The 44,030-nt window shown below is 59.2% G+C and carries 44 protein-coding genes and 3 tRNA genes; 22 read left to right on the top strand and 25 right to left on the bottom strand.

Translation table 11 applies throughout. The features are described 5' to 3' along the window. Positions 1 to 799: 799 nt before the first annotated feature. The gene (locus BMY98_RS20265) at positions 800 to 5,656 is read left to right on the top strand and encodes an NAD-glutamate dehydrogenase (protein ID WP_074892111.1); all 4,857 of its coding nucleotides are present in this window, start codon (positions 800 to 802) and stop codon (positions 5,654 to 5,656) included. Positions 5,657 to 6,230: 574 nt separating this feature from the next. Here the strand turns inward: BMY98_RS20265 and BMY98_RS20260 are convergent. Both BMY98_RS20260 and acnB read right to left on the bottom strand, forming a co-directional pair. Continuing rightward, on the bottom strand, positions 6,231 to 6,734 hold the full coding sequence (locus BMY98_RS20260; protein ID WP_425438894.1) for a GNAT family N-acetyltransferase: 504 nt from the start codon (positions 6,732 to 6,734) through the stop codon (positions 6,231 to 6,233). 726 nt (positions 6,735 to 7,460) lie between these two features. Beyond that, positions 7,461 to 10,070: a bifunctional aconitate hydratase 2/2-methylisocitrate dehydratase gene (acnB, locus tag BMY98_RS20250; protein ID WP_074892105.1), complete on the bottom strand. Its 2,610-nt coding sequence runs from the start codon at positions 10,068 to 10,070 to the stop codon at positions 7,461 to 7,463. Positions 10,071 to 10,482: 412 nt separating this feature from the next. Between acnB and BMY98_RS20240 the strand changes: the two genes are divergently transcribed. From BMY98_RS20240 to BMY98_RS20215, 6 genes are all read left to right on the top strand, one after another. After that, the gene (locus tag BMY98_RS20240; protein ID WP_065986417.1) at positions 10,483 to 10,956 is read left to right on the top strand and encodes a DUF1289 domain-containing protein; all 474 of its coding nucleotides are present in this window, start codon (positions 10,483 to 10,485) and stop codon (positions 10,954 to 10,956) included. A 119-nt stretch (positions 10,957 to 11,075) separates the two neighbouring features. After that, positions 11,076 to 11,684 (top strand): MiaE family protein, encoded by a 609-nt coding sequence (locus tag BMY98_RS20235; protein WP_065986544.1) that lies wholly within the window; start codon positions 11,076 to 11,078, stop codon positions 11,682 to 11,684. A 283-nt stretch (positions 11,685 to 11,967) separates the two neighbouring features. Then, positions 11,968 to 12,441, top strand: coding sequence for a MarR family winged helix-turn-helix transcriptional regulator (locus BMY98_RS20230; RefSeq protein ID WP_074892101.1), 474 nt, complete (start codon positions 11,968 to 11,970; stop codon positions 12,439 to 12,441). Beyond that, positions 12,438 to 13,934 (top strand): efflux transporter outer membrane subunit, encoded by a 1,497-nt coding sequence (locus BMY98_RS20225; protein WP_074892100.1) that lies wholly within the window; start codon positions 12,438 to 12,440, stop codon positions 13,932 to 13,934. The genes BMY98_RS20230 and BMY98_RS20225 overlap by 4 nt, the downstream gene beginning before the upstream one ends. A 10-nt stretch (positions 13,935 to 13,944) precedes the next feature. Beyond that, positions 13,945 to 15,210, top strand: coding sequence for an HlyD/EmrA/EmrK family protein (locus BMY98_RS20220; RefSeq protein ID WP_074892098.1), 1,266 nt, complete (start codon positions 13,945 to 13,947; stop codon positions 15,208 to 15,210). 69 nt (positions 15,211 to 15,279) lie between these two features. After that, entirely contained in the window at positions 15,280 to 16,812 is a 1,533-nt protein-coding gene (locus BMY98_RS20215) for a DHA2 family efflux MFS transporter permease subunit (protein ID WP_074892096.1), read from the top strand. A gap of 238 nt (positions 16,813 to 17,050) precedes the next feature. Here the strand turns inward: BMY98_RS20215 and BMY98_RS20210 are convergent, their stop codons facing one another. Both BMY98_RS20210 and BMY98_RS20205 read right to left on the bottom strand, forming a co-directional pair. Beyond that, positions 17,051 to 17,803, bottom strand: coding sequence for a UDP-2,3-diacylglucosamine diphosphatase (locus BMY98_RS20210; protein ID WP_074892094.1), 753 nt, complete (start codon positions 17,801 to 17,803; stop codon positions 17,051 to 17,053). After that, positions 17,800 to 18,303, bottom strand: coding sequence for a peptidylprolyl isomerase (locus BMY98_RS20205; protein ID WP_074892092.1), 504 nt, complete (start codon positions 18,301 to 18,303; stop codon positions 17,800 to 17,802). The genes BMY98_RS20210 and BMY98_RS20205 overlap by 4 nt, the downstream gene beginning before the upstream one ends. 273 nt (positions 18,304 to 18,576) lie before the next feature. Between BMY98_RS20205 and BMY98_RS20200 the strand changes: the two genes are divergently transcribed. After that, entirely contained in the window at positions 18,577 to 20,274 is a 1,698-nt protein-coding gene (locus BMY98_RS20200) for a glutamine--tRNA ligase/YqeY domain fusion protein (protein ID WP_074892090.1), read from the top strand. A 10-nt stretch (positions 20,275 to 20,284) separates the two neighbouring features. Then, positions 20,285 to 21,667, top strand: a complete 1,383-nt coding sequence (gene cysS / locus BMY98_RS20195; protein WP_074892088.1) for a cysteine--tRNA ligase — start codon at positions 20,285 to 20,287, stop codon at positions 21,665 to 21,667. Positions 21,668 to 21,863: 196 nt separating this feature from the next. On the opposite strand, the gene BMY98_RS20190 is transcribed toward cysS, so the two are convergent. The 3 genes from BMY98_RS20190 to BMY98_RS20180 all read right to left on the bottom strand — a co-directional run bounded on the left by BMY98_RS20190 (position 21,864) and on the right by BMY98_RS20180 (position 24,523). After that, positions 21,864 to 22,241, bottom strand: coding sequence for a type II toxin-antitoxin system VapC family toxin (locus BMY98_RS20190; protein WP_074892086.1), 378 nt, complete (start codon positions 22,239 to 22,241; stop codon positions 21,864 to 21,866). Continuing rightward, on the bottom strand, positions 22,238 to 22,477 hold the full coding sequence (locus BMY98_RS20185) for a type II toxin-antitoxin system Phd/YefM family antitoxin (protein WP_074892151.1): 240 nt from the start codon (positions 22,475 to 22,477) through the stop codon (positions 22,238 to 22,240). The genes BMY98_RS20190 and BMY98_RS20185 overlap by 4 nt, the downstream gene beginning before the upstream one ends. Positions 22,478 to 22,669: 192 nt before the next feature. Beyond that, complete coding sequence (locus BMY98_RS20180) at positions 22,670 to 24,523, bottom strand: sigma-54-dependent Fis family transcriptional regulator (protein ID WP_074892084.1); 1,854 nt, start codon at positions 24,521 to 24,523, stop codon at positions 22,670 to 22,672. 355 nt (positions 24,524 to 24,878) lie between these two features. Here BMY98_RS20180 and BMY98_RS20175 point away from each other — a divergent pair, with 355 nt between their 5' ends. The 6 genes from BMY98_RS20175 (at position 24,879) to BMY98_RS20150 (ending at position 31,035) form a co-directional block, all read left to right on the top strand. Then, the gene (locus BMY98_RS20175; protein WP_074892082.1) at positions 24,879 to 25,973 is read left to right on the top strand and encodes an ABC transporter ATP-binding protein; all 1,095 of its coding nucleotides are present in this window, start codon (positions 24,879 to 24,881) and stop codon (positions 25,971 to 25,973) included. Further along, positions 25,973 to 27,103, top strand: coding sequence for an ABC transporter ATP-binding protein (locus tag BMY98_RS20170; RefSeq protein WP_074892080.1), 1,131 nt, complete (start codon positions 25,973 to 25,975; stop codon positions 27,101 to 27,103). The genes BMY98_RS20175 and BMY98_RS20170 overlap by 1 nt, the downstream gene beginning before the upstream one ends. Continuing rightward, the gene (locus BMY98_RS20165; RefSeq protein ID WP_074892078.1) at positions 27,096 to 27,962 is read left to right on the top strand and encodes a carbohydrate ABC transporter permease; all 867 of its coding nucleotides are present in this window, start codon (positions 27,096 to 27,098) and stop codon (positions 27,960 to 27,962) included. Before BMY98_RS20170 ends, BMY98_RS20165 begins: the two co-directional genes overlap by 8 nt. Positions 27,963 to 27,989: 27 nt before the next feature. Continuing rightward, a complete protein-coding gene (locus BMY98_RS20160) occupies positions 27,990 to 28,790 on the top strand; it encodes a carbohydrate ABC transporter permease (protein WP_074892149.1) in 801 nt (266 codons plus the stop codon). An 11-nt stretch (positions 28,791 to 28,801) separates the two neighbouring features. Next, on the top strand, positions 28,802 to 29,074 hold the full coding sequence (locus tag BMY98_RS20155; protein WP_074892077.1) for a DUF2160 domain-containing protein: 273 nt from the start codon (positions 28,802 to 28,804) through the stop codon (positions 29,072 to 29,074). 155 nt (positions 29,075 to 29,229) lie between these two features. Next, positions 29,230 to 31,035, top strand: a complete 1,806-nt coding sequence (locus tag BMY98_RS20150; protein ID WP_074892075.1) for an ABC transporter substrate-binding protein — start codon at positions 29,230 to 29,232, stop codon at positions 31,033 to 31,035. A gap of 90 nt (positions 31,036 to 31,125) precedes the next feature. On the opposite strand, the gene folD is transcribed toward BMY98_RS20150, so the two are convergent. After that, a complete protein-coding gene (gene folD / locus BMY98_RS20145; RefSeq protein ID WP_074892073.1) occupies positions 31,126 to 31,980 on the bottom strand; it encodes a bifunctional methylenetetrahydrofolate dehydrogenase/methenyltetrahydrofolate cyclohydrolase FolD in 855 nt (284 codons plus the stop codon). Positions 31,981 to 32,290: 310 nt separating this feature from the next. On the opposite strand from folD, the gene BMY98_RS20140 reads away from it, so the two are divergent. The 3 genes from BMY98_RS20140 to BMY98_RS20130 all read left to right on the top strand — a co-directional run bounded on the left by BMY98_RS20140 (position 32,291) and on the right by BMY98_RS20130 (position 32,644). Then, a tRNA-Arg gene (locus BMY98_RS20140) sits at positions 32,291 to 32,367 on the top strand. A 59-nt stretch (positions 32,368 to 32,426) separates the two neighbouring features. Continuing rightward, positions 32,427 to 32,502, top strand: a tRNA-His gene (locus BMY98_RS20135). A gap of 57 nt (positions 32,503 to 32,559) precedes the next feature. Beyond that, positions 32,560 to 32,644, top strand: a tRNA-Leu gene (locus BMY98_RS20130). Positions 32,645 to 32,653: 9 nt separating this feature from the next. Here BMY98_RS20130 and BMY98_RS20125 read toward each other — a convergent pair. From BMY98_RS20125 to BMY98_RS20090, 7 genes are all read right to left on the bottom strand, one after another. Beyond that, a complete protein-coding gene (locus BMY98_RS20125; RefSeq protein WP_139214546.1) occupies positions 32,654 to 33,763 on the bottom strand; it encodes a tyrosine-type recombinase/integrase in 1,110 nt (369 codons plus the stop codon). After that, complete coding sequence (locus BMY98_RS20120) at positions 33,649 to 33,969, bottom strand: helix-turn-helix domain-containing protein (protein ID WP_074892071.1); 321 nt, start codon at positions 33,967 to 33,969, stop codon at positions 33,649 to 33,651. Before BMY98_RS20120 ends, BMY98_RS20125 begins: the two co-directional genes overlap by 115 nt. 34 nt (positions 33,970 to 34,003) lie before the next feature. Continuing rightward, positions 34,004 to 34,654, bottom strand: a complete 651-nt coding sequence (locus tag BMY98_RS20115; RefSeq protein WP_074892069.1) for a DUF1281 family ferredoxin-like fold protein — start codon at positions 34,652 to 34,654, stop codon at positions 34,004 to 34,006. A 285-nt stretch (positions 34,655 to 34,939) separates the two neighbouring features. Then, positions 34,940 to 35,551, bottom strand: a complete 612-nt coding sequence (locus BMY98_RS20105; RefSeq protein ID WP_074892065.1) for a hypothetical protein — start codon at positions 35,549 to 35,551, stop codon at positions 34,940 to 34,942. Beyond that, positions 35,548 to 36,114, bottom strand: a complete 567-nt coding sequence (locus BMY98_RS20100) for a hypothetical protein (protein WP_074892063.1) — start codon at positions 36,112 to 36,114, stop codon at positions 35,548 to 35,550. Before BMY98_RS20100 ends, BMY98_RS20105 begins: the two co-directional genes overlap by 4 nt. Before the next feature lie 70 nt (positions 36,115 to 36,184). Beyond that, on the bottom strand, positions 36,185 to 36,490 hold the full coding sequence (locus BMY98_RS20095) for a hypothetical protein (RefSeq protein ID WP_074892061.1): 306 nt from the start codon (positions 36,488 to 36,490) through the stop codon (positions 36,185 to 36,187). Continuing rightward, a complete protein-coding gene (locus tag BMY98_RS20090; protein ID WP_074892059.1) occupies positions 36,487 to 36,822 on the bottom strand; it encodes a DUF4406 domain-containing protein in 336 nt (111 codons plus the stop codon). The genes BMY98_RS20095 and BMY98_RS20090 overlap by 4 nt, the downstream gene beginning before the upstream one ends. A gap of 110 nt (positions 36,823 to 36,932) precedes the next feature. Between BMY98_RS20090 and BMY98_RS20085 the strand changes: the two genes are divergently transcribed. Beyond that, on the top strand, positions 36,933 to 37,697 hold the full coding sequence (locus tag BMY98_RS20085) for a hypothetical protein (protein WP_074892057.1): 765 nt from the start codon (positions 36,933 to 36,935) through the stop codon (positions 37,695 to 37,697). A 68-nt stretch (positions 37,698 to 37,765) separates the two neighbouring features. Further along, complete coding sequence (locus BMY98_RS20080; RefSeq protein ID WP_139214545.1) at positions 37,766 to 37,969, top strand: hypothetical protein; 204 nt, start codon at positions 37,766 to 37,768, stop codon at positions 37,967 to 37,969. Here BMY98_RS20080 and BMY98_RS20075 read toward each other — a convergent pair whose 3' ends face one another. Next, positions 37,970 to 38,530, bottom strand: a complete 561-nt coding sequence (locus BMY98_RS20075; RefSeq protein WP_074892053.1) for a hypothetical protein — start codon at positions 38,528 to 38,530, stop codon at positions 37,970 to 37,972. 106 nt (positions 38,531 to 38,636) lie between these two features. Between BMY98_RS20075 and BMY98_RS20070 the strand changes: the two genes are divergently transcribed. Further along, positions 38,637 to 39,521 carry a DUF2971 domain-containing protein gene (locus tag BMY98_RS20070; RefSeq protein ID WP_074892051.1) on the top strand — a complete coding sequence of 295 codons (885 nt, stop codon included), beginning with the start codon at positions 38,637 to 38,639 and terminating at the stop codon, positions 39,519 to 39,521. On the opposite strand, the gene BMY98_RS28175 is transcribed toward BMY98_RS20070, so the two are convergent. From BMY98_RS28175 to BMY98_RS20030, 9 genes are all read right to left on the bottom strand, one after another. Then, on the bottom strand, positions 39,518 to 39,730 hold the full coding sequence (locus BMY98_RS28175) for a LexA family protein (RefSeq protein ID WP_074892049.1): 213 nt from the start codon (positions 39,728 to 39,730) through the stop codon (positions 39,518 to 39,520). The two genes, BMY98_RS20070 and BMY98_RS28175, sit on opposite strands and share 4 nt — an antisense overlap. Beyond that, positions 39,717 to 40,040 (bottom strand): hypothetical protein, encoded by a 324-nt coding sequence (locus tag BMY98_RS20060; protein WP_083398841.1) that lies wholly within the window; start codon positions 40,038 to 40,040, stop codon positions 39,717 to 39,719. The genes BMY98_RS28175 and BMY98_RS20060 overlap by 14 nt, the downstream gene beginning before the upstream one ends. 84 nt (positions 40,041 to 40,124) lie before the next feature. Next, positions 40,125 to 40,439, bottom strand: coding sequence for a hypothetical protein (locus BMY98_RS20055; RefSeq protein WP_074892047.1), 315 nt, complete (start codon positions 40,437 to 40,439; stop codon positions 40,125 to 40,127). Then, positions 40,436 to 40,723, bottom strand: coding sequence for a hypothetical protein (locus tag BMY98_RS20050; RefSeq protein ID WP_074892045.1), 288 nt, complete (start codon positions 40,721 to 40,723; stop codon positions 40,436 to 40,438). The genes BMY98_RS20055 and BMY98_RS20050 overlap by 4 nt, the downstream gene beginning before the upstream one ends. 417 nt (positions 40,724 to 41,140) lie before the next feature. Then, the gene (locus BMY98_RS20045) at positions 41,141 to 41,323 is read right to left on the bottom strand and encodes a hypothetical protein (protein WP_074892043.1); all 183 of its coding nucleotides are present in this window, start codon (positions 41,321 to 41,323) and stop codon (positions 41,141 to 41,143) included. 3 nt (positions 41,324 to 41,326) lie between these two features. Beyond that, complete coding sequence (locus BMY98_RS20040) at positions 41,327 to 41,638, bottom strand: hypothetical protein (RefSeq protein WP_074892041.1); 312 nt, start codon at positions 41,636 to 41,638, stop codon at positions 41,327 to 41,329. A 65-nt stretch (positions 41,639 to 41,703) separates the two neighbouring features. Further along, positions 41,704 to 41,901 (bottom strand): hypothetical protein, encoded by a 198-nt coding sequence (locus tag BMY98_RS26970; RefSeq protein ID WP_139214544.1) that lies wholly within the window; start codon positions 41,899 to 41,901, stop codon positions 41,704 to 41,706. 638 nt (positions 41,902 to 42,539) lie between these two features. Continuing rightward, positions 42,540 to 42,791 carry a DUF1654 domain-containing protein gene (locus BMY98_RS28170; RefSeq protein WP_074892039.1) on the bottom strand — a complete coding sequence of 84 codons (252 nt, stop codon included), beginning with the start codon at positions 42,789 to 42,791 and terminating at the stop codon, positions 42,540 to 42,542. A 144-nt stretch (positions 42,792 to 42,935) separates the two neighbouring features. Next, a complete protein-coding gene (locus tag BMY98_RS20030) occupies positions 42,936 to 43,592 on the bottom strand; it encodes a LexA family protein (RefSeq protein ID WP_074892037.1) in 657 nt (218 codons plus the stop codon). Between the two features lie 110 nt (positions 43,593 to 43,702). On the opposite strand from BMY98_RS20030, the gene BMY98_RS20025 reads away from it, so the two are divergent. Beyond that, positions 43,703 to 43,879 carry a Cro/CI family transcriptional regulator gene (locus BMY98_RS20025; protein ID WP_074892035.1) on the top strand — a complete coding sequence of 59 codons (177 nt, stop codon included), beginning with the start codon at positions 43,703 to 43,705 and terminating at the stop codon, positions 43,877 to 43,879. The last annotated feature ends 151 nt before the right edge of the window (positions 43,880 to 44,030 follow it).

Here is a 44,030-nt window from a genome sequence, read left to right as displayed (position 1 = left end):
GCATCCAGTGGGAACGATCAACCGCGAAATTGATGGCGCACAAACTGGCCTCTTCCCGGCTAAAGCCGGTCCCACTAAAAAGCATCGCGTACTTCCAGTGGGATTGGCGCTGACCGTAGGACCGGCTTCAGTCGGGAAGCTTTTGATCTGCTTAAACGCGCTTTTAATCTTCATACGCAAAAAGCTCAGTCACCACAAAACGCGACTTTGGTGCAGGCTGAACGCAGGTTTCGCGCAGTGGGCCGAGCCGCATGGATGCGGCGAGAGCTGCCCCCCGCCAAGGATGGCGGATGGCAGCGGGCCCACGGAGCGGGACCGGAGTGAAGGAACCCTGAGGAACGAAGGGCCCAACCGAGAGCAGGCACTTTTGGTTACTTTTAGTGCTTTTTAAAAGTAAATCGCCGAAGGCGAAACAGTCTGCCCTTAGGCAGACGCCCTTGATCCTGTCGCACTGAGCAACGCCGCAGATCCGGGGACAGATTAATTTACGATGAAGCACTGTAAATAAATCAGTCCCCTCAACCAGTCCCCTCAACCCGAAGCCTGCAACCCGATGTCCGAATATGTCGCAGCATCGCAAGCAGATTCAGGGCGCCACTCGTTAAGCTGCACCAGAGCCGAACAAATGTGACGGCACACACACCAAAAGCGTTAGTAAAACAGGCAACGCGAAACGCGACGCCCCCTGTCACGTTATGCTGACTATCATCGACCATACGCAAACGTGACAAACGAACACGCTCCACCCGACACACGCATCTCTCCTATATAAAAGCTCAAGCCAATCGGAGTACCACAGATGGCGTTCTTCACCGCAGCCAGCAAGTCCGACTTCCAGCACCAACTGCGAGCGGCACTGGCTCAGCACATCAGCGAACAGGCACTGCCACAAGTGGCGCTGTTCGCCGACCAATTCTTCGGCATCATCTCCCTCGACGAACTCACCCAGCGCAGACTCTCTGACCTGGCCGGTTGCACCCTCTCGGCCTGGCGCCTGCTCGAACACTTCGAGCACGGCACCCCTGAAGTGCGGGTCTACAACCCCGATTACGAACGTCACGGCTGGCAGTCCACCCACACCGCCGTCGAAGTGCTGCACCACGACCTGCCGTTCCTGGTCGACTCGGTGCGTACCGAACTGAACCGCCGCGGCTACAGCATCCACACGCTGCAGACCACCGTGCTCAGCGTGCGTCGGGACGAGAAAGGCCAGTTGCTCGAACTGCTGCCAAAAGGCACCAGCGGCGACGGCGTGCTGCAAGAATCGTTGATGTACCTGGAGATCGACCGTTGCGCCAATGCCGCGGAGCTGAACGTGCTTGCCCGCGAACTGGAGCAGGTGCTGGGCGAAGTCCGCGTTGCCGTTGAAGACTTCGAGCCGATGAAAGCCAAGCTCCACGAGCTGCTGGCCGGCATCGACGCCACCGAATACAACATCGACCCGGAGGAGAAATCCGAGGTCAAAGTGTTCCTCGAATGGCTGGTGAACAACCACTTCACCTTCCTCGGCTATGAAGAATTCACCGTCAGCAACGAAGGCGAGGGCGGTCAGCTCCAGTACGACCCGTCGTCCTTCCTTGGCCTGACCAAATTGCTGCGCGCCGGCCTCACAGCCGATGACCTGCACATCGAAGGCTATGCAGTGAAGTATCTGCAAGAGCCGACCCTGCTGTCGTTCGCCAAAGCCGCGCACCCGAGCCGTGTGCATCGCCCGGCCTACCCGGACTACGTGTCGATCCGCCAGATTGACGCCGACGGCAACGTCATCAAGGAATCGCGCTTCATGGGCCTGTACACCTCGTCGGTGTATGGCGAAAGCGTGCGCGCCATTCCGTACATCCGCCGCAAGGTCGCCGAAGTCGAACGCCGCTCCGGGTTCGACGCCAAGGCGCACCTGGGCAAGGAACTGGCGCAAGTGGTTGAAGTGCTGCCGCGCGACGACCTGTTCCAGACCCCGGTGGACGAACTGTTCACCACCGTCATGTCGATCGTGCAGATCCAGGAGCGCAACAAGATTCGCGTGTTCCTGCGCAAGGACCCGTACGGCCGTTTCTGCTACTGCCTGGCCTACGTGCCGCGCGACGTCTACTCCACCGAGGTCCGTCAGAAGATCCAGCAAGTGCTGATGGATCGCCTGAAAGCCACTGACTGCGAGTTCTGGACGTTCTTCTCCGAGTCGGTGCTGGCGCGCGTGCAGCTGATTCTGCGTGTGGACCCGAAAGTCGCCCTAGACATCGACCCGCTGCAGCTGGAAAACGAAGTTATCCAGGCTTGCCGTTCGTGGAAAGACGACTACGCCAGTCTGGTCATCGAAAGCTTCGGCGAAGCCCAGGGCACCAATGTCCTGGCCGATTTCCCGAAAGGTTTCCCGGCCGGCTACCGCGAGCGTTTCGCCGCGCACTCCGCCGTGGTCGACATGCAACACGTGCTGAGCCTGTCCGAAGCCAATCCGCTGGTGATGAGCTTTTATCAGCCGCTGTCGGGCGACAAGGCGCAGCTGCACTGCAAGCTGTACCACGCCGACACGCCGCTGGCGCTGTCCGACGTTCTGCCGATTCTGGAAAACCTAGGCTTGCGCGTACTCGGTGAATTCCCGTACCGCCTGCGCCACACCAACGGCCGCGAGTTCTGGATTCACGATTTTGCGTTCACCTACGGCGAAGGTCTGAACCTGGACCTGCAACAGCTCAACGACACGCTGCAGGACGCCTTCGTCCACATCGTTCGTGGCGAGGCCGAGAACGACGCCTTCAACCGCCTGGTGCTGACGGCCGGTTTGCCGTGGCGCGACGTGGCGCTGCTGCGTGCCTACGCGCGTTACCTGAAGCAGATCCGTCTGGGCTTTGATTTGGGTTACATCGCCAGCACGCTGAACAACCACGCCGATATCGCTCGCGAGCTGACGCGTCTGTTCAAGACCCGCTTCTATCTGGCGCGCAAGCTGAGCGGCGGCGACCTCGACGACATGCAGCAGCGTCTGGAACAGGCGATTCTGACTGCGCTGGACGGCGTGCAAGTGCTCAACGAAGACCGCATCCTGCGTCGCTACCTTGACCTGATCAAGGCGACCATGCGCACCAACTTCTACCAGACCGACGTCAACGGCCAGAGCAAGAGCTACTTCAGCTTCAAGTTCAACCCGCGTCTGATCCCCGAGCTGCCGAAGCCGGTGCCGAAGTTCGAAATCTTCGTTTACTCGCCGCGCGTCGAGGGCGTCCACCTGCGCTTTGGCAACGTGGCCCGTGGCGGCCTGCGCTGGTCCGACCGTGAAGAAGACTTCCGCACCGAAGTGCTGGGTCTGGTCAAAGCCCAGCAGGTGAAGAACTCGGTCATCGTGCCGGTCGGTGCCAAGGGTGGTTTCCTGCCCCGTCGTCTCCCGACCACCGGGACCCGCGACGAGATCCAGGCCGAAGCGATCGCCTGCTACCGCCTGTTCATTTCCGGTTTGCTGGACATCACCGACAACCTGAAAGAAGGCGTCCTGGTGCCGCCGGCCAACGTCGTGCGCCACGACGACGATGACCCGTACCTGGTCGTCGCCGCCGACAAAGGCACCGCGACCTTCTCCGACATCGCCAACGGTATCGCCATCGACTACGGTTTCTGGCTTGGTGACGCCTTCGCTTCCGGCGGCTCGGCGGGTTACGACCACAAGAAAATGGGCATCACCGCCAAGGGCGCGTGGGTCGGCGTGCAGCGCCACTTCCGCGAGCGCGGCATCAACGTGCAGCAGGACAGCATCAGCGTGATCGGCGTCGGCGACATGGCCGGTGACGTGTTCGGTAACGGCCTGTTGATGTCCGACAAGCTGCAACTGGTCGCGGCCTTCAACCACCTGCACATCTTCATCGACCCGAATCCGGACCCGGCCAGCAGCTTTGTCGAGCGTCAGCGTCTGTTCGACCTGCCGCGTTCGGCGTGGACCGATTACGACACTAGCCTGATGTCCGAAGGCGGCGGTATCTTCCCGCGCAGCGCGAAGAGCATCGCGATCACCCCGCAGATGAAAGCGCGCTTCGACATCACTGCTGACAAACTGACCCCGACCGAGTTGATGCACGCGCTGCTCAAGGCGCCGGTGGATCTGCTGTGGAACGGCGGCATTGGCACCTACGTCAAGGCCAGCACCGAGTCCCATGCGGACGTCGGCGACAAGGCCAACGACGCATTGCGCGTCAACGGCAACCAGTTGCGCTGCAAAGTGGTGGGCGAGGGCGGCAACCTCGGCATGACCCAGCTGGGCCGTGTCGAATTCGGCCTGATGGGCGGCGCGACCAACACCGACTTCATCGATAACGCCGGTGGTGTGGACTGCTCCGACCACGAAGTGAACATCAAGATCCTGCTGAACGAAGTGGTCCAGGCGGGCGACATGACCGAGAAGCAGCGCAACCTGCTGCTCGAAAGCATGACCGACGAAGTGGGCAACCTCGTTCTCGGCAACAACTACAAGCAGACCCAGGCCCTGTCCCTGGCGGAGCGCCGTGCCTACGAGCGCATCGCCGAGTACAAGCGCCTGATGAGCGACCTGGAAGCGCGCGGCAAGCTGGACCGTGCCATCGAGTTTCTGCCGGCGGAAGATCAACTGGCCGAGCGCATCGCCGAGAAGAAGGGCCTGACCCGGGCCGAGCTGTCGGTGCTGATTTCCTACAGCAAGATCGACCTCAAGGAAGCGCTGCTGGAATCCCGTGTGCCGGACGACGACTACCTGGCGCGCGACATGGAAACGGCGTTCCCGCCGTCACTGGGCGCGAAGTTCTCCGAGTCGATGCGTCGTCACCGTCTGAAGCGCGAAATCGTCAGCACGCAGATCGCCAACGATCTGGTCAACCACATGGGCATCACGTTCGTGCAGCGACTCAAAGAGTCCACCGGCATGACCGCAGCCAACGTGGCCGGCGCTTACGTGATCGTGCGTGACATTTTCCACCTCCCGCACTGGTTCCGTCAGATCGAGTCCCTGGACTACAAGGTGCCGGCCGAGATTCAGCTGGCGTTGATGGATGAGCTGATGCGTCTGGGCCGTCGCGCGACGCGCTGGTTCCTGCGCAGCCGTCGCAATGAACTGGACGCGGCCCGTGATGTGGCGCACTTCGGTCCGCACATCGCGGCGCTGGGTCTGAAGCTGGACGAGTTGCTGGAAGGGCCGACCCGTGAGGTCTGGCAGACGCGTTATCAGGAGTACGTCGCGGCGGGCGTGCCGGAGTTGCTGGCGCGGATGGTGGCAGGTACGAGTCACCTGTACACGCTGTTGCCGATCATCGAGGCGTCTGATGTGACCGGTCAGAATGCAGCGGACGTGGCGAAGGTGTATTTCGCGGTGGGCAGTTCGCTGGATGTGACGTGGTATCTGCAGCAGATCAGTGCGTTGCCGGTGGAGAACAATTGGCAGGCGCTGGCCCGTGAGGCGTTCCGTGATGATATCGATTGGCAGCAGCGGGCGATTACGGTGTCGGTGTTGCAGATGCCGAATGGTCCTGCGGATGTCGAGGAGCGTTTGAGTCTGTGGCTTGAGCAGCATTTGCCGATGGTCGAGCGCTGGCGCGCGATGTTGGTTGAGTTGCGTGCGGCGAGCGGCAACGATTATGCGATGTATGCGGTCGCTAACCGTGAGTTGCTGGATCTGGCGATGAGTGGGCAGTCGGCTGTGGTTTGAGGGTTTAGTCGGCTGTAACAGGAAGCCCCGCGTTGAGAGACGCGGGGCTTTTTTGTTTTGTTGTTTTTAAGGTCAAGAGCGTCTGCCTGGGGGCAGACTGTTTCGCCTTCGGCGAGTTACTTGATAAAGCCCCAAGTAACCAAGGGCTTTTGCTCCTGGTTTGGCCCTTCCTTCGTCAGGGTTCCTTCACTCCGGTCTCGCTCCGTGGGCCCGCCACCATCCGCCATCCGCCGTCCATGCCGCTCGGCCCACTCCGCGAGACCTGCGTTCAGCCTGCACCCAAGTCGCGTTTGGCGGTGTCTGGGCTTTTTGCGTATGAAGATCAAAAGCAAAGCAGATCAAAATCAGATCAACAGCTTCCCGGCTGAAGCCGGTCCCACAGGGTGTACGCGGTGTGCTTTTTAGTGGGACCGGCTTTAGCCGGGAAGGGGCCAGTGTGGACGCTGGCAATTTTGCTGATCGGACATCTTGTCTGTGGGAGCGAGCTTGCTCGCGAATGCTGTTGATCGTTCCCACGCTCCGCGTGGGCATGCATCCCGAGACGCTCTGCGTCGCTCTTCCAAAGGCTGAGCGGTTATTTCAATCGCGCCATGCTGATGGCGTCGACGAGGACGCCGTCGCGGATGGCGTAGTCCCGCAGGCGGCCTTCGGTCTCGAAGCCGAACTTGCGGTAGAGGGCCAGGGCGGCTTCGTTGTCGGCAAATACGGTCAGTTCAACCCGGTGCAGGTTCATCCAGTTGTCCGCGACTTCCAGCACGGCGGCCATCAGTCTCGACCCAACGCCTTTACCGTGCCAGCCCGACGCCACGCCCATGCCGATCGCGCCGACATGGCGCTGGCGAATGCGCGCGTATTGCTCCAGACCAATGTTGCCGATCACCTGACCCTGATGCAGAGCGACAAGCTTCAATGAGCGCTCATCCGCCCCTGCCAGCCGTTTGCGCCAGACATCGGCCGACTGATACGGCATCTGAAGCACCTGACGGCACACCTCAGGATCGTTATACAACCCGGTGACACCTTCGATATGGGCTTCGGTAAAACGATGGATAACCACCTGATCGACAGCAACATTCACTGGATTCATCCTTTGAAAACAGAAAGAGGGCACAGTCTAAGCGGCCAATTGCTGCCATGGCTACGCCGCCAGCGCCCAAAAGCATGGACGTCGCGCGTTGTGACGCGGAGCGTCACGGGAGGCATGCCCACGCGGAGCGTGGGAACGATCAACGTGTCAGGCCGTGAAATTGCCGTCGTCCACACCGGCCCCTTCCCGGCTGAAGCCGGTCCCACTAAAAGCAGCGCGTGCAGTCAGTGGAACCGATTTCCCGGCTGAAGCCGGTCCCACCAACAGCAGCGCGTATGCTCGTAGGACCGGCTTCAGCCGGGAAGCCGTTGATCTGCTTCTGATCTGCTTCTGATCTGCTTTTGATCTTCGTACACAAAAAGTCCAGCCACCGCCAAACGCGACTTGGGTGCAGGCTGAACGCAGGTCTCGCGGAGTGGGCCGAGCGGCATGGATGCCGCGAGAGCCGCCCCCCGCCATGGATGGCGGATGGCGGCGGGCCCACGGAGCGAGACCGGAGTGAAGGAACCCTGACGAAGGAAGGGCCAAACCGAGAGCAGGCACTTTTGCTTACTTTTGGTGCTTTTCAAAAGTAAGTCGCCGAAGGCGAAACCATTGGCCGTTAGGCCAACTTCAGCGTCACCACAAAAATTCGCATAAACCCAAATACCCGCGCCAGCAAAAAAGCCCATAAAAAAACCCCGCCGAAGCGGGGTTCTCTCAACACGGTCTCAGCTGTTAAGCCTGAACAACCGGGATATTAGCGTTCGCTGCAGCCTCTCGGAATTCCGCGATCTGATCGAAGCTCAAGTAACGGTAAACATCGGCAGCCATGCTGTCGATCTTGCCCGCGTACTCCATATACTCCTCAACCGTCGGCAGACGACCCAGAATCGACGCCACAGACGCCAACTCAGCCGACGCCAGATACACGTTCGCCCCATCACCCAAACGGTTCGGGAAGTTACGGGTCGACGTCGACACCACGGTCGAATTCGGCTCCACACGTGCCTGGTTACCCATGCACAGCGAGCAGCCCGGCATTTCCATGCGCGCGCCGGCCTTGCCGTAGATACCGTAGTAGCCTTCTTCGGTCAGTTGATGAGCGTCCATCTTGGTCGGCGGCGACAGCCACAGACGCGTAGGAAGCTGACCTTTGACCTGATCCAGCAACTTGCCCGCAGCGCGGAAGTGACCGATGTTGGTCATGCACGAACCGATGAACACTTCGTCAATCTTCTCGCCAGCAACGCTGGACAGCAGACGGGCGTCGTCCGGATCGTTTGGCGCGCAGAGCACAGGCTCTTTGATGTCGGCCAGATCGATCTCGATGATTTCTTCGTACTCGGCATCAGCGTCCGCAACCATGAGTTCCGGATTGGCGACCCAGGCTTCCATCGCTTGAGCACGACGTTCCAGGGTGCGCGGATCGCCGTAACCCTGTTCGATCATCCAGCGCAGCAGGGTGATGTTCGAGTTCAGGTATTCGGTGATCGATTCTTTCGACAGCTTGATCGTGCAACCTGCGGCAGAACGCTCGGCCGAGGCGTCGGACAGTTCGAATGCCTGCTCGATGCTCAGGTTGTCCAGGCCTTCGATTTCCAGGATGCGACCCGAGAAGGCGTTTTTCTTGCCCTTCTTCTCGACGGTCAGCAAACCCTTCTGGATCGCGAAGTAAGGAATCGCGTGAACCAGGTCGCGCAGGGTGATGCCCGGTTGCATCTCGCCCTTGAAGCGGACCAGGATCGACTCAGGCATGTCCAGTGGCATCACGCCAGTGGCCGCGGCAAACGCCACCAGACCGGAACCGGCCGGGAACGAAATCCCCATCGGGAAACGGGTGTGGGAGTCGCCGCCGGTACCGACGGTGTCCGGCAGCAGCATGCGGTTCAGCCAGCTGTGGATGATGCCATCGCCCGGACGCAGGGAAACGCCGCCGCGGGTCATGATGAAGTCAGGCAGCGTGTGGTGCGTGGTCACGTCGATCGGCTTTGGATACGCCGCGGTGTGGCAGAACGACTGCATCACCAGATCGGTGGAGAAGCCCAGGCACGCCAGGTCTTTCAGTTCATCACGGGTCATCGGACCGGTGGTGTCCTGGGAACCGACGGTGGTCATCTTCGGTTCGCAGTAGGTGCCAGGACGCACACCTTTGCCTTCCGGCAGACCGCAGGCCTTGCCCACCATCTTCTGCGCCAGGGTGAAACCTTTGCCGGTGTCGACAGGGGCTTCAGGCAGCTTGAACAGGTCGGTCGGGCCCAGGCCCAGTTCAGCACGCGCCTTGTCGGTCAGGCCACGGCCGATGATCAGCGGGATACGACCGCCGGCACGGACTTCGTCCAGCAGCACCGGGGTCTTCAGTTCGAAGGTGGTGATGACTTCTTCACTGTCGTGCTTGCAGACTTTGCCAGCGTATGGGTAAACGTCGATCACGTCGCCCATGTTGATGTTCGAGACATCGAATTCGATTGGCAGAGCGCCGGCATCTTCCATGGTGTTGTAGAAGATCGGGGCAATCTTGGTGCCGAAGCAGAAACCGCCAGCGCGCTTGTTCGGTACGTTCGGGACGTCGTCGCCGAAGAACCACAGCACCGAGTTGGTCGCCGACTTGCGCGAAGAACCGGTGCCGACCACGTCGCCCACGTAGGCGATAGGGAAACCCTGGCTGCGCATTTCTTCGATCTGTTTCATCGGGCCGATGGAGCCCTGAACGTCAGGCACGATGCCTTCCCGGGCCATCTTCAACATGGCGAGGGCGTGCAGCGGGATATCTGGACGCGACCAGGCATCAGGTGCAGGCGACAGGTCGTCGGTGTTGGTTTCGCCGGTCACTTTGAAGACGCGCAGGCTGATCTTGTCAGCCAGGGTCGGACGCTTGCGGAACCACTCGCCGTCAGCCCAGGACTGCAGCACGCCTTGGGCGATTGCATTACCGTTTTTGGCTTTTTCAGCGACGTCGTGGAACGCGTCGAACATCAGCAGGGTGTGCTTGAGCTGGTCGGCAGCGACCTGGCCCAATGCAGCGTCGTCCAGCAGCTCGACCATGGTCACGATGTTGTAACCGCCCTGCATGGTGCCGAGCAGCTCTACAGCGTGTTTACGGTCCAGCAGAGGGGAAGTGACTTCGCCCTTGGCCAGGGCAGAAAGGAAACCGGCTTTGACGTAGGCAGCTTCGTCAACGCCCGGTGGAACGCGATTGGTGATCAGATCAAGCAGGAAAGCTTCTTCGCCAGCCGGTGGGTTTTTCAGCAGCTCGACCAGGCCTGCGGTTTGTTCGGCGTTAAGCGGCTGGGGCACGATACCCAGGGCGGCACGCTCTTCGATGTGTTTACGGTAGGCTTCAAGCACAGTATTACCCTCATCAGTGGTCCCAAATGGGTGTCCGGGACGCTCATCCAGAGAAGGTCCGCATCGACGCGCTCGAACTTTTTAAAGTTTCTTGGCAGGAAGCTGACGATCTCCAACAGAAGCTGTTTTCAAAGTTTTACGCCTGCATCGAACGGTTTGAGAGGGGAACGCAGGGCGAACCTGCGTTAAACCGGACTGCGGGGTTGGGCTCTCTACGAGGGTAAAAAGCCCTGACTGTGCTCGTGACGCTTTGAAAACAGCTTCCAACGGACATTGGCGCCTTAAAAGGCCCGGTGATTCTACGGTAAAAAACCGCTGAAGGTAAGTTAGCCCCTACAGGTTGAAGGGTGTACCTCGTTAGACAAAGGGCTAACATGCCGGCTTGTTTCGTTCGCCGTCGTGTTGCCTTGCCATGCCCAATCAAATCATCAAGACGCCCTGCGTGGGCCTGTGCTCCACCGTCTACGGCGACCTCGTGTGCCGTGGATGCAAGCGCTTCCACCACGAAGTGATTCACTGGAACGGCTACGACGAAGACGCGAAGCGCGCCGTCTGGCTGCGCCTGGAACAGCTGCTGGTGCAAGTGATGGCGGGGAAGGTCGAGGTCTTCGATCCGGCCAGGCTGCGGGCGCAACTGGAGCAACGCAAGATCCGTTTCGTCCCGCACCAGTCCGAATATTGCTGGGCGTACCAGTTGATTGCCCGGGGCGCGCGGGTGATCAACCAGCTGGACGCCTACGGCATGGTGCTGCTGCCGGAATTTCGCGACTGGTCGCTGCCTGAGTTGCGCGATGCCATTGATCGGGAGTTCTTCCTGCTCTCCGAAGCGCACTACGAGCGCTACATCGCGCCCGGCTTTCTCAAGGATGCTATGGGCGCGGTCTGACAGTGGCGTGACCCTCACGCGCTGGAAGTAAATCCTGCGCTTTTCATCTGCCCAGGCTGGCTCTGCCCGTCAGGCTCCGTATAATGCTGCGCCTTGCCCAGCCAGCCATCCGTGAACCCATGCAGATTTATCCAGAAATCGACGCCTTCCTGCTTTGCCCCACGCCCGACAGCTGGGTTCAGGCCGCCTTGCAGAATCTGGATATCCTGCTGATCGATCACGCCAACAATGAAAAGAAGGCCGCCGGCGCGGCGTTTCAGTTCATGTTCCAGTACAACGACAAGTTCGATCTGCTGGCCAAAATGTCGCGGCTGGCGCGCGAAGAGCTGCGTCACTTCGAGCAGGTGATCGGCATCATCAAGAAGCGCAACATCCCGATGGCCAACATCAGCTCGGCGCGCTATGCCGGGTCCCTGCGCAAACTCGTTCGTACCCACAACCCGTATCGCCTGACCGACGCGCTGGTCGTCGGCGCCATCGTTGAAGCCCGCTCGTGTGAGCGCTTCGCTGCGCTGGTGCCGCATCTGGATGAAGACCTGTCGAAGTTCTACGCAAGCCTGCTCAAGTCCGAAGCCCGGCATTTTCAGGATTATCTGAAGCTGGCTTACACCTACGGCAACGAAGCAGACGTCGACGCCAAGATCGAAGAAATCCGTCTGGCCGAGCGCGAGCTGATCCTGAGCCCGGACGAAGACTTCCGTTTTCACAGTGGTGTACCGGCGCTTTAAGCCCATCAATGGCAAACGCTGTTTTGTAGGCGCGCGCTTGCCCGCGAATCGGTTCGCACATTCGACGTAATCATCGGCCGTCACGACGCTTTCGCCAGCAAGCCGGCTCCTACGGATCGGTGGCGAAATCACTCAGTTGCTCTACCTCTGGATCACCTCATTAGCCGGGCGAACCACGTTCGTCCGAATTCGCGCGCCTTAAATATTGTTTCATTGTGTGTTTGCTGCCTAGGCAGTAAGATCCGCCCCATTCACTGCCTAAGCAGATAATGGGTAGCTATCAATGGCACATTTCACTCCTGAAAATTTTCACGACAGCCTGCTGGGCATGTTGCTGGGTCGGGCTGATCAGCTGAAAAACCGCATCCTCGACCGGTATCTCGAGCCCCATGGCGTCACTGCACAGCAATACAAAGTGCTGGTGATGATCGCCCGGTTCTGTGCCGAGACCCCGGCTGACATTTGTCGCATGTTGAACCTCGACAGTGGCTCGATGACCCGCATGCTCGACCGTCTTGAGCAGAAAAATCTGTTGTCACGCGCGCGCTCGGAATCCGACCGACGTCAGGTGCAACTGGTGCTGACCGACGAAGGGAAGGCGCTTTCCGACCTGCTGCCGGAAATCGGCGCACACGCGATGAACGAGATGGTGGGCGTGCTGGAAGACAGCGAGCTGCTGGCGCTGGAAAAGATTCTGACGAAAATTCTGGTTGCCTCGGGCGACTCCATCACGATTGCCCGGATCGCCGAACGATGAGCACTCACATTCAGCGGGGCTCAACCCTGCGCACGTCCTTGAGCGTGATAGTCGTGGCACTGGTGCTGGCCGGTTGTGCCAGCTCCAAAGGCCTGAAAACCGAAGCCGTCGGCATCGATTCCAACAGTCTGCAGACCGCCCGGAGCCTCAACGGCATCACCCTGTCTCCAGCGGCATGGCCGAAGCGCGACTGGTGGACCAGCCTGGGTGATCCGCAGCTCAATAGCCTGATCAGCGAAGCGCTGCGCGACAGTCCGGACATGCAGATCGCTGCGGCCCGTACCCACCAGGCCACAGCGCAGGCGTATGCCGCCGACGCCGAACGCATGCCGACCGTAGAAGCCGACGCCAGCGTCAGCCGTTCGCGCCTGGCCCGTGACCAGGACCCGACCGGTGCAGGCGGGCGCTACAGCACTTTGCGCAGCCTAAGCGCCGGCTTCAATTACAACTTCGATCTGTGGGGCGGCCAGCGTGCTGCGTGGGAAGCGGCGCTGGGCCAGGCCCGCGCCAGCGAAGTCGATCAGCAAGCGGCTCAACTGACCCTGGCTGCCGATGTCGCCCGTGCCTACAGCGACCTGGGCCAGGCCTACATCGTCCGCGACCTGGCAGCCGAAGACCTCAAACGCACGAGTCAATTGCTGGACCTCGGCTCGCGGCGCTTCAAGTCCGGCATCGACAGCGAGTACCAGTACGAGCAGACCCAGAGCCTTGAAGCCAACTCCCGCGAATCCCTGGCGGACGCGGACAAGAGCCTGCGCAGCGCCAAAATCCAGTTGGCCGTGCTGATGGGAAAAGGCCCGGACCGCGGCGAACTGCTGAGCCGGCCTGCCGTCCTGCAGCCCGCAGTAGTCGCCTTGCCTTCGGTGGTGCCTGCCGAATTGCTGGGCCGTCGTCCGGATCTGGTCGCCGCGCGCTGGCGGGTTGAAGCGGCGAGCAAAAACATCGACGTCAGCAAGACCAGCTTCTATCCGAACCTCAACCTGAGTGCGTCGGCAGGGGTGGAGTCGCTGCTGGGTGATGCGATGTTTGGCTCGGCCAGTCGCTTCTTCAACGTCGCCCCGACGGTGTCGCTGCCGATCTTCGACGGTGGCCGCCGCCGCGCCGACCTCGACGCGCGGGACGCCGACTACGACCTCGCCGTGGCGCAGTACAACAAGACGCTGGTCCGGGCGCTGGGGGATGTCAGCGATGGCATCGGTCAGTTGCGCGATATCCGCCGCCAGATCGAGGCCCGCCAGCAGGCGACTGACGTGATTCAGAAATCCTACGACACCGTCGTTCAGCGCTATTCATCCGGTATCGGCAATTACCTGGACGTGCTGAGCGTCGAGCAACAACTGCTGCAATCGCAACGCCAACAGGCTGATCTCAACGCGGAACAAATCGATCTTTCGATCCAGTTGATGCAGGCCCTCGGGGGAGGCTTCGAAGAAAGCAAGTCCGGCGAAAACGCCGCCCCGGTCGTCCCGTCAACTGCTTCGCTGACTCATTAAGGTAATCGTCATGGCCACTGCCACTACCGACAACAATGCTGCAAACGAACAAAAGGACGTCAACGCTTCGGCGCCTGACAATGCCGCTGACAAAGCCGCCGAGAAGACCACGCCGACCAAGAATCCGCGCAAGCGCAAGCTGTTGTTGCTCGGCCTGTTGCTGATCGTGGTACTTGGTGTGATTGGCGTCTGGGCCTGGTACGAAATGTACGGTCGCTGGAGCGAGAGCACCGACGATGCCTACGTGAACGGCAACGTCGTGGAGATCACCCCGCAAGTCACCGGGACGGTAGTGAGCATTGGCGCTGATGACGGCGATCTGGTCCGCGAAGGTCAGGTGCTGGTGCAGTTCGACCCCAATGACGCCGAAGTCGCGCTGCAAAGTGCCGAAGCCAATCTGGCGAAAGTGGTGCGTCAGGTGCGCGGCCTTTACAGCAACGTCGATGGCATGAAGGCGCAACTGGCGGCCCAGCGCGCTGAAGTGCAGAGAGCCCAGGATAACTACAACCGTCGTCGCAGCCTGGCGGCCGGCGGGGCGATTTCCCAGGAAGAGCTGTCCCACGCCAAGGATGACCTGACCACCGCGCAGAACGCGTTGACCAACATCCAGCAGCAGCTGGCAACCAGCACCGCGTTGGTGGACGACACTCAGGTCTCTTCGCACCCGGACGTCAAATCGGCGGCCGCGCAACTGCGTCAGGCTTACCTGAGCAATGCGCGCAGCACGCTGATCGCGCCGGTCACCGGTTACGTCGCCAAGCGCACCGTGCAACTGGGTCAGCGGGTTCAGCCGGGCACAGCGCTGATGGCGGTGATTCCCCTCGATCAGCTGTGGATCGACGCCAACTTCAAGGAAACCCAGCTCGGCCAGATGCGCATCGGCCAGCCAGTGGACATCGAAGCGGACCTGTACGGCGGCGACGTCAAATACAGCGGCACCGTGGACAGCGTCGGCGCCGGCACCGGCAGTGCCTTTGCCTTGCTGCCCGCGCAGAACGCCACCGGTAACTGGATCAAGATCGTCCAGCGTGTGCCAGTGCGGGTTCGCATCAATGCCGACGAACTGGCCAAACACCCGCTGCGCATCGGCCTGTCGACCACCGTTGACGTGAACCTGCACGACCAGAGCGGTCCGGTGCTGGCGCAGCAACCGCCGAAGCAGCCGCTGTTCACCACCGATGTCTACGCCAGACAACTGGCCGACGCCGACACCATGATTGCCCGCGTTATCCACGAGAACAGCGCGTCAACCGGCGGCAAGACGGCCCAGCGCTGATTCGCCAATCCATCTGCCCCGGCCCGCTTCTGCCGGCCGGGGTGATCTTCGAGTGTCAAAGGATTCGCGATGAGTACTAACGCTCCCGCTTCTTTTACGCCGCCAAGCCTGTTGCTGACCACCATCGGCCTGTCGCTGGCGACTTTCATGCAAGTGCTCGACACCACCATCGCCAACGTGGCCCTGCCGACCATCTCCGGCAACCTCGGCGTGAGTTCAGAGCAGGGCACGTGGGTTATTACCTCGTTCGCGGTCAGTAATGCCATCGCGCTGCCGCTGACCGGCTGGCTGAGCCGGCGCTTCGGCGAGGTGAAACTGTTTCTCTGGGCCACGCTGCTGTTCGTGATGGCCTCCTTCCTCTGCGGCATCTCCACTTCGATGCCTGAGCTGGTGGGTTTCAGGGTATTGCAGGGCATGGTTGCCGGGCCGTTGTACCCGATGACGCAAACGCTGCTGATCGCCGTTTATCCCCCTGCGAAACGGGGGATGGCATTGGCATTGCTGGCGATGGTGACGGTTGTAGCGCCGATTGCCGGGCCGATTCTCGGCGGCTGGATCACCGACAGTTACAGCTGGCCGTGGATCTTCTTCATCAACGTACCGATCGGTCTGTTCGCAGCGTTCGTGGTGCGTCAGCAGATGGCTACCCGGCCGGTCAGCACCAGTCGCCAGCCCATGGATTACGTGGGGCTTATCACGCTGATCATCGGCGTGGGTGCGCTGCAGATCGTGCTCGACAAAGGCAATGATCTGGACTGGTTCGAGTCGAACTTCATCATTATCGGTTCGGCGATTTCGGCGATTGGTCTGGCGGCATTTGTCATCTGGGAGATGACGGATGATCACCCGGTGGTCAACCTGCGGCTGTTTGCGTTTCGCAACTTTCGCTACGGGACGCTCTGTCTGATCGGGGGGTATGCGGCGTTCTTCGGGATCAACCTGATCCTGCCCCAGTGGTTGCAAACCCAGATGGGCTATACGGCGACTTACGCCGGGCTGGCGGTGGCGCCACTCGGGGTGCTGCCAGTGTTGATGTCGCCCTTCGTGGGCCGTTATGCGCACAAATTCGACCTGCGACTGCTGGCCGGCATCGCGTTTCTGGCGATGGGCCTGAGCTGCTTCATGCGTGCGGATTTCACCAGTCAGGTGGATTTCGAGCATATCGCGCTGGTGCAGTTGTTCATGGGGGCGGGTGTAGCGCTGTTCTTCATGCCGACCTTGAGTATTCTGCTCTCTGACCTGCCGCCGTCGCAGATTGCCGACGGCTCGGGCCTGGCGACGTTCCTGCGTAACCTGGGCGGCAGCTTCGCGGCGTCCTTGACCACCTGGATCTGGATACGCCGCGCCGATCAGCACCACGCCTATCTGAGCGAAAGCGTGAACGCCTACGAGCCGACGACGCGGCATGCGCTGGAGACCCTGGGCGGGGCGAGCAATCAGGCCTACGCGCAGCTTGATTCGATGGTCACCAGTCAGGCGTACATGATGTCGACGGTGGACTACTTCTACATGATGGGCTGGGTGTTCCTGTCGCTGATCCTGATCATCTGGCTGGCCAAACCGCCGTTTACCGCGAAGGCGGCGCCTGGGGGAGGGCATTGATCACCGCTGTCGGGCGCATACGGTAGGAGCGTGGCGTGTCCCGCGATCGGCCGGGCACCGGTCGCGAACCCGCGAGTGCGGTGTATGAGGTGCCCACAATGTGTGGGCCTGGCAGAGATCAGTGTAGGAGCGCGCTTGCCCGCGAATGCGTTATTCCAGACGCTAGTGTTTGAATGACCCACCGCTCTTCGCGGGCAAGCGCGCTCCTACACGTTCAGTGCATGGCGATCATCGAAATTCAGTCCTGACGTGTCGCCAAACCCGACTCGGGCTCAAACGCAAACGATTCCAGATGAACGCCCGATTCATCGATCTGCAGCAACCAGCCCTCGCGATCCCAGTCCCCGAGCACGATGCGCTGCGCCGTGGTCTGGCCCAGTTCAACCTCGTGAACCGCAGGCCGATGGGTGTGACCGTGGATCAGCGTTTTCACGCCAGACGCATTCATCACCCGCGGCACTTCTTCAGGCGTCACATCGACAATGTCGTTGGCCTTCATCCGCGTCTGCGCACGGCTTTCGTTGCGCAGCTTGCGCGCCAGCTTGTGCCGTGTGCTCAACGGCAGATGCCGCAGCACCCACAGCGTCAGCGGATGGCGCAGATAACGGCGCATGCGCATGTAGGCTTCGTCACGCGTGCACAGACTGTCGCCGTGCATCAGCAACACCGGTTCGCCGTTGAAATTCACGACGCTCGGGTCCTTGAGCAGCGTGCAGCCCGCGGCTTTGCAAAACGCCTGGCCGATCATGAAGTCGCGATTGCCATGCATCAGGTACACCCGCGTGCCGCTGTCGCTTAATACGCGCAACGCCTGGCAGATCGATCGCTGGAAGGGCGACATGGCGTCATCGCCAATCCAGGCCTCGAAAAAGTCCCCGAGGATGTACAGCGACTCGGCCCCACGAGCGCGCCCATTCAGCAGACCGAGAAACGCCCGGGTAATGTCCGGGCGTTCCTCTTCCAGGTGCAGATCGGAGATCAGCAATATCACTCAACGATCTCGGCTTTCTCGATGATCACGTCGTCAGTCGGCACATCTTGATGACCGGCCTTGGACGTGGTGGCGACGCCTTTGATCTTGTCGACCACGTCGGTGCCTTCCACCACTTCAGCGAACACGGCGTAGCCCCAGCCCTGTACGGTCTTGGCGCTGTGGTTGAGGAAGTCGTTGTCGGCGACGTTGATGAAGAACTGCGCCGAGGCTGAATGGGGCTCCATGGTGCGGGCCATGGACACCGAATACTTCTTGTTCGGCAGGCCGTTGTCGGCTTCGTTCTGGATGCTCGGGCGCTTGTCTTTCTTCTCTTTCATGCCGGGCTCGAAACCGCCGCCCTGGATCATGAAGTTGCCGATCACGCGGTGAAATACAGTGTTTTCGTAGTGGCCGGCTTTGACGTATTCGATGAAGTTGGCGACGGTGAGCGGCGCCTTCTCTGCGTTCAATTGCAGAACGATTTCACCGTGGTTGGTGGTCAGCTTTACTTTCGACATGGTCAGCTCGCTCTTTGAAGTCGTGGTGAGAGGCAGTGATCGCGGCAGTCGGCCATCGGGGTGCGAGGCCAGTGCCGCTGATTCACACCAGGCGGGCAGTTTACAGAGGGTAGCCGCTGCTCGGGTAGCTGCGATTGCGCCGGCAGTTGCCGCTGACACCGCGCCCATCTCGGCAGTTTTGTCACAGCGCGCTGTCAGGGGCTTGACAGCTTCGGCTATGATAGGCGCTTTGATTTAACCGGCCTTCCTGGCCGCGACCCGTACAAGGATCCTATGAGCAAGCCCACTCAAGATGCCGCTGCGAACTCCAAGGCAGGCCCTGCCATTCCAACCAACTTCCTGCGCCCCATCGTGCAGGCAGACCTGGATTCGGGCAAGCACACCCAGATCGTGACCCGCTTCCCGCCGGAGCCCAACGGCTACCTGCACATCGGTCACGCCAAGTCGATCTGCGTCAACTTTGGTCTGGCTCAGGAATTCGGCGGCGTCACGCATCTGCGCTTCGACGACACCAACCCGGCGAAGGAAGACCAGGAATACATCGACGCCATTGAAGCCGACGTCAAATGGCTGGGCTTCGAGTGGTCCGGCGAAGTGCGTTATGCCTCGCAGTACTTCGACCAGCTGTACGCCTGGGCGGTGCATCTGATCGAAACGGGCAAGGCCTACGTCGATGACCTGACCCCCGAGCAGGCTCGCGAATACCGCGGCACCCTGACCGAGCCGGGCAAGAACAGCCCGTTCCGCGATCGCAGCGTCGAAGAAAACCTCGACCTGTTCAGCCGCATGAAAGCCGGTGAGTTCGAAGACGGCGCCCGCGTCCTGCGCGCCAAGATCGACATGGCTTCGCCGAACATGAACCTGCGCGATCCGATCCTCTACCGCATTCGTCACGCCCACCACCATCAGACCGGTGACAAGTGGTGCATCTACCCGATCTACGATTTCACCCACGGTCAGTCGGACGCCATCGAAGGCATCACCCATTCGATCTGCACCCTGGAATTCGAGAGCCATCGCCCGCTTTACGAGTGGTTCCTCGACAACCTGCCGGTGCCGTGCAAGCCGCGCCAGTACGAGTTCTCGCGCCTGAACCTGAACTACACCATCACCAGCAAGCGCAAGCTCAAGCAACTGGTCGATGAAAAGCACGTGCATGGCTGGGACGACCCTCGCATGTCGACGCTGTCGGGCTTCCGCCGTCGCGGTTACACCCCGGCGTCGATCCGCAATTTCTGCGAAATGATCGGCACCAACCGTTCCGACGGCGTGGTCGATTTCGGCATGCTGGAATTCAGCATCCGTCAGGACCTGGACCACAACGCCCCGCGCGCCATGTGCGTGCTGCGTCCGCTGAAAGTCGTGATCACCAATTACCCGGAAGGCCAGGTCGACCACCTCGAACTGCCGCGCCATCCGCAGAAGGAAGAGCTCGGCGTGCGCAAGCTGCCGTTCTCCCGCGAGATCTACATCGACCGTGAAGACTTCATGGAAGAGCCGCCGAAAGGCTACAAGCGTCTTGAGCCGAATGGCGAAGTGCGCCTGCGTGGCAGCTACGTGATTCGCGCCGACGAAGCGATCAAGGACGCCGACGGCAACATCGTCGAGCTGCGCTGCTCCTACGACCCGGAAACTTTGGGCAAGAACCCTGAAGGCCGCAAGGTCAAAGGCGTTGTGCACTGGGTGCCGGCAGCGGAAAGCATCGAGTGCGAAGTGCGTCTGTACGACCGTCTGTTCCTGTCGGCAAACCCTGAGAAAGCAGAAGAGGGCAAGACCTTCCTGGACAACATCAACCCAGGCTCCTTGCAGGTTTTGACCGGTTGTCGCGCTGAACCGTCGTTGGCTGACGCTCAGCCGGAAGACCGTTTCCAGTTCGAACGCGAAGGTTATTTCAGCGCGGATCTGAAGGACTCGAAACCCGGTCATCCGGTCTTCAACCGGACTGTGACGCTCCGCGACTCGTGGAGCTAAGGTAGGCAACGTGCTTTCTATCTACAACACGCTCAGCAAGAGCAAAGAAGTCTTCAAGCCGCTGGATGGCAACAAGGTGCGCATGTACGTCTGCGGGATGACCGTGTACGACTACTGCCACCTGGGCCACGGCCGCAGCATGGTGGCGTTCGACGTCGTCACCCGCTGGTTGCGTTTCAGCGGCTACGACTTGACCTACGTGCGCAACATCACCGACATCGACGACAAGATCATCAACCGCGCCCGTGAAAACGGCGAGGCGTTCGACGCCCTGACCGCGCGCATGATCGACGCGATGCACGAGGACGAAGCGCGCCTGAACATCCTCAAGCCGGACATGGAGCCGCGTGCCACCGATTACATCGGCGGCATGCACGACATGATCCAGCGCCTGATCGACAAGGGCTATGCCTACGCCCCGGGCAATGGCGACGTGTATTACCGCGTCGGCAAATTCCTCGGTTACGGCAAGCTGTCGCGCAAGAAGATCGAAGACCTGCGCATCGGCGCGCGGATCGAGGTCGACGAAGCCAAGGACGACCCGCTGGATTTCGTGCTGTGGAAAGGCGTCAAGCCGGGCGAACCGAGCTGGGAATCGCCGTGGGGCGCAGGGCGTCCGGGCTGGCACATCGAATGCTCGGTAATGTCCACCTGCTGCCTGGGTGAGACCTTCGACATTCATGGCGGCGGCAGCGACCTGGAATTCCCGCACCACGAAAACGAGATTGCCCAGAGCGAAGCCGCGACCGGCAAGACCTACGCCAACGCCTGGCTGCACTGCGGCATGATCCGCATCAATGGCGAGAAGATGTCCAAGTCCCTGAACAACTTCTTCACCATTCGCGACGTGCTGGATAAATACCATCCGGAAGTGGTGCGTTACCTGCTGGTGTCGAGCCACTACCGCAGCGCGATCAACTATTCCGAAGACAGCCTGAAGGAATCCAAAGGCGCGCTGGAGCGGTTCTATCACGCGCTCAAGGGGCTGCCGGTTGCGGAGCCAGCGGGTGGCGAAGCGTACGTCGAGCGTTTTTCGACTGCCATGAACGACGACTTCGGTACGCCGGAAGCGTGCGCCGTGTTGTTCGAGATGGTCCGCGAGATCAACCGCCTGCGCGACAGCGATGTCAACGCAGCGGCAGGTCTGGCGGCGCGTTTGAAGGAGTTGGCCAGTGTGCTGGGCGTGTTGCAGCTGGAGGCCGATGACTTCCTGCGCGCCGGCGCCGAAGGTCGTGTGGATGCCACAGAAGTCGAAGCTTTGATCGCCGCCCGCTTGCAGGCGCGCGCTGACAAGAACTGGGCTGAAGGCGACCGCATCCGCGATCAACTCACCGCCATGGGCGTGGTGCTGGAAGACAGCAAAGGCAGCACCACCTGGCGCTTGGCGGACTGATCGGCAGCGCGTGTTAAATCGCTTGATCGTTCCCACGCTCCGTGTGGGAATGCCTCGCCAGACGCTCCGCGTCTTCGTTGACGCGGAGCGTCTTGGGCGGGGTTACCACGCGGAGCGTGGGAACGATCAGCGTCCCGAAGGTCGTTTGGCAAATTGTTGATTTCTACTGGCCTGCTGCCGTTCGCGCTTGGGCGCCTCAAGCCAGCACTGCGAGCGACGTGTACCTGGCAACCATCGCGTCTGACGTAATTAGCTTCATCGGTTCAGTGATGGCGGCAGCAACGATTAGCCTATCGAATGGGTCGCGATGATGGTGTTCCAGATCTTTGACTGCGATTGCATGTTCAACGCTGACAGGGAGCTCGATAAAGCCGCTGTCTCGGCAGTACTCGCGAATCTCCTCAAGATCGGCCGTTAGTTTCCCCAAGCCAATCTTTATCGACATCTCCCAAAACGTGGCGGCGCTGATGTAAACCTCAGTAGCGGTTTCGATCAGTTTTTTTGCTTTGGGAGAAAGCTTCGGGTCGTCAGTCAGAGCCCACAGAAGAATATGAGTATCCAGCAGTATCCTCATGGGCGACTGCCTTCGAAATCATCCAGCACAGAGGCAGAAAGCGGTGCATCGAAGTCGTCCGGTAGTTGAAGAATACCTTTCATAGCACCGATGCGTTTACCGGTGGGCCGCCCGATCGGGACGAGGCGCGCCATTGCGCGACCATGTTTAGCGATCGTGATAGTCTGGCCCGCCGCAGCGTCATCTACCAGTTTTGACAGATTGTCCTTGGCCTCACCGAGAGGGACGATAATCATGACGTATGCTCGCATTCGGAAATATTGGCCAAATATAGCCATATAATTCTTCTTGCCCAAGCCACCGTTACAATTCTGTGCTGATTGTGGCGACCCCCTGCGTGGGAACACCTCGTCTGACGCTCCGCGTCTCATTTGACGCGGAGCGTCATCGGCGGGTTGCCACGCGGAGCGTGGGAACCATCTAAGCCTTCAAAACCCCTGTTCCCTCAGCCGCTTGTACAGCGTATTCCGGCTCACCCCCAGGCGTTTCGCCAACTGCGAGATGTTCCCGCCGGCCGCCTGCAACAACTCGCTCAACTCCTCCGGCGTGTCCAGCGCAGCCTTGCGGTTGAGCACTGTCTCGGGCTCGACGCGCTCACAGCCCATCGCCAGGTCCGCAAAAAAGTCTTCCGGCAGATGCTCGGTGGAAATCGGTTGATCATCGGCCAGGGCCAACGCCACCTGAATCACGTTGCTCAACTGCCGCAGGTTTCCCGGCCAAGGGTGCCGTTCGAACAGCTCCATCACCTGCGGCTCAAAGCCTGCTGTCTGCTGCGGTTCGCGGTGCTGCTCCCAGATCGCGCGAACCAGCGCGGGTTTATCGCTGCGATCCCGCAGCGGCGGCAACTCCAGGTTCAAGCCACTGATGCGGTAGTACAAATCCCGACGAAACCGCCCGTTCTGCACATGCTCGCGCAGTGAACAATGGGTCGCGGAAATCACCCGGATGTCCACCGGATACAACTCGCTGCTGCCCACCGGCTGCACGCATCGTTCCTGCAACACCCGCAGCAAACGCGCCTGAACCGGCAGCGGCATGTCGCCGATCTCGTCGAGAAACAGCGTGCCCTTGTCGGCCTTGCGAATCAGCCCGATGCTGCCTTTATGGTGAGCGCCGGTGAACGCGCCTTTTTCATAGCCAAACAGTTCGGCCTCGACCAGCTCCGACGGGATCGCCGCGCAGTTCACGGCAATCATGGGCTGATCGGCGCGGGAGCTGGCGCGGTGCAGGGCCTTGACGAACACTTCCTTGCCCACACCCGTCTCACCCAAGATCAACAGCGGGACATTCTTCTCCAGCAGTCGCTGCCCCTGACGCGCGGCTTTCTCGATCCGCTCGTCCCCCATGCCGGGCTCAATGGCGCCTACCGTGATTGATCGGGAATGAATCGGAACAGGCGCATGCACCGTCCTGAGCTTGAGCACCGGCGCCTTCGGCCGCTTCAGCACGCAATGGAAACGGTTGTGGCCAGAGGCCTGAAGCGGGAAGGGCTGGCCTTCCATTTGATCAAGCAGATCGGCGATCGGTGCCTTGAACAGGTTTTCGATGTTGACGTTGAGCAGGCTGAGACCCAGCAGGTTGTCGGCGCGACGGTTGGCGCAGAGCACACGGCCGCTTTCATCGAACACCAACAGGCCGGCCCACTGGCTGTCGAGGTTGTTCAGGCCGGTGTTGAACACGAGCTGAAAATGGCTGTGCTGGAACTGGTCGAGGATCAGCCGGTTTTCGATGGTCTGGCTCATCATCTTGACCATCCCAAGGGTGTGGGAGGGCGGCAGGAAGCTGTCGCTGGACACATCGAGCACCGCGATCATCCGCCGCGACGCATCGAAAATCGGTGCCGCCGAGCCGGTCATGAAACGGTTGGCCTTGAGAAAGTGTTCATCGTGTTCAATGTGAACAGCCTGTTCACAGGCCAGCGCCGTACCGATGGCGTTGGTGCCGGCGCTTTGCTCCAGCCAGCTGGCCCCGGCGACGAAACCCGGCTGTTGATCCGGTTCCACGAAGCGCTTGTTGCCCCAGGAATTGAGCACCCGACCCTGCTGATCGGCGAGCAGGATCAGGCAGTTGGAATTGCTCAGGATGTTCTCGTAGAAGGGCAGCACCTGCTGATGGGTGGTCTGCACCAGCGAATGGTGGCGCTCGAGCAGTTGCGAAACCTGCTGATCGGGCAGGCGACCGAAGGACGGCCGTGACTGGTGGTCGAGGCCGAACTCGCGGCAACGGGCCCACGAGTCCTGAATGATGGTGTCGTGGCTGGGGGATGCGCCTGCTGTGGCCATGAAATGGCTCCGTCCGAGTACTTTTATTTATTGTTGTCGAGATGCCGCTAGGCAGAGCATCCCTGCTCGAAAACGTCCACCCATTGTTGTTCAGGATTGTTCAAAGTCAATGTTCATTTTGTTCAGGTGTTCAGCCTTTCCTGTTCATTTATGTTCATCAACGAATGCCGATATCTGCGACAAATTGTCGCAACCGCTCTAGTCCGCACATTACAGCCAGAAAACTCTTGAGCGGTCCGGTTGGCACGATTGTCGCTATCCAACAATTGGTCAGCACAATCGGTCACCGGATGTCACGACCTGCCATAGGGCAAACACGCAACACCCCGAACAAAACAAATAAAAAGGGCACGCCATGTCTCTCACGCTTGAGCACGTCAGCCGCGCCGTCGACGGTCAGATCTGGATCGACGATGCTTCGCTGAGCTTTGAACCCGGCTCATTCAACGTATTGCTGGGGCGCACCTTATCAGGCAAAACCAGCCTGATGCGCTTGATGGCCGGTCTGGACAAGCCAGACAGCGGCCGGGTACTGATGAATGGCAAAGATGTCACCCAGGTCGCGGTGCGTCATCGCAATGTCTCCATGGTTTATCAGCAGTTCATCAACTATCCGAGCATGACCGTCTACGACAACATCGCCTCGCCACTGCGCCAGGCCAAGATGTCGAAGGACGAAATCGACCGCCGCGTCCGCGAAACCGCGAAGATGCTGCGCATTGAAAAATTCCTCAGCCGCCACCCCCTCGAATTGTCCGGCGGCCAGCAGCAGCGCACGGCCATGGCGCGGGCGCTGGTCAAGGACGCCGAACTGATTCTGTTCGATGAGCCGCTGGTCAACCTCGACTACAAGCTGCGCGAAGAGCTGCGTCAGGAAATGCGCCAGTTGTTCGAGACGCGCAATACCATCGCTATCTATGCCACCACCGAGCCGAACGAAGCGCTGGCGCTGGGCGGAACTACGACGATCCTGCACGAAGGCCGTGTGATCCAGAGCGGCCGCACGCCCGAGGTGTATCACCAGCCGAAAACCGTGCTGGCCGCCGAATTGTTCTCCGAGCCGCCGATCAACCTGATGCCCGGTCGTATCGAAGGCAACGAAGTCAGCTTCGCCAACTTCGTGCACTTCCCGTTGAACGTCGACCTGCGCACCATCGGTGACGGCGAATACCGCTTTGGCGTGCGCCCGAGCCATCTCAGCCTGGTGCCGTCCAACGACGACGACCTCGAACTGGCGGTGACCGTCGAGCTCGCCGAGATCAGCGGTTCGGAAACATTCCTGCACGTGCGCAACGAGCATTTCTCGCTGGTGCTGCATCTGCCGGGCGTCCACGAGTACGACGTGGACACGCCGATTCGCGTGTACATCCCGACTCACAAACTGTTCGTATTCGATCAGCAGGGCGGCCTTATTCAGGCGCCGGGCCTGCGCATGGCGAGGGTTGCCTGATGGCCGAGATCCGCTTGCAACAACTCGCGCACAGCTACAGTGCCAATCCCACCGGCCCTGAAGACTATGCCATCCGCGAAATGACCCACATCTGGGAGCAGGGCGGCGCGTATGCCTTGCTCGGCCCGTCCGGCTGCGGCAAATCGACCTTGCTCAACATCATCTCCGGCCTGCTCAGCCCGTCCGAAGGCAAGGTCCTGTTCGACACCACCGTGGTCAACGACATGTCGCCGGAGGAGCGCAACATCGCTCAGGTATTCCAGTTCCCGGTGGTCTACGACACCATGACGGTGTACGACAACCTTGCCTTCCCGCTGCGCAATCAGGGCATGCCGGAAGCGAAAGTGAAGATCAAGGTGCAGGAGATCGCCGACGTGCTGGATCTGCAGCCGTTGCTGAAGAAGAAAGCCAAAGGCCTCACCGCTGACGAGAAACAGAAAGTCTCCATGGGCCGCGGGCTGGTTCGCGATGACGTATCGGCAATTCTGTTCGACGAACCGCTGACCGTGATCGACCCGCACCTGAAGTGGAAACTGCGCCGCAAGCTCAAGCAGATCCACGAGCAGTTCAACATCACCATGGTTTACGTCACCCACGATCAGCTGGAGGCTTCGACCTTCGCCGACAAGATCGCGGTGATGTACGGCGGCCAGATCGTCCAGTTCGGCACCCCGCGCGAGCTGTTTGAAAAGCCGCACCATACCTTCGTTGGCTACTTCATCGGCAGCCCCGGCATGAACCTCATCGAGGTCAAGCCTGAGGCGGGCGGCGTGGGTTTCGGCGGCATCCACCTGCCGTTGTCCGAGGCCTTGCAGCAGCGTTTGGCCGCCACTCAGTGGAGCACGTTGAAAGTCGGGATTCGTCCGGAGTTCGTGCACGTCTGGGACAGCCCCAACGATGACGCCATGCAAGCCGACGTGACCTACGTCGAGGACCTGGGGACCTACAAGATCCTCACCCTCAAGCTGGCCGGTCAGTTGCTGAAAGTACGCGTGCAGGAAGACAAGCCGGTGCCCCAGGGCCAGGCCTGGATCAGTTTCCCGTCGCAATGGCTGATGCTCTACGCCGATGAATTTCTGCTGGAGGCCGCGGCGAACACACTGCCGGCCAGCGAGGTGTCCCATGACTAAAGTGCAAAACAACAAGGCCTGGTGGCTGGTGCTGCCGGTGTTCCTGCTGGTGGCGTTCAGCGCCATCATTCCGATGATGACCGTGGTCAACTATTCGGTGCAGGACATCTTCGACCAGTCCAGCCGCTACTTCGTCGGCGCCGACTGGTTCCGGCAAGTGCTGCAGGACCCGCGTCTGCATGACTCGCTGCTGCGCCAGTTCATCTACTCCGCCTGTGTGCTGCTGATCGAAATCCCGCTGGGCATCGGCATCGCCCTGACCATGCCGACCAAGGGGCGCTGGTCATCTGTGTGCCTGATCGTGATGACCATTCCGCTGCTGATCCCCTTCAACGTGGTTGGCACCATCTGGCAGATCTTCGGCCGTGGCGACATCGGTCTGCTGGGCTGGATGCTCAACGATGTGCTGGGCATCAGCTACAACTACGCGGCCAACGCGTCGGACGCTTGGGTGACCGTGCTGGTCATCGACGTCTGGCACTGGACCTCGCTGGTGGCATTGCTGTGCTACTCGGGTCTGCGCGCCATTCCGGACGTGTACTACCAGGCAGCGCGAATTGATCGGGCGTCCAACTGGGCCGTGTTCCGACACATCCAGCTGCCGAAGATGAAGAGCGTACTGCTCATCGCCGTGATGCTGCGTTTCATGGACAGCTTCATGATCTACACCGAGCCGTTCGTGCTCACCGGTGGCGGTCCGGGCAACTCGACGACCTTCCTCAGCCAGACCCTGACGACCATGGCCCTCGGCCAGTTCGACCTGGGCCCTGCGGCGGCGTTCTCGCTGGTGTATTTCCTGATCATTCTGTTGGTGTCGTGGGTGTTCTACACCGCCATGACCCACAGCGAAAAGAACTGAGGAGCGCCCATGAACAAGCGCGAGAAAGTGTCGTTCAAAAAGCTCATACCGCTGTGGATCTACCTGCTGTTTCTGCTGGTGCCGATCTACTGGCTGGTCAACATGTCGTTCAAGACCAACACCGAAATCCTCGGCGGCCTGACCCTGTTCCCACAGGACTTCACGCTGGCGAACTACAAGGTGATCTTCACCGACGAAAGCTGGTACAGCGGCTACATCAACTCGCTGTACTACGTCTGCCTGAATATGGTGATATCGCTGAGCGTCGCATTGCCTGCGGCCTATGCGTTTTCACGCTATCGTTTCCTCGGCGACAAACACCTGTTCTTCTGGCTCCTGACCAACCGGATGGCGCCACCTGCGGTTTTCCTGCTGCCGTTCTTCCAGCTGTACTCGTCCATCGGCCTGTTCGACACGCACATTGCGGTAGCGTTGGCACATTGTCTGTTCAACGTGCCGCTGGCGGTGTGGATTCTGGAAGGCTTCATGTCCGGCGTTCCCAAGGAGATTGACGAAACGGCCTACATCGATGGCTATAGCTTTCCCAAGTTCTTCGGCAAGATTTTCATCCCGCTGATCGGCTCGGGTATCGGTGTGACGGCGTTCTTCTGCTTCATGTTCTCCTGGGTCGAATTGCTGCTGGCGCGCACGCTCACCTCGGTCAACGCCAAGCCGATCGCAGCGGTCATGACCCGTACCGTTTCGGCGTCGGGTATTGATTGGGGGGTGCTGGCAGCGGCGGGGGTGTTGACCATTCTGCCGGGGATGCTAGTGATCTGGTTCGTTCGTAATCACGTGGTCAAGGGCTTCGCTCTTGGTCGTGTCTGAGGAGTCGAAAAATGGAGTGGATGTCCTGGACCCTGCCAACTGCTATTTTCTTTGCGTCTATCGCTGCGATTCTGGTTGCGATGACGGCCTGGGAACTGCGTTCGGCGAGCATTGAACGTCGTGGTTTTCTACCGATTGCCACCACACGCGGCGATCGTCTGTTCATCGGCCTGCTCGGAAGCGCTTACCTGCACCTGATGGTGATCGGCGCAACGAGCTGGAATATCTGGGTGGCCTCAGGGTTGTCTCTGGTCTGGCTGTTGGTGGTGATGCGTTGGGGTTGAAGAAAAGCGAAATGTAGCTGTAAGAGCGCTTGCCCGATGGCGGTGTGTCAGGCCATTCGTCCTGCATACGCGGATCGCATTCGCGGGCAAGCGCGCTCCTACAGATGAAAATGCGAGCACGTTGGATCACATAAGAATCAACACAAGAGGTGTCTATGTTCAATAAGAAAAACAAGCTGCGACATAGTGTGACGGTAGCGACGATGGTAATGCTCAGTGGCTTGAGCGTGTCGGCCTGGGCCGATCAATACGAGGATGCCGCCAAGAAGTGGGCCTCCAGCGAGTTCAAGCCGACCACGCTGTCCGATGCCGATCAGCTCAAGGAGCTGGAGTGGTTCATCAAGGCGGCCGAGCCGTTCCGCGGCATGGACATCAAGGTGGTTTCCGAGACCTTGACCACCCATGAGTACGAATCCAAAACCCTGGCCAAGGCGTTCACCGAAATCACCGGCATCAAGGTCACCCACGACCTGCTGCAGGAAGGCGACGTGATCGAAAAGCTGCAGACCGCCATGCAGTCCAACCAGAGTATCTATGACGGCTGGGTCAACGACTCCGACCTGATCGGTACCCACTTCCGCTACGGCAAGGCGATGTCGCTGACCGACCTGATGGCCAGCCCGGAAGGTTCGAAAGTCACCTCTCCGACGCTCGACATCAAAGACTTCATCGGCACCTCGTTCACCACGTCGCCTGAAGTCAAAGACGCGTCCGGTAAAGTCGTCACGCCGGCCAAGCTGTATCAGCTGCCTGACCAACAGTTCGCCAACCTGTACTGGTTCCGCGCCGACTGGTTCGAGCGTCCTGACCTGAAAGCGAAATTCAAGGCCAAGTACGGTTACGAGCTGGGCGTTCCGGTGAACTGGTCCGCCTATGAAGACATCGCCAAGTTCTTCAGCGAAGACGTCAAGGAACTCGACGGCAAGAAAGTCTACGGCCACATGGACTACGGCAAGAAAGACCCGTCCCTGGGCTGGCGCTTCACCGATGCCTGGTTCTCCATGGCCGGCAGCGGCGACAAAGGCTTGCCGAACGGCTTGCCGGTCGACGAGTGGGGCATCCGTGTAGAAGACTGCCACCCGGTCGGTTCGAGCATCACCCGCGGCGGCGACACGAACGGCCCGGCAGCCGTATTCGCCACTCAGAAATACATCGACTGGCTCAAGGCTTACGCACCACCTGAAGCGGCAGGCATGACATTCTCCGAGTCCGGCCCGGTGCCGTCCCAGGGTAACGTCGCTCAGCAGATCTTCTGGTACACCGCTTTCACCGCTGACATGACCAAGCCAGGTCTGCCAGTCATGAACGCCGACGGCACGCCGAAATGGCGGATGGCGCCGTCGCCAAAAGGTCCTTACTGGAAAGAGGGCATGAAGCTGGGTTATCAGGACGTGGGCTCCTGGACCTTCCTCAAGTCCACCGAAGAGAAGAAGCGCCTGGCCGCCTGGCTCTACGCGCAGTTCGTAACGTCGAAGTCCGTCTCGCTGAAGAAAACCATCGTGGGCCTGACGCCGATTCGCGAATCGGACATCAACTCCAAAGAGATGACCGCCCTGGCGCCGAAACTCGGTGGTCTGGTCGAGTTCTATCGCAGCCCGGCCCGCGTGCAATGGTCGCCAACCGGCACCAACGTTCCGGATTATCCGAAGCTGGCACAGCTGTGGTGGAGTCACGTGGCTGAAGCCGTCACCGGCGAGAAAACCGCCCAGGCGGCCCTCGACGGTCTGGCCAAGGACCAGGACGCTATCATGACTCGCATCGAGCGCTCCAAGGTGCAGGACGCGAGTGGTTGCGCACCGAAGATGAACCCGGAAACCTCGGCCGAAGAGTGGTACACCAAAGCCGAGAAGAGCAACGGTGCCTTCCTCGCGCCGCAACGCAAACTGGCCAACGAGAAACCGAAGGGCGAAACCATCGCTTACTCGGACCTCTTGAAGAGCTGGGAAGCCGCGAAGAAGTAACCTGCACGCTTCTACGTTCGGCGCATAAAAAAACGGCACCCTCGGGTGCCGTTTTTCATGTGCGCGCTTTGCTGCTCAGGGCTTGGGAAATCAGCCGTGCAGCGTTTCAGCCGCATACAGCGTGTTTTCCAGCAGGCAGGCGCGGGTCATCGGGCCAACGCCGCCTGGCACCGGCGTGATCCAGCCGGCGCGGGGCAGGGCGGTTTCGTACACCACGTCGCCTACCAGCTTGCCGTCATCCTGACGGTTGATGCCGACGTCGATGACGATGGCGCCTTCCTTGATCCACTCGCCCTTGACCAGTCCCGGCTTGCCGGCCGCTACCACCACCAGATCGGCACGACCGACGTGTCCGGCCAGATCCTGGGTGAAACGATGGGTCACGGTCACGGTGCAGCCCGCCAGTAGCAGCTCCATCGCCATCGGACGACCGACAATGTTGGAAGCACCCACCACGACTGCGTCCTTGCCGTACAGATCGACACCGGTGCTTTCCAGCAGGGTCATGATGCCCTTGGGGGTGCACGGGCGCAGCAGCGGAATGCGCTGGGCCAGCCGGCCCACGTTGTAGGGGTGGAAACCGTCAACGTCTTTATCCGGGCGGATGCGCTCCAGCAGGCTGGAAGATTCCAGATGCTCGGGCAGCGGCAGTTGCAGCAGGATACCGTCGATGGCCGGGTCGTCGTTGAGGCGATCGATCAGATCGGTCAGTTCGGTCTGGCTGGTTTCACTGGGCAGGTCATAGGCCTGGGAGATGAAGCCGACCTCTTCGCAGTCTTTGCGTTTGTGCGAGACGTAAACCTGAGAGGCGGGGTCGCTGCCGACCAGAATCACCGCGAGGCCGGGCGTGCGCAGGCCTTGCTCGCGACGCTGGGCGACTCGTTGAGCGATCTGCTGGCGCAGGTTGGCTGCGATCGCTTTGCCGTCTATTAGTTTTGCAGTCATTACGCGTGATTAACCATCGGAAGGGGAGGGAAAAAGAGCGCGCATTCTCGCATGACCTGACGCAAGGGCAAAGACGGTTGGTCCGCTTAATAAGCTAACCCCTTTAATTAACTGAATTTTTTTGAAAAAAGTGTTGACGACCTTTTGGGCCGTCTATAAGATTCGTCGCACTTGTCGGGCACAACCCCACACAGGATAAGCCGGAAGCGGCGGATCAGGTCGAAAGGTTGAATAAGTCAGGTAGAGTTAAGATCTGCTCAGCGTGATTGAAAGCTCTTAATTTGCAGTCTCACGAAGGCAAATGAAATAAGTGCCCGTAGCTCAGCTGGATAGAGCATCCGCCTTCTAAGCGGATGGTCGCAGGTTCGAGTCCTGCCGGGTGCGCCATTAGGCAGCTTTGGCACAAGTAGCATTCAGCTTGAATGCGTCGGTTACAACGCAATATGGTGGGCGTAGCTCAGTTGGTAGAGCACGGGATTGTGACTCCCGTTGTCGAGGGTTCGATCCCCTTCGTCCACCCCATATTCGAAAAGGCGCCAGATTCATAATCTGGCGCCTTTGCTTTAAGCGCTTCAAAACGCGGATGTGGTGGAATTGGTAGACACACTGGATTTAGGTTCCAGCGCCGCAAGGTGTGAGAGTTCGAGTCTCTCCGTCCGCACCAACTTATAAATCAAGGGTTTACGAGCTTTAACGCTACCTTCCCTTGAGACGCTGGAACAACAGCGTGAACTGAGCGTGAACTCGACTGTTCACGCAACCCGTCTAGAACCCCGACTGCATCCCTTACTCGAGCTGGCGCCAGGTGCGCATACCGCTCAGTCATCGTGATCGTCGAGTGCCCCAGCAAATCCCGAACCTCTGCCAGCGCAACCCCCGCGCTGATCAAATGTGCCGCGCACGTATGACGCAGATCGTGGATCACGAAATCCTTGATCCCCGCCCGTTCGCACGCCACCTCAAATCCCTTTCTGATGCAGGCCACCCGTTCGCCGCTACTGCGCGCAAACACCCAGGGCGACCCGGGACAGGTTTCAGCCCGGTAGGCCATCCTTCCCTTCAGCGCATCCAGCGCCCCTTCGTTCAGCGGAATGCTTCGCCGCTTCCCTGCCTTCGTGTGTATCCCTTCCAGATAGATCAGCTTGTTGACCAGATCCACCCGGCGCCACTCAAGCCCCAACATTTCCTCTTTGCGGCACCCGGTGTTCACCGCCAGGTGAATGAAGTCGTCCAGCAAGGCGCCGTTGCGCTGTTTGCGCGCAGTCCTGCAGAGCAGTTCCACTTCCGCGCGAGTCAGCCAACGCACCCGGCCTTCGGGTTCCTTCATTGTTCGGCCCTTCACAGGGTTGGGCAGCGCCCATTCAAACTCGACGTTGCACCAGTTGATCGCCGCCGACAGCGCGGCGAGTTCCCGGTTGATGGTCGCCGCCGACTTGCCTGCGTCCATGCGTCGGCTGGTGTACGCGCGAATGTGTTTTCCCGCTAGGTCATTCACAATCACGCCGGTAAAATGTTCACGTAACGGTTTGACTCTGTGCATGGTGGTTTCGAAACTGCGCTGGTGCTGGCTGGCGTGGCGCAGAAACGGAATCATCACATCATCGAAAGAACGGGGCGGATTCACGCCCCACTCTTTTTCCTTCCAGGCATCCGCCTTGGCCTGCTGCTCTACTGCTTTCGCCGCCGCGAAGTCGCTAGTGCCAGAAGATCGTCGTATTCTTTTGCCGTCTGCCTGGGTGACAAAGATCCACCAATGTGGCGAATCTTTTCGTTTGTAGGGCATATCGTCTCCTCCGATACGCCGCCCGCGCCGCGGATACTATCAGCGGCGAACGCGTCGATCATCTGTTGCAGCTGTTCACGGTGCACTCGCACGCCGCGTTTGAGTATGCGCACGGTGGGGATGAGGTGGTCGTTAGCCATGCGGTAAGCCGTCGCCCGGCTCACATCCAGCATCTTCGCCGCCTCGGTAACTGAAATCAGGGACATGGCTACCTCCGTCCGGGGTCTATGCGGGGTTGAGTTATTCTTCGTCGTCTTCACTGCGCTGGCGGCGAGTGACTTCGTAGGCAAAGTCTTCCCAGCGGCGGCGCTCCGCTCCGTCCATGCCGTTCCAGTTGGGGGCAACGTCAGAGGAGACGACCTGTCCACCCTTGAACACCATCGTTCCGCAGTTGCTTCCGATGTCTTCATCGGCGAATACGACGGTGATCTCCACGTCATGGTGCTTAGCTGAGAGGGCCTTGCAGACCGGCTCCGGACATGACCATGCCGTCTCAAACTCCAGCATTTCAGAATCTTCATAATCCGCCTGATTGCAGGCGTTCCACTTCGTACCCCACTCATCGCGGGCGAAGTCGAGACTGTGGAAGTATCCGATCTGCCGCTTATTGCGCAGCATCTGAACGAACTGCTCGAACTGCTCATCGTTGAGCTTCAGAGCGCTGGTTCCCTGTCGGTTGGATTGCTGCAGCGAGGCGATCAGGGGGTGACTGTCAAGTGGCTGCTGCGTGATCACTTCTGCGCACTGCTCGGCGGCGCCGTCGATGCCGTTCCAAGGGAAGGTGCCGGTGAAGGGGATCAGCATGTTGAAGTCGATCCGCCCTTCCGAATTGATCAGCGATTGCAGCACTTCTTTAGGAGCGCTGACTTTGTTGGTTACCCAATTTGGCATGGCAATAGTTCTCCGTCCCGCCGTACACCGGCAGGCATGTGGATAGATTGGGAAGGGGTTAAGAAAAAAGGTCAGGCTTGGGGCGCTTGGCCCGGCGAAGCGGAAGGTTGTGTTTGGGAAAGAAGTTGCGGCGTGCTGCAAGCCAGGCTTTGTAACCCCAGCCACTGCGTGAGCTGTAAGGGTATGACTCGTCGATAACTTTGCTGGTCGCCAAAGCATCCAACCCTTCAGCCTTGCACCGCGAATGCATTGACTCCATCCGCTGCCAGCATTCGGTGTACCAGGTCACGGGGCCACCCGCTTGAACTCGACCACCCAGACCCATGGGTTGGCGGCCCATGCGTCTGGGCCGTTGATTCCTGACCAAAGATCCCGAAAAGCTGGAACCGGATACTTGTGGCACGCCCCACCTTCATCTGTAGCGGTCCACATTCGACAGGCGTCGTCTCTGTGCACACCTTCCGCCACGGCGTCCTCGTAGGTGATGGCCTGCAGCCGCTCGACGCGCACGTCTGTAATCTCCAGCAGGATGCGGCTGTGCCGCCTGAACATGTGGATGCTGGGTTTCCAGCGGATCGCGCTTGATGGTGGAAGGTTTTCCCAGCCCTGACCCTTTAGGCAATCGGGATAAGTCGCCCGGTACACCGTCGGGCCCGGATCAAGGTTCGCAGGCTGGGCCCAGGTCTCGCGCACCCACAGTCGGTCGCCGGGCTGACCGTAGGGGCACATGTCCGCATTGCCGGGCAGCGCGAGAAAGGCAGGCTCGAAACCGGCAGCCAGGCAATCGAGGGCTGCCTGTTTCTTCACCTCGCGGCGCGTGACCGTCTTCCGGCCCTCCAGGAGGGCGCGCACCATCGGCGCCGAGAACAAGATCGGGCGTTCTTTGATGGCCGTCATGGCTTCACCCGCTGGCCCAGCAGCACGTCAGTGACCACCTCCCAAAGCTTGGCCGGCGACCATTGATAGCGGTCGAAGTCTGTGTCGGGCTGTACGCCGAAGCGGCACGTCGAGTGGGCGCCCGCTGGGAACTCACTCTGCTTCTGCATGATTGTTGCGACTCGGCCGTCCCCGCCTGGCTCTGTCCGATGGTATTCGTAGGCGCGTGTGCCGTAGTCGTTACCAGCGCGAACCTCGAAGACCGGTCCACGCTCCAGAATGGCCCGCCCGTCTGGCGTCCATGGTCGTCCGCCGTTGGCGCCGCGCTTACCCTCGTGCAGGTAAAGGACGAAGTCGCCTTCGTCATGGCGCTGCATGTCGAAGCAATGGTTGATCTGCGTCCCGACCAGCACGCGAGACACGAAGTCGAAGCGGTGGTCGTGAATGGCTGAGTGCTCGAAGCACGCGCGCCGCGGCAACTCCGGATGCCATACATGTAGGCGTTGATTTCCTTCCAACTGCACTTGGACAAAGCCCAGGCCGTGCAGCGTGATTTTGTCGGTCATGATGTCGTCGATAATCATCGGCAAAGCTCCGCCTCGCCGCATACGCAGCAGGCAATAGGGATAGGGTGGGGCCGAACGGGCGGCGGGGTTATTGCGCGGGGTTCAGCAGTTCGGTCCGGCGCAGGCAGACGGTGGGGAAGCCGTATTCAATGCAGGCGCAGTGCTCGGCACAGGCTTCAGTGTGCCGCTCGGCTCGCAGTAACCCGTGCTTGACGGCGATGTCCTGGATCTCGCCGCCGTCGTACGAAACTCCTTCGTAGGCGGCGCTGACGATTTCGTTGGCGAATTCACGCAGGCCGGCCGGCCCCGGCAGCGCTGAGCGGATGTCCCCGCCGCGACACTGCGCCAAACGCTCCGCCGGACAATCGCTCAACCGCTTTGCTTGATTGCTCATAACCCCTCCTGCGGCGAAACGATGCCGCTTGATTGAATGACGGCCATTTTCAGATGGCCGGCCAGTTCGATTTCCACGTTGGCGCCGCGCGAGATTTGCCAGCCAGGCAGATACGCCACGGTGTCGCAGGTGAGCATCTGGCGGATCGCGTCACGCATGTACAGCTCCCACACGTGCCCCGGAACAGGCGGGCTCTCGGCGGGATTCTCGACGGTGTAACCGAGTGCGCGGAGGCGGGCGGCTTCCGCATTGAATGCTGGGTAGTTGAAGTCGGCGATGCCTGACATCGGCCCGCTGAGGTATATGCGTGTGGCAGAAATCTTGAGCTCCATATAGATTGCTCTTCGAAGGATGACCGAACGAGGGTGCTCGCACGCCTAGATGGTGTGAGCAGTTTTTAAGGATACGCAGTGTTTTTTGTCTTCAATGGATGGTTCTTTAATTGAGAAAAGCTGATTCTGATACAGCGTATTTGAAGTTTGAGAGAGAGCACTTCTTTCTCCTGGACTTCTATGTCGATTCTGTCATTGCTCTTCGTGAGCACTCTTCGAAAGATTCCTACGCAAGCAAACTTGCCGAGTTATGCTTCCACAAGATGTATGTGTCGTTTGAGGTCTATCTTTCAGATTTGTTCGTAGCGTTGGTCAATATTGACCCTTCGCAATACCAGCGTTCCCTGCACGCATCTGCCCTCCGGTCCATGGAAGCTGGTGTCCCAGAATGGCTTAAAGAACGAATAAGCTTCAAAACAGAGAAACACATTAAGCTTGATGATGTCAGGCATCTTTTAGATGCCACGCAGGCAAACATAACATTCAAAAGTGTCAAAGATTTGAAGGCTAAAGCTAAAAAGTGGCTATCCAAAGACCTGGCGAAGCCATTTCAGGCGCTTCGCCCTGAAGATGAAGCACTATTTCAGGCTGCGATAGCTATGAGGAATTTTGTGGCCCACGAAAGCACTAGAGCTCGTATAGCAATGAATGAAGCTCTCAGGGATCTCGGGAATTACGAAGATCACGCCGACTTGAAAATCTCTTCAAATGATGTCAGAGCGGTTGGCGCCTACTTGAAGTCAACTACTTTCTACGGTCCGCGACTTATAAGCTTCATCATCAAGCTTGGGGATCTTGCGGTATTGCTTAACCCGGATGTAAGAAAAATCAGAAAATCCAGGGCTCGTTCGCTGGCAGATGGTACAGAGCGGTAACCAGCAAGCGCGGAGCCATCTGATGTCCTATTCTTGTCGCACCATGAAATGAAACGATGGATACGGTCATGAGCGAAGACAGGGAAAGGGTTTTGCGGATGGCGCTGAAGGCGGTGCTGGTTGCGGCGCAGGAATGCTGCGTTGATATCGACGAGCTCACCGAGTTGGCTATTCAGTCGATGTACGGCGAGCAGCTCTACAACCCAGCGGATGTGGCTGAGGCGACTGTGGCGATTGAGGTGGCGGCCGATGCGCTGCCGGCGATCCACTGATCAGGCCGCTTTGCGTGCCGCGTTGACTGCTTGTCGCACGGTTTCGAATTCGCTCGACAGTATCTCCACAGCGCCTTCCACCTGGTCACTTCCGGCCTTGAGTTCGAAGCCGAGGTGGAAGTACACCGCACCTTCATATTCAAAGAAGATGCCGCCTCCCATGAACACGCTGCCCCAGCAAATGCCGACGGCCTTCCAGACCTCGTCTTTGCTTATCCGGGCTGGGCAATGCTCGTTCCACAGCGCTCGCAGTCTTTCGTGCTCAGCCTTGTAGGCTGCTCGCGCCTCCTTGGTGGCGCCTTTCTCTGGCTTCGCGCTGCTGCGCAGGTCGCGATAACCGTACTGGTCTGGTCGGCACCAGTGGGGGTCAAGGTCCCGACTCGCGCTTATCTTGACCCTGCCGACGTAATTTTCGCTGCCCGAATACATCGGTGAGCCAGGCCCGCCGAACACATCGGCCATCCTAATTCGCATTGCATGGAACGCTGCAAGCTTCGCATCCCACGCCAGAACTGCGGCCAACACCGTGGAGTCTTTTGTTTTGTAGTAGTAGCTGCTCATTCTGTTGCCTCGCGCAGAATCAAGCCTCCGAAAGTTCGGTGGCGAATAGGTTGGTGGTGGGCTATACGTGGTGACCGGCGTAGGGCCTGGTCTGGGAGAACGAGAAGTGGCTTTGTACAAATATGTGACTGCCGAAACGGCGATGAGGATTCTAAAAGGCAGCATAAAATTTACGCAGCCTGGCGCATTTAACGACCCCTTTGAACTGCTTCCTCAATTCATCGTGCCTGCTGAGAGTGAGGGTAAGGAGGCGGGGTTCTCGTTCTGTGTCATCAGTCCGAGGCGAAAGGGGTTAGACAGAAGCCATATCCCGGGCCCTGATAAACTTCGAAGCGATGTGCATGCTCGGCAGATCGTAAACTCCTTAAACGATAGCGTAGGCATTCTGTGCTTGAGCAAGAATCCGGATAGCCTTCTGATGTGGGGGCATTACGCGAAAGAATATTCCGGCGCAATAATAGAATTTGATGAGACGCACGAGTTTTTCAAAGGGTTGAACCCAGTCAAATATCAAAAACGCAGACCTGTCTATAACCTCAGTGACTTTGTTAATCTCCAGGTTCCTATCGCTGATCTATGCGTAAAACCCAGTGTATGGAGCTACGAGCGCGAGGTACGATTGGTACGTTCCGTAAAAGACTGTAATGTTAAGCATGTGGATGGGTTGAAATTGCCTATTATCACTATGGATCTACCATCGGAGTGCGTTACTTCAGTTTATATGGGGGAGCGCATGGATATCCTTCAACAGCGCTCAATCTGGGAGTTAGTCAAGCATACGAACATTGCATTAAGCTTTGCCGCAGTTGCAAACTGGGAATACGCATTTAGATACGATCCGATAAAGTTCAAAGGGCCTCTCATAGGTAGCCCGATAATCACTCCAGTTACCGCCCATATCTTTAAAGATGATGCTGGCGAACTCGGGGACATTGCAAGATGGTTTTTAAAAGAGCATCCCATGGCCAATTTCGTCAGCCACAGGTGCTAAACAGGCCGAACGCTCCGTGCTATACCAGGCTTTTTTGTTATGGCGCCCTTCCTCAGAAGCCTGGCGAGTCGTTCAGCTATCGCGTTGTGGCGTACCCCAACTGCGTCAGCTAGATCCGCGATGGTTGGGGAATACCCATGTTGATTGATGTACTGCGTGATAAATCTCAAGGTTTCGGCTTTCACCACCGTCAATTCATTCTTCCGCATCTGGGTCCACCTCAGCCATTCCGGCCGCTTCCAACTTACGCGTCAGGTTTTCGTTAACGACAAAGCCTAACGTGTGAGGCTTGAGAATCTGCGCTGCTTCATCCTTTGGCGCCCTGAGCACGTACAGCACCAGCGTTTGATACAGCTCCTGCGCGTTGTCGAAGCCGTGCAGTTTGAGGAAGTCAGGCAGCTGCGCGGCGATGCCCTGTGCCACTTCAATCGTTACTGTTGCGATTCCCAGCTCGGCCTTCTTTTGCTTCTGCCTCAGGCGGTACGCCGCAGCGTGCTTCGCGGCTGCTGTCTGTTCCATTGCGTGGATCTCCGATCTGATGCGCTGGCAGGTTTAGCCAGGTCGTGCGCCGACGCTGATTGGCGCACTTGAATAGACGCCGCATCAGGTGGCCGCGGTGAATGTGATGTCGTGCTCTCGGGCTGTGAGAGCGACGGTGCGGGTATCGACGCCGAGCTTCATGCCGATCTGACGGGCGTTCAGGCCAGCCTTAGCCAGCGCGCGAATCCGGGGCACCCGCTTGGCTCGCTTGGCCTTGAGCGTTTCCAGATGATTCGTGGTACCCAGCAGCGGCGCGTTGGCGCTGACGCCCTGGTCGATCTGCTGGATCCTGTGACCGGTGGCGATGAAGTGATCGATCTGAGCGGACAGTTGCGCGATGGCCTGCTTGTGCTGGTCCGGCACGCTCTCGCCGATCATTGCAGCACCGCCTGCGACAGCTCCACCACTACGCCATCGGCGCGCGCCTCGAGGACCTGAGCAAAATTCGATGCTTCCTTGTAGCTGAAGCGGAAGCCGCGGACCTTTCCGGTGCTCAGCTCCACGACGTGCCAGGCATTGGCGCTCTTCGCGACGACCTGGTAGCGAATCTTCTGGGCTGGCGGCTCTTTACCGATCATGGCGTAGAACTCCGCTGTAGCGAGGTGAGTGCGAGCGCGCATGGCGTTCAGGCCATCCACGCGCTGCTGAATTTGTGGGTGCATGTCCTTTCTCCAGTTCGTTGCGTGTACTCGTCAGCACTCTGGCCGCCTGACGTGAGCCGATTGGGCGCAGGGGAGAGTGCTGGCGGGTAAACGCGGGGTGAAAAAAAGCCCCATCGAAACGGGGCTTTGATATCGCTGGTTCACGAGGCCTCCCTACGTGAGCCTTTCTTGTCGGCGCCGCCTGATGCGGTAGGCCGGTTCAATTTTGTTTACATGGCTGCAAATCCTCGGGAAGTTGATAGGCACAATGCAGGTGGGCGGTTATGGGCCGCAGATTCGTCCGCATCGGAGATCGCCCTGAGCGGCCGAGGCCTCCCGAACGTTACAGGTCGGGCGATCTCCGATGCGGCCTGGTAAGCGTTGAAGCGTTCCAAGTTATCGGGCAGTTTTCGTCAGGCTGACGCTGGCGCTGGTTGTCTATCTGCCAACTGCTTCCAGTTCGGCGTGACTGTCTTGCAGGCGCTGGATGAGTTCCATCCTTTCATTTCCGGACAGGTGCCGTGATGCTTGAAACAGCCCCTCGGCCAGGTCGCCTTCGAACTTCATTGAGCCCGCTGCGTGTTCCAGGTCGAGCCGGATGCGCTTGGCTAGCTGATCCATCGATCAGATGAACGCTGTGAGCGTCTTTGAGCCGTCAGCGTGAACTGTGGTCAGTTGCATTGCGGGGCCGTTTTGCGAGCGGTGTCCTTGTCGGATGATCTGAGCTGAACGGTTGAACCGGTCGTTGTGGTTCTCGTCACCATCAGGCAGATGAGTGGTGCAGGTCAGGCTCGAACAGTCTTCGCCATTTGGGCCTTCACCATCGTGGGCGATATCGAAACTGGCGATCATCACGATGCCATGTTCGCGGGTAATTGCGATGATCTGTTGCATAAGAGGGCTGATCTGCTCGTCGTAAATCTCTTCTTTGTTCATGCTGTCACCTCCGGTTGATTTCCCGTCTGGCCCTGTTGCCAAGGCCAGCCAGTGAAATCGCGGCATCAGGCTTGTAGCTGCTGCTGCTGCGCTGCTGCTTCTGCCACCGCTTCAACGGGCGTTAAGCCGCCACTGTAGTAATCAAAAAGGTCGCTGTGATCGTCGATGTGTTGTAGGGATCGACCGGCGATGTGCTCACACCGTCCGAGCCATGATTCCCACTTCCTGTCTTCTGAGGTGCTGCCACATTCATAAGGACGCATGTTCGTGCTCCGGTTGATTTCCCGTCTGGCCCTGAGCATCCAAGGCCAGCCAGTGAAACGTTGTCGCGCTACACCGCCGATGGCTTCGCGCTGCGGCTTGTTCGGCCTTGAGCTTCCCTGTTCACGTCGCTTAGATCGGCTTCTGCGTCGCGGTCATGGGGTTAGATATTCTCTACACGACAGCCAACTGCAGCTCGGCGGCCCGGTGGGGTGGGCAGTCCGTCGTGGGTTGCCGGTCCGTTTGCCGGCTGGTCTTACTACTTCATTGGCAGGTGCCTCCTATGGTGTTTGTTCCTTGCCATGCGTTTTGCCGGATTCATATCTCTGCCCAAGTCACACATTTCGTGTTCGGTGTTGTTCTTGGGTGGCTGCATGGTTTGGCGTACTCGCGATCTGGCGAGTACGGCAGCTATCCAGAGGCTGCGTGGACGACGATTTAGCTTGTTCCGACCCAGTGGGTACGCCGTGGTGGTCACGTCTGGTTTTTAAAGAGCGTCGCGGCTTTCGCTGCTGGGCCCGTACTGCATGGCTTGATGCGGATTTAAGCAAGCTGAAATAGCTTAGTCAAGCAATCTGAAATAAATAATTCAGGATGCTTAAATGTGTAGGCGCAAAAAAGCCCGCGGCGCGGGCTGTTTTCATGCTTCACAGTATTCTTGCCAAGCGACCCTGTAGCCGTCGCCCTCTACCCTCTCAATCTTGATCCCGGCAGTGCCTGCCATTTCGCTCAAGAGGCGTCGCCAATCTGTAGGGCTCTCGTCAGGCAGCCTGGAAATGATCGCGAACTGAATTTTCTGGACCTTGGGGTCACTGATGATTTCTCGCACGCGATGACCGATTTGTTCGTATGTGCGAGGTTTGGAGCGGGTGAAGTCAGGGTGTGAAAGCATTTGAACCTCCGTTTCTTGCTGTACGGATATACAGTATTGGATCCCTGCGCAGACGACAAGCGCGAGGAGTACAAATGTTCTCCATTGAGCTGTAGGCGCAAAAAAGCCCGCGCGGAGGCGGGCTATTCTCTCTACGGAACTCGGTCAGAACTTCATAAGCGCCCTGACGACCACCCCAATGATCCTGCAGTCATCGGCAACCACTTCAATAGGGTATGCCGGGTTGAGAGGCTTCAAAAACCGGCGCCCGCCGTCGTCTACCAGCTTCTTGAAAGTAGCTTCATTGCTGTCTCCGAGCTTGGCTACAACGAGCTTTCCTGACTGCGCATCTGCTTCGGTGTCCACTAGGATCAACGTTCCCTCTGGCACGCTCTGACCGACCGAAGATGTCATCGAATCGCCTTTGACCTCCAGCCAGAAGGCCGGGCCCTTCGAATCGTATTCAGACATTTCGTAACGGTCGGAAAAGCCTGGGGGATAGGGCTCCACCGCTTCAGCCCAGGCGCCCGCTGCCACCCACGATATGACCGGGTACCGGTAGGCCATATTTGGCTGGGCGGTGTGGGCCACATTGGCGTCTTCGGGTGCTGAGGTCTCAGCACCTTCACCAATGGCCAGCCATTCAGCTCTGTAGCCAGTAGCCTTGGCTAAGGCGTAAAGGTTTTCAGGCCTCAAGCTTTTGCTCTCGCCTGAAATCCACTGCGTGACGGCTGAGTTTGCAACACCGCAAGCGGCCGCTATCTCGCCTTTTTTCATGCCGCTAGCCGCTATGGCCTTGGCGATACGTTCGTGTCTATCCATGGACTCAATATTAAGTTAGCTGAATTTAAGTATGCAGTTTGCTGAAGGATTTCTTGACGCCTGTAACTTAAGCATGCTGAAATTACTGCATGCTCCAACGAGGACGCGTGATGAAAACCCAACAAGTCGCTGAATTTTTCGGCAACAAGAAGAAATTGGCGGAAGCCCTGGGGATCAAGCCAAGCGCAGTGACGATGTGGGGGGAAACCATTCCGGTGTCCCGGCAGTACCAGATCGAGGTTTTGTCGAAAGGTAAATTCAAGGCTTCTCGAACGCTTGCGGCCTGATTTCTTAGCACCGAAACATTTTGCAATGCGTGATGGCACGCAGCCACTGAAACAAATTTGAGGGTTTACGAATGGAAGATTTCTTGCGGGCCTGCCACACGACGGTGAAGGAAAGCGGCGCCGAGGAGCTGGCCGGGAAGATGTGTCTTGC

Source organism: Pseudomonas graminis, assembly GCF_900111735.1.
Lineage (GTDB): Bacteria > Pseudomonadota > Gammaproteobacteria > Pseudomonadales > Pseudomonadaceae > Aquipseudomonas > Aquipseudomonas graminis.
The sequence above is the reverse complement of the archived record's forward strand: the minus strand, read 5'-3'. Positions and strand labels throughout refer to the sequence as shown.

What these genes read in the sequence shown, in the direction of transcription:
- BMY98_RS20100 (WP_074892063.1), bottom strand. Translation starts at nt 36,114, where the DNA reads ATGATTATCGACGACATCATGACCGACAAAATCACGCTGCACGGCCTG.
- BMY98_RS20190 (WP_074892086.1), bottom strand. Translation starts at nt 22,241, where the DNA reads ATGAGGATACTGCTGGATACTCATATTCTTCTGTGGGCTCTGACTGAC.
- BMY98_RS28175 (WP_074892049.1), bottom strand. Translation starts at nt 39,730, where the DNA reads ATGCGGAAGAATGAATTGACGGTGGTGAAAGCCGAAACCTTGAGATTT.
- BMY98_RS20095 (WP_074892061.1), bottom strand. Translation starts at nt 36,490, where the DNA reads ATGAGCAATCAAGCAAAGCGGTTGAGCGATTGTCCGGCGGAGCGTTTG.
- BMY98_RS20050 (WP_074892045.1), bottom strand. Translation starts at nt 40,723, where the DNA reads ATGCACCCACAAATTCAGCAGCGCGTGGATGGCCTGAACGCCATGCGC.
- BMY98_RS20115 (WP_074892069.1), bottom strand. Translation starts at nt 34,654, where the DNA reads ATGCCAAATTGGGTAACCAACAAAGTCAGCGCTCCTAAAGAAGTGCTG.
- BMY98_RS20045 (WP_074892043.1), bottom strand. Translation starts at nt 41,323, where the DNA reads ATGGATCAGCTAGCCAAGCGCATCCGGCTCGACCTGGAACACGCAGCG.
- BMY98_RS20185 (WP_074892151.1), bottom strand. Translation starts at nt 22,477, where the DNA reads ATGATTATCGTCCCTCTCGGTGAGGCCAAGGACAATCTGTCAAAACTG.
- BMY98_RS20165 (WP_074892078.1), top strand. Translation starts at nt 27,096, where the DNA reads ATGACTAAAGTGCAAAACAACAAGGCCTGGTGGCTGGTGCTGCCGGTG.
- BMY98_RS20265 (WP_074892111.1), top strand. Translation starts at nt 800, where the DNA reads ATGGCGTTCTTCACCGCAGCCAGCAAGTCCGACTTCCAGCACCAACTG.
- BMY98_RS20225 (WP_074892100.1), top strand. Translation starts at nt 12,438, where the DNA reads ATGAGCACTCACATTCAGCGGGGCTCAACCCTGCGCACGTCCTTGAGC.
- BMY98_RS20200 (WP_074892090.1), top strand. Translation starts at nt 18,577, where the DNA reads ATGAGCAAGCCCACTCAAGATGCCGCTGCGAACTCCAAGGCAGGCCCT.
- BMY98_RS20060 (WP_083398841.1), bottom strand. Translation starts at nt 40,040, where the DNA reads ATGGAACAGACAGCAGCCGCGAAGCACGCTGCGGCGTACCGCCTGAGG.
- BMY98_RS28170 (WP_074892039.1), bottom strand. Translation starts at nt 42,791, where the DNA reads ATGCTTTCACACCCTGACTTCACCCGCTCCAAACCTCGCACATACGAA.
- BMY98_RS20090 (WP_074892059.1), bottom strand. Translation starts at nt 36,822, where the DNA reads ATGGAGCTCAAGATTTCTGCCACACGCATATACCTCAGCGGGCCGATG.
- BMY98_RS20040 (WP_074892041.1), bottom strand. Translation starts at nt 41,638, where the DNA reads ATGAACAAAGAAGAGATTTACGACGAGCAGATCAGCCCTCTTATGCAA.
- BMY98_RS20240 (WP_065986417.1), top strand. Translation starts at nt 10,483, where the DNA reads ATGCCCAATCAAATCATCAAGACGCCCTGCGTGGGCCTGTGCTCCACC.
- BMY98_RS20175 (WP_074892082.1), top strand. Translation starts at nt 24,879, where the DNA reads ATGTCTCTCACGCTTGAGCACGTCAGCCGCGCCGTCGACGGTCAGATC.
- BMY98_RS20030 (WP_074892037.1), bottom strand. Translation starts at nt 43,592, where the DNA reads ATGGATAGACACGAACGTATCGCCAAGGCCATAGCGGCTAGCGGCATG.
- BMY98_RS20055 (WP_074892047.1), bottom strand. Translation starts at nt 40,439, where the DNA reads ATGATCGGCGAGAGCGTGCCGGACCAGCACAAGCAGGCCATCGCGCAA.
- BMY98_RS20205 (WP_074892092.1), bottom strand. Translation starts at nt 18,303, where the DNA reads ATGTCGAAAGTAAAGCTGACCACCAACCACGGTGAAATCGTTCTGCAA.
- BMY98_RS20215 (WP_074892096.1), top strand. Translation starts at nt 15,280, where the DNA reads ATGAGTACTAACGCTCCCGCTTCTTTTACGCCGCCAAGCCTGTTGCTG.
- BMY98_RS20155 (WP_074892077.1), top strand. Translation starts at nt 28,802, where the DNA reads ATGGAGTGGATGTCCTGGACCCTGCCAACTGCTATTTTCTTTGCGTCT.
- BMY98_RS20150 (WP_074892075.1), top strand. Translation starts at nt 29,230, where the DNA reads ATGTTCAATAAGAAAAACAAGCTGCGACATAGTGTGACGGTAGCGACG.
- BMY98_RS26970 (WP_139214544.1), bottom strand. Translation starts at nt 41,901, where the DNA reads ATGCGTCCTTATGAATGTGGCAGCACCTCAGAAGACAGGAAGTGGGAA.
- BMY98_RS20170 (WP_074892080.1), top strand. Translation starts at nt 25,973, where the DNA reads ATGGCCGAGATCCGCTTGCAACAACTCGCGCACAGCTACAGTGCCAAT.
- BMY98_RS20080 (WP_139214545.1), top strand. Translation starts at nt 37,766, where the DNA reads ATGAGCGAAGACAGGGAAAGGGTTTTGCGGATGGCGCTGAAGGCGGTG.
- folD (WP_074892073.1), bottom strand. Translation starts at nt 31,980, where the DNA reads ATGACTGCAAAACTAATAGACGGCAAAGCGATCGCAGCCAACCTGCGC.
- BMY98_RS20230 (WP_074892101.1), top strand. Translation starts at nt 11,968, where the DNA reads ATGGCACATTTCACTCCTGAAAATTTTCACGACAGCCTGCTGGGCATG.
- BMY98_RS20235 (WP_065986544.1), top strand. Translation starts at nt 11,076, where the DNA reads ATGCAGATTTATCCAGAAATCGACGCCTTCCTGCTTTGCCCCACGCCC.
- BMY98_RS20220 (WP_074892098.1), top strand. Translation starts at nt 13,945, where the DNA reads ATGGCCACTGCCACTACCGACAACAATGCTGCAAACGAACAAAAGGAC.
- BMY98_RS20180 (WP_074892084.1), bottom strand. Translation starts at nt 24,523, where the DNA reads ATGGCCACAGCAGGCGCATCCCCCAGCCACGACACCATCATTCAGGAC.
- BMY98_RS20025 (WP_074892035.1), top strand. Translation starts at nt 43,703, where the DNA reads ATGAAAACCCAACAAGTCGCTGAATTTTTCGGCAACAAGAAGAAATTG.
- BMY98_RS20075 (WP_074892053.1), bottom strand. Translation starts at nt 38,530, where the DNA reads ATGAGCAGCTACTACTACAAAACAAAAGACTCCACGGTGTTGGCCGCA.
- BMY98_RS20105 (WP_074892065.1), bottom strand. Translation starts at nt 35,551, where the DNA reads ATGACGGCCATCAAAGAACGCCCGATCTTGTTCTCGGCGCCGATGGTG.
- BMY98_RS20125 (WP_139214546.1), bottom strand. Translation starts at nt 33,763, where the DNA reads ATGCCCTACAAACGAAAAGATTCGCCACATTGGTGGATCTTTGTCACC.
- BMY98_RS20120 (WP_074892071.1), bottom strand. Translation starts at nt 33,969, where the DNA reads ATGTCCCTGATTTCAGTTACCGAGGCGGCGAAGATGCTGGATGTGAGC.